This is a genomic window from Bradyrhizobium sp. Unk1 (genome assembly GCF_059512345.1).
In genome coordinates this window covers 56,976-100,250 of the sequence record NZ_JCAMOP010000036.1, presented here as the reverse complement: position 1 = coordinate 100,250, position 43,275 = coordinate 56,976, and the positions used below count along the sequence as shown (strand labels likewise).

The 43,275-nt window shown below is 62.9% G+C and carries 34 protein-coding genes and 2 pseudogenes (1 of these 36 cut by a window edge); 14 read left to right on the top strand and 22 right to left on the bottom strand.

Annotation, left to right across the window (positions count from 1 at the left end; genetic code table 11):
- Positions 1–944 (top strand): annotated as a pseudogene (locus tag AC5ZFO_RS35315) (DUF3422 domain-containing protein); the annotation flags it as partial.
- Positions 945–1,121: 177 nt separating this feature from the next.
- On the opposite strand, the gene AC5ZFO_RS35310 reads toward AC5ZFO_RS35315, so the two are convergent.
- Together AC5ZFO_RS35310 and AC5ZFO_RS35305 are read right to left on the bottom strand one after the other, a co-directional pair.
- Positions 1,122–1,409 (bottom strand): hypothetical protein, encoded by a 288-nt coding sequence (locus AC5ZFO_RS35310; RefSeq protein ID WP_496123238.1) that lies wholly within the window; start codon positions 1,407–1,409, stop codon positions 1,122–1,124.
- 35 nt (positions 1,410–1,444) lie between these two features.
- Positions 1,445–1,696, bottom strand: a complete 252-nt coding sequence (locus AC5ZFO_RS35305; RefSeq protein WP_496123237.1) for a hypothetical protein — start codon at positions 1,694–1,696, stop codon at positions 1,445–1,447.
- Between the two features lie 546 nt (positions 1,697–2,242).
- Between AC5ZFO_RS35305 and AC5ZFO_RS35300 the strand changes: the two genes are divergently transcribed.
- Complete coding sequence (locus AC5ZFO_RS35300) at positions 2,243–2,581, top strand: outer membrane protein (RefSeq protein ID WP_496123236.1); 339 nt, start codon at positions 2,243–2,245, stop codon at positions 2,579–2,581.
- Entirely contained in the window at positions 2,560–4,215 is a 1,656-nt protein-coding gene (locus tag AC5ZFO_RS35295; protein ID WP_496123235.1) for an outer membrane protein, read from the top strand. Before AC5ZFO_RS35300 ends, AC5ZFO_RS35295 begins: the two co-directional genes overlap by 22 nt.
- Before the next feature lie 540 nt (positions 4,216–4,755).
- Here the strand turns inward: AC5ZFO_RS35295 and AC5ZFO_RS35290 are convergent.
- The 3 genes from AC5ZFO_RS35290 to AC5ZFO_RS35280 form a co-directional block, all read right to left on the bottom strand.
- Entirely contained in the window at positions 4,756–5,685 is a 930-nt protein-coding gene (locus AC5ZFO_RS35290) for a DUF2493 domain-containing protein (RefSeq protein WP_496123234.1), read from the bottom strand.
- A gap of 330 nt (positions 5,686–6,015) precedes the next feature.
- Positions 6,016–7,083: a DUF7146 domain-containing protein gene (locus AC5ZFO_RS35285; protein ID WP_496123233.1), complete on the bottom strand. Its 1,068-nt coding sequence runs from the start codon at positions 7,081–7,083 to the stop codon at positions 6,016–6,018.
- A complete protein-coding gene (locus AC5ZFO_RS35280; protein WP_496123232.1) occupies positions 7,083–11,414 on the bottom strand; it encodes a strawberry notch-like NTP hydrolase domain-containing protein in 4,332 nt (1,443 codons plus the stop codon). Before AC5ZFO_RS35280 ends, AC5ZFO_RS35285 begins: the two co-directional genes overlap by 1 nt.
- 329 nt (positions 11,415–11,743) lie before the next feature.
- Here AC5ZFO_RS35280 and AC5ZFO_RS35275 point away from each other — a divergent pair, with 329 nt between their 5' ends.
- Positions 11,744–12,082: a hypothetical protein gene (locus AC5ZFO_RS35275; RefSeq protein WP_496123231.1), complete on the top strand. Its 339-nt coding sequence runs from the start codon at positions 11,744–11,746 to the stop codon at positions 12,080–12,082.
- Between the two features lie 40 nt (positions 12,083–12,122).
- Here the strand turns inward: AC5ZFO_RS35275 and AC5ZFO_RS35270 are convergent, their stop codons facing one another.
- Both AC5ZFO_RS35270 and AC5ZFO_RS35265 read right to left on the bottom strand, forming a co-directional pair.
- The gene (locus AC5ZFO_RS35270) at positions 12,123–14,264 is read right to left on the bottom strand and encodes a ParB/RepB/Spo0J family partition protein (RefSeq protein ID WP_496123230.1); all 2,142 of its coding nucleotides are present in this window, start codon (positions 14,262–14,264) and stop codon (positions 12,123–12,125) included.
- 170 nt (positions 14,265–14,434) lie between these two features.
- The gene (locus tag AC5ZFO_RS35265) at positions 14,435–15,631 is read right to left on the bottom strand and encodes a DUF932 domain-containing protein (RefSeq protein WP_496123229.1); all 1,197 of its coding nucleotides are present in this window, start codon (positions 15,629–15,631) and stop codon (positions 14,435–14,437) included.
- 383 nt (positions 15,632–16,014) lie between these two features.
- On the opposite strand from AC5ZFO_RS35265, the gene AC5ZFO_RS35260 reads away from it, so the two are divergent.
- From AC5ZFO_RS35260 to AC5ZFO_RS35250, 3 genes and pseudogenes are all read left to right on the top strand, one after another.
- Positions 16,015–18,150 (top strand): hypothetical protein, encoded by a 2,136-nt coding sequence (locus tag AC5ZFO_RS35260; RefSeq protein WP_496123228.1) that lies wholly within the window; start codon positions 16,015–16,017, stop codon positions 18,148–18,150.
- Positions 18,151–18,505: 355 nt separating this feature from the next.
- The gene (locus AC5ZFO_RS35255) at positions 18,506–18,721 is read left to right on the top strand and encodes a helix-turn-helix transcriptional regulator (protein WP_496123227.1); all 216 of its coding nucleotides are present in this window, start codon (positions 18,506–18,508) and stop codon (positions 18,719–18,721) included.
- A gap of 460 nt (positions 18,722–19,181) precedes the next feature.
- A pseudogene (locus AC5ZFO_RS35250) lies at positions 19,182–19,346 on the top strand (JAB domain-containing protein); the annotation flags it as partial.
- Between the two features lie 110 nt (positions 19,347–19,456).
- On the opposite strand, the gene AC5ZFO_RS35245 reads toward AC5ZFO_RS35250, so the two are convergent.
- On the bottom strand, positions 19,457–19,729 hold the full coding sequence (locus tag AC5ZFO_RS35245; RefSeq protein ID WP_282520360.1) for a hypothetical protein: 273 nt from the start codon (positions 19,727–19,729) through the stop codon (positions 19,457–19,459).
- A gap of 853 nt (positions 19,730–20,582) precedes the next feature.
- Between AC5ZFO_RS35245 and AC5ZFO_RS35240 the strand changes: the two genes are divergently transcribed.
- On the top strand, positions 20,583–21,371 hold the full coding sequence (locus AC5ZFO_RS35240; protein WP_282520359.1) for a bestrophin-like domain: 789 nt from the start codon (positions 20,583–20,585) through the stop codon (positions 21,369–21,371).
- A 26-nt stretch (positions 21,372–21,397) separates the two neighbouring features.
- Here the strand turns inward: AC5ZFO_RS35240 and AC5ZFO_RS35235 are convergent, their stop codons facing one another.
- The 7 genes from AC5ZFO_RS35235 to AC5ZFO_RS35205 all read right to left on the bottom strand — a co-directional run bounded on the left by AC5ZFO_RS35235 (position 21,398) and on the right by AC5ZFO_RS35205 (position 29,557).
- Entirely contained in the window at positions 21,398–22,261 is an 864-nt protein-coding gene (locus AC5ZFO_RS35235) for a DUF1444 domain-containing protein (RefSeq protein WP_496123226.1), read from the bottom strand.
- Between the two features lie 104 nt (positions 22,262–22,365).
- On the bottom strand, positions 22,366–22,704 hold the full coding sequence (locus AC5ZFO_RS35230) for a YMGG-like glycine zipper-containing protein (protein ID WP_404979737.1): 339 nt from the start codon (positions 22,702–22,704) through the stop codon (positions 22,366–22,368).
- 76 nt (positions 22,705–22,780) lie between these two features.
- A complete protein-coding gene (locus AC5ZFO_RS35225) occupies positions 22,781–23,497 on the bottom strand; it encodes a hypothetical protein (RefSeq protein ID WP_496123225.1) in 717 nt (238 codons plus the stop codon).
- Positions 23,498–23,640: 143 nt separating this feature from the next.
- Positions 23,641–25,869, bottom strand: coding sequence for an HAD hydrolase-like protein (locus AC5ZFO_RS35220; RefSeq protein WP_282520355.1), 2,229 nt, complete (start codon positions 25,867–25,869; stop codon positions 23,641–23,643).
- A gap of 61 nt (positions 25,870–25,930) precedes the next feature.
- Positions 25,931–27,244, bottom strand: coding sequence for a hypothetical protein (locus AC5ZFO_RS35215; protein WP_496123224.1), 1,314 nt, complete (start codon positions 27,242–27,244; stop codon positions 25,931–25,933).
- 11 nt (positions 27,245–27,255) lie between these two features.
- Positions 27,256–28,926, bottom strand: a complete 1,671-nt coding sequence (locus AC5ZFO_RS35210; RefSeq protein ID WP_282520353.1) for a S8 family peptidase — start codon at positions 28,924–28,926, stop codon at positions 27,256–27,258.
- A 256-nt stretch (positions 28,927–29,182) separates the two neighbouring features.
- Positions 29,183–29,557, bottom strand: a complete 375-nt coding sequence (locus AC5ZFO_RS35205; protein WP_282520352.1) for a hypothetical protein — start codon at positions 29,555–29,557, stop codon at positions 29,183–29,185.
- A 267-nt stretch (positions 29,558–29,824) separates the two neighbouring features.
- Between AC5ZFO_RS35205 and AC5ZFO_RS35200 the strand changes: the two genes are divergently transcribed.
- A complete protein-coding gene (locus AC5ZFO_RS35200; protein WP_282520351.1) occupies positions 29,825–31,213 on the top strand; it encodes a peptidoglycan-binding protein in 1,389 nt (462 codons plus the stop codon).
- A gap of 14 nt (positions 31,214–31,227) precedes the next feature.
- Here AC5ZFO_RS35200 and AC5ZFO_RS35195 read toward each other — a convergent pair whose 3' ends face one another.
- The 7 genes from AC5ZFO_RS35195 to AC5ZFO_RS35165 all read right to left on the bottom strand — a co-directional run bounded on the left by AC5ZFO_RS35195 (position 31,228) and on the right by AC5ZFO_RS35165 (position 37,427).
- Positions 31,228–32,496 (bottom strand): RNA polymerase sigma factor, encoded by a 1,269-nt coding sequence (locus AC5ZFO_RS35195; protein ID WP_282520350.1) that lies wholly within the window; start codon positions 32,494–32,496, stop codon positions 31,228–31,230.
- Positions 32,497–32,527: 31 nt separating this feature from the next.
- Positions 32,528–32,947, bottom strand: coding sequence for a YciI family protein (locus AC5ZFO_RS35190; protein ID WP_282520349.1), 420 nt, complete (start codon positions 32,945–32,947; stop codon positions 32,528–32,530).
- Between the two features lie 135 nt (positions 32,948–33,082).
- On the bottom strand, positions 33,083–33,775 hold the full coding sequence (locus tag AC5ZFO_RS35185) for an AprI/Inh family metalloprotease inhibitor (RefSeq protein WP_282520348.1): 693 nt from the start codon (positions 33,773–33,775) through the stop codon (positions 33,083–33,085).
- The gene (locus tag AC5ZFO_RS35180; protein ID WP_282520347.1) at positions 33,775–34,764 is read right to left on the bottom strand and encodes a 2-hydroxyacid dehydrogenase; all 990 of its coding nucleotides are present in this window, start codon (positions 34,762–34,764) and stop codon (positions 33,775–33,777) included. Before AC5ZFO_RS35180 ends, AC5ZFO_RS35185 begins: the two co-directional genes overlap by 1 nt.
- Positions 34,764–35,582, bottom strand: a complete 819-nt coding sequence (locus tag AC5ZFO_RS35175; protein ID WP_038942786.1) for an ABC transporter permease — start codon at positions 35,580–35,582, stop codon at positions 34,764–34,766. Before AC5ZFO_RS35175 ends, AC5ZFO_RS35180 begins: the two co-directional genes overlap by 1 nt.
- Entirely contained in the window at positions 35,579–36,394 is an 816-nt protein-coding gene (locus tag AC5ZFO_RS35170; RefSeq protein ID WP_282520346.1) for an ABC transporter ATP-binding protein, read from the bottom strand. Before AC5ZFO_RS35170 ends, AC5ZFO_RS35175 begins: the two co-directional genes overlap by 4 nt.
- Positions 36,395–36,404: 10 nt before the next feature.
- Positions 36,405–37,427 carry an ABC transporter substrate-binding protein gene (locus AC5ZFO_RS35165; protein ID WP_282520345.1) on the bottom strand — a complete coding sequence of 341 codons (1,023 nt, stop codon included), beginning with the start codon at positions 37,425–37,427 and terminating at the stop codon, positions 36,405–36,407.
- A 138-nt stretch (positions 37,428–37,565) separates the two neighbouring features.
- Between AC5ZFO_RS35165 and AC5ZFO_RS35160 the strand changes: the two genes are divergently transcribed.
- From AC5ZFO_RS35160 to AC5ZFO_RS35140, 5 genes are all read left to right on the top strand, one after another.
- The gene (locus AC5ZFO_RS35160) at positions 37,566–38,372 is read left to right on the top strand and encodes a creatininase family protein (protein WP_282520344.1); all 807 of its coding nucleotides are present in this window, start codon (positions 37,566–37,568) and stop codon (positions 38,370–38,372) included.
- Between the two features lie 139 nt (positions 38,373–38,511).
- The gene (locus tag AC5ZFO_RS35155) at positions 38,512–38,775 is read left to right on the top strand and encodes a hypothetical protein (protein ID WP_063980696.1); all 264 of its coding nucleotides are present in this window, start codon (positions 38,512–38,514) and stop codon (positions 38,773–38,775) included.
- 433 nt (positions 38,776–39,208) lie between these two features.
- Positions 39,209–41,140 carry a carbohydrate porin gene (locus AC5ZFO_RS35150; protein WP_282520343.1) on the top strand — a complete coding sequence of 644 codons (1,932 nt, stop codon included), beginning with the start codon at positions 39,209–39,211 and terminating at the stop codon, positions 41,138–41,140.
- Between the two features lie 28 nt (positions 41,141–41,168).
- A complete protein-coding gene (locus tag AC5ZFO_RS35145; protein WP_282520342.1) occupies positions 41,169–42,902 on the top strand; it encodes an ABC transporter permease in 1,734 nt (577 codons plus the stop codon).
- A 13-nt stretch (positions 42,903–42,915) separates the two neighbouring features.
- On the top strand, positions 42,916–43,275 hold the beginning of the coding sequence (locus AC5ZFO_RS35140; protein WP_282520341.1) for an ABC transporter ATP-binding protein. 954 nt of this gene lie beyond the right edge of the window; the window shows 360 of its 1,314 coding nt (coding positions 1–360); it begins with the start codon at positions 42,916–42,918; its stop codon lies off the right edge, out of view.

Here is a 43,275-nt window from a genome sequence, read left to right as displayed (position 1 = left end):
GGACAGTTGCTGGTCGCGATCAGGCTAGAAGTGGAGCAGGACGCCTCGCCGACCAGGCGGGCCGAACAGATTTTTGACAAGAACAGCCTGGCCATGATTGCCACAAAGAGCGGCGCGGGCGTTGCGGCCTCAGACTTCCGCGTAGACGAAAAAGGCTTCACGAAAATCCTCGTCTGCGACCTCGGGTTGACGTCGCACGATCTCGGCGCGCTGGTGCAACGGCTCCTGGAAATCGAGACCTACCGTCCATTGGCGCTGCTTGGCCTGTCGGCGGCCCTAGAGCTTGCACCATCTGTTGATCGTATCGACCGCCGTCTTGTTGAGGCGCTCGAGAAAATGCAAAGCGGTGAGGGGCTGCAGTTCAACAACCATCTGCTTGCCGAGCTGACGGCGCTGGCCGCATCCTTCGAGAGAGGCGCGACCGGCAGCCTGTTTCGCTTCGGCGCCAGCAGGGCCTATAACGAGCTGGTGCAATCGCGACTGTCCATCATTGAAGGCAACGATGTCTCGGGCTACCCAACCTGGTCGTCGTTTCTGGCACGCCGGATGGCGCCGGCGATGCGAACCTGCGCGACTGTGGAGGATCGTCAGGCGACTCTGTCGGTCAAGCTCGCGCGTGCCGCCGATCTGTTACGAACCCGGGTCGACGTCGAAATCGAACGACAGAATCGTGACCTATTGCAGGCTATCAACGAGCGCGCGAGACAGCAACTTCGGCTGCAGTGCACGGTCGAAGGATTGTCGGTCGCGGCGATAGATATTATGTGGTCAGCCTGTTTAGCTATCTTGCCAAGGGCGCGCATGATGTCGGACTGCGCGTAGAGCCCTGGTTCCTGACCGCAGCCTTCGTGCCGATCGCGGTCGGCGTGATCTGGCTGGTGAGTTACAATGTCCGAAAGCGACACCTCAAGCACGACGACGCGCCCTCGGTGACATGCGACTAAAGCTCCTTGCGGGAATCGGTGCGTCCGTCCTGCGAAGCTCGCCCGGTCGGGATGCGACGCTGCCGCAAGATCGCGGCCGGCTCCTGCGCAAGGTAATGCCCCGCCCGGACCAGCCGGGCGAGGCATTGTGGATCTGGTCCAGTCCCGACGGTCGACGCGACGCCTTCACTGGCGCTATCATTGCCGGGCAGGTCCGGCTACGGCCATTCCAGTGAAGCAAATGAACGCTGTGATGCTGACGGCAATGGCACCCCCGACGGCAAATATCGTCTGCCAGATTGGTGATGTCACCGTCATCAGGGCGATTCCATATGTGGCGATATAGCCCGCGACGGTAGCGGGCGCGACGTAGAGAAGGTTGGTCAGGAGCCGAACCCAAGCCCATGGCGCGAGAGCGAGCGCAAGCCGGGCGACACCAAAGCTCGCACCACCCGCCACGAGGCCCGTCACGATGCCGCCAAGCATGCCGGCGCCGGTGTGGAAGGCCCAGATGCCGATCGTCAGGCCACGAAGAGGGGCAGTGCGAAAGCAGCAAGCAGGAACACCAGCCAACAGAACAAGCCGATGACGAGGATAATGAGTGGTGGTCCGAGGATGATCATGGCGGTGGGCTCCGTGAGATAGACGTCTGACGGCTGCGCCTTCCACCACCACCACGGCGCGCGCGACACTATAGCAGGAAACTCAGCGACCGGATCGTCACAAATCCAGTTGCGCGATTTTTTGTTATTAGCGCGGAGCTTGCGCTCCAAGGGCTCGTGCAATCGGCATTTGACCCTTTGTGATCTTCAAGTGGGCGCCTGCTGTTTGAAATCACCTAGCGCAATCAGTTTCAGGAAAGTCCTGTGTTCTTCTCCATTTCGGCTGCCACTCCATCGTGTGTGTTGCTTTTGAGCATCGGGGTCACGATCGCCACTCACTCCGAAGCCCCGGTTGTTTTCCCTTCGGCGGCGCTTTGGCGCGCAACTATTCCCACGCAATTATAAACGTTAACGTTGCGTATTGGATCTGCCCTCGCGCATGTCGGGCTATGGAGAGACTGTCGGAAGCTCAGATTGTCAAATTTGAGACAACGTCGGCAAGTCGACGCGACAAACTCTTCCGAAGACCGCGCAAAGCTACGAATTCAGTTCGGCACGCGGCTTGCTTCATCCGGGAAATCATCACCAATCTTCGTGCGGTGATCCTCGGGACGGACCTGGCGCGCGTTACCGCGTGTCTGGTCTGCTCCGACGATTTGTCGTGCGGCAATACTTAAGGAGCCAGGTCGTGAGCTGGGAAGTGCAGGACAAACGTTGATGAGAATTATTTTTTGTGGTGCGACAACAATTGCGCTCGTCGCAAGCAGCGCAGCGAAGCCGGCGGACCTTGAGCAACAACTTCAACTGCCACAGGCGGTGTGGAACTGGTCTGGAGGCTATATTGGCGGGCACGCCGGCGGTGGGTACGGCCGCACCTCCTTCAGCAATCCATACGGTCCATCAATCTATGGCGGCATCGTCGATACCCCGGCGTTCCTTGCAGGTGGCCAGATCGGTTACAACTGGCAGAACAATAGCTGGGTGTTTGGCATCGAGCTGGATGCCAGCGGTGCTGCCTCCGAGGGCACAAATACATGCCTCGCCCCTCGGGCTTAGTTGTGAGCGCAAATTGCAAGGCAGGTCCGAGCCTCTTTGCCACCGGGACCGGTCGCGTCGGTTACGCCTTTGGCGCGCTCGGACACACGCTGGCCTATCTCAAGGCAGGCCTAGCTTGGCAAAACAATCGGGGCGATGTGGTCAACAACTATGAAGGCGGCTGGCCACAGGGCAGAACGCATTTCGACTATGGCCGGGTCGGTGGCGCCATCGGGCTGGGCGTCGAGCAAGCCCTAACGCCTGCATGGTCGGTGAAGGTCGAATATGACTATCTGCATTTTGGCGGGCCGAGTGTCGCGACGGCTGCGACAGTGCAGTTTCCGCCGTTTGCGATTCTGCCGGCGAACACAACAAGCCTGACCAGTAACTATCACATCGGAAAGATTGGCCTGAACTACCACTTTGGTGCGGACCAAGAGGCCGCACAATGGTCCGATGCGCCGCTGTATGCGAAATCAGCCGGCAGCGTACCACCCATTTTCTACGCGCCCGGCTGGTCCTTCGAAGGCGGCTCGCGGCTCTGGCTGAGCCGGGGACGTTTCCAGTGGGATCACAGCGCAGTTCGGTACGGCTGGCCTGAAGACCCCAGCATACTGGGATCGAGGCTCACTTATCATGGACTGGACGGACTTTCCGGGGAGTTATTCGGCCGTGTTGACAGTCCCTGGGGAGTTTTCTTGAAGAGCAATCTTGGTATCGGGCGGTTCAACAAAGGAAAAATAAATAATGAAGATTGGATACCCGAGGACGGACTTTCCTACATCAACAATCTTTCCGGCCAGTCAAACGGAAGGTTCACCTATTACACAGCTGACGTCGGTTACGACTTCCTGCGCAGCAGCGACTACAAGGTCGGCGGATTTATAGGCTGGACCTATTACGGCCAGAGTTCGGACTCGACCGGATGCATGCAGGTGGCTAACCCGCTGTATTCGTGTTTGACGTCGGGTGACAACAGGGTCATCGGCGGAGAGGATACTCAATGGAATGCGCCTCGGATCGGCCTGAGCGCCGAAACCATGCTGACCGAGCGTTGGCGCCTGAACGCTGATGTCGCTTACCTGCCCTGGACCGATTTCATCGGTCGAGACTATCACCTCTTGCGTCCCGCCACTACCTTCACGGAACAACGCGGCAGTGGTGGTGGCGGCGTCCAGCTTGAAGGCGTGCTGTCCTACTTCATCACGGATAACATCAGCGTCGGCGTTGGTGGTCGCTATTGGGCCATGTGGACCAAAAAGGACAGCGACTCTTTGTGCACAGCAGCGGCTGCGTCGGTGACCCGCGCATGCTTGCGAAGTACAGCATGGAGCGCTGGGGTACATTCTTTCAGGCCTCTTACAAGTTCGACTCAAAGACTTGATCTCGGCCGGCTCGAGACTACTTCACGAGCCATCCAGGCCAGCTCGTGGGCATCGACGTCGGCGCCAAACAGGACGCCGACGTCGTGGGTAATGATGGTGAAGCACCTCGGAATCGAGCAGAGCTCAGCTTGCTTGCAAAGAATGAGTGCCAGCCGGTGCGAGCCCCACACGCCTCTCGACTCCCTTCCTGCCCGCAAAAGCCTCAGTGCCGACACGCTTGCACCCAACACCCAGCCTTCCTTGTCCAATCTCCTTCGATCGTCTCCATGAGAATAGCAGTAAGTGTCAGCGCTTTCACTTCGCTCTTGAACAATAGTTTATGCAAGCATCCTCAAGTTGAGGAAACGCCGCAACGTTTTGGGTTGGCTCGGAAACGAGAAGCTGCGCGCGATCGCGTGTTCGTGGCACTCAACAAGCCACAATTCCCACCGACGTATGGTAGTTATTCCGAAGCGCCTGCCTCACGTGCAGCCAACAACAGTTGATTGCGGGACGAAAGGCACCATAGAATCTAACCTAATTCGCCAGACGAACGATCGATGGTGGCGACGGATATCAGCGCGACACTCAAGAATGGACGCCGCAGAGGTCACATCTTGTTCAAAACCTCATGCCAACTAGCAGTCGGTCGTCGCGGCCGGATGTACGCCGTGGCATCTTGAACCCTGGCTTTCATGCCAGGGTTTTTCGTGTGATCCGAGCGAACCCGGTGCAAGGCTGCGGCGAACGCATGTGGGCCGCGGCTGGTGGCACGATCAGCGGCATCGAGCGAGCCGGAGAACTCCTGGTCATTAGAATTTGCGGCAGCGCTCACGCGCCGCCGAACTTCCAGACCGGGATGCCGAGCTTCTTGGCCTTATCGGCGAGGTTGTCCTGGATGCCGGTGCCGGGGAAGTGCATCACGCCGATGGGTAGCGTCTCCAGCAGCGCATCGTTGCGCTTGAACGGGGCGGCCTTGGCATGCTTCGCCCAGTCGGGTTTGAAGGCAATCTGCGGAACCTTGCGGTTGTCGGCCCACTTGGCGGCGATCAGTTCGGCGCCTTTGGGCGATCCGCCGTGCAGCAGCACCATGTCCGCATGCTTGGCGTGCACCTGGTCGAGTTTAGCCCAGATCAACCGGTGATCATTGAAGTCGAGCCCACCGGTCAGGGCGACCTTCGGCCCGGGCGGCACGAGCACCTGGTTGTCGGCGCGCTTCTTCGCGGCCAGGAAATCGCGACTGTCGATCATCGCGGAGGTCAGATTGCGGTGGTTGACCTTCGACCCGTTGCGCGGCCGCCAGGCGGAATGGGTGTGGCGTTCGAACTCGGCGGCGGCCTGGTCGCGCATCAGCTCGAAGGCGTTGCGTCGCTCGATCAGCGTCTGCCCTTCTGCCGTCAGTGGCTCCAGCTCGACGGATTTGATTTCGCTGCCATCCTGCTCCCGCTGCGAGCGCTGCTGCGCCAGCTCGTTGTCGTCCAGCTCGCGCTCGATCCTGTCGATGGCGCGATGGAAGACGTTCACCGTCGACCAGAGCAGGTCTTCGAGGTCGGGCTCAAGACGGGTATCGGTCAGCGCCACCACGAGAGCATCGAAGATGTCGGCGACGCTGCCGGCGAGGACTTGCGCTTCGGGAAGGTGTCGGGGATCGGGCTCATCGTGGAAGGGACGGTAGCCATAGAGCTGGAGTTCCTGGAGGAACTGGTCGGTCGGGGATGAGCTTTGGTGCGGCTCGAAATCGTTGTCGTGGTCGGTGGTCATTGCGGCTTTCCCTGGTCGGATCGACCGCGCCCATCGCGGCCTTCATGGCGACGAAGGCGGCAGGCGGAACGGATTTGCACCCGCAGCGCGAGCTGTGGGCCGGAGCCTTGGCGGAGGACCGAAGGGGGCCGACTATTTTGCCTCACGATGTAAAGGCGGCTCTGCCGCCGACGGAAAATAGTCGGCCCACGAGGTTGCCGGTCCGGGCCGCTTGCCGCCCGATCGCCCTCTTAAGAAGGCCCTGGGAGCGGTCCTCTCCGGCACCGAGGGAAGCATGATCACCGGCCACGCGGTAACGAAGCAGCCGCCTCGCCCCTCGTCCCGTTCCGGCTATGCCGCCAACTCCATGAAGCGCGCGACGTCCTGCGCCGCGATCTGCGCGCGGCTCGCGGCCCGAAGGGCGTCAAATCCGAGCAAGCGAAGGTCTTCGTTGAAGTCGCCAAGCCGTGGCGAGATCACGATTGCCTCGATCCCGACCTCCTGCGCCCGATCGATCAAGGTCGCCATGGCGGCGTCACCGGCAGGATCGTTATCGCGGGCGATGTAGAGCCGGCGGAGCGAGTCCGGGAAGAGGATGGCGGAGAGATGCGCTGCCGAGAGGGCTGCGACCATCGGCATGGTTGGCAGGACGCTGCGGAGCGACAGCATGGTCTCGATGCCCTCGCCCGCCGCCATGACCTCGCCAGCTACACCAAATCGAACGGCGTGACCAAGCAGGTCGCCCATCGCCCGTTTCGGCGTGTCGATCCGCGCCTTGCCAAGCGTTGTCTCGCTGAAGCCGTCGGGGTCGAGCCATGTGCGATGTGCGCCGGTCAGGTGGCCAGCGAGATCGGTGACGGATGCGATCATCGCCGGCCAGGTCTCGGTCGGGCTGTGGTCGTCGGGCCGGTAGCAGCAACGTAGGTGAAAGCGCAGACTACCGGTTGCGTGCAAAGCCGTAATGCCGCGATTGCGGAGATACGCTTCTACGAGTGTGCCCGCGATCGGCTGCGACATGCGGAAGAGCCGCCGCGCCGCCTCCGGTGATCCGAGGGGCGCGTGGGATTTTCTCGACCGGAGGCGATTTGGCTCCGGCTCCAGTTCAGGACGCGGCAGGTTCAGAAAGCGTCGCGCCTCATTGGCGACATCGCGAAAGTTCACGAGACCGCAGCTCGCGCGGATCACGTCGAGGAGATCGCCATATTCGGCCGAGGCGGCATCTCGCCAGTGGCCGGCGGCGCCAGGTCCGGAGTCCGGTCCGCTGAGCCGGACGAACATCGACCGGCCGGGCGTATTGCGGACGTCGCCCACCATCCAGTAGCGGCCCTGGCGCCGCCCGTTGGACAGGTAATGGCGGCACACCGCCTCGGCGTCACGCGCGAGACGGCGGGCCAGTTCGGAGGCGTTGTCCCGCGCCATCAGGCGGCCTCCCGCTCGCCGATGCGCTTGAGCGGATAGTGGTCGAGCACCTTTGCCAACGCTCCGGCGCCGGTCGCGTCTGTCGGCACGAACATGCGCAGCTTCCACGAGATGATCTCGCTGAAGAGACCGTAGGTGCGCAGCCGGTCGCGCATCGTATCGGAGAAGCCGGACAGCTCGATGCGATGGGCGCCCATCACGCGGACACGACGGAGCTGGAGATCCTCGGCGAGGTCGATGACGGTGCGTCCCTCCATCAGCGCCGAGAAAGCCTCTTGTGGCGTCAAGCTGCAGGTACCGGTGGCGCAAGCGTTCGCCGCCCAGGCCGGCGAAACCCTACGACCGATGATGCGCTCGCCATCGTCGGTCTGAAGACGATAGACCCGGGTCGAATCGTTCGGAAGCCGCTTCCAGATCGGCAGCAGCAGGCCGGCGACGATGTGGAGCGTGCTCTCGGCGAACTCGGGGACGTCGACGACTTCACCGTTCCAGGCCGCGGCGAATGCCTCACGATCCGCAGGCTGCCAGTGGCTCTCGTCCATCATCTTGATCGAAGCATGATGCTGCTCCATCGGGCGGATTAGCCGCACGCGGCGTTCGATCTCGCCGTCATCGAGCATGAAAGTCGACGCGGGAATTTGCACCGCGGCACGTCCCGAGCGCTCGTTGATTAGCAGCACCGCCTGAGAATCGGCGAGATAATCCAGCGCTTGATCCAGCGTCATGGGGTGATTGCGCCGGCGTACGGTGATGGTGAGCAGCCGGGTTTCTGCGCCAGTCGCGGGGTACGTGTAGATCGGGCGGCGATCGGTGACGACGAAGCTCTCGGCCAGCAGCGTCTCGAGGCCGACATCGTAGACGCCGCTGGCGATAGCGCCCTCGACCTTGGCGTTGAGCAACTGCTCGAAGGCTGTGAACAGCAGACCTTGCAGGTCGATGGTGAGCGCGAGCAGCCGGTTCAGGAACGTGGTGATCGGCGGCAGCTCATCCTTGATGCCGCTCGCGTCCGTGAGCTTCAGGCCCGTGGCGTCTTCGAAGGTCTGGAGCGAGCACCCTTCGACCTTGCCTCGCACGAGCAGGAGATAGAGCTGGCGCAGCGCATCTCGGGCGTAGTGGCTCTCGAGATTGTCCTCGGGCCGGAACAGGCCCTGGCCGCCGGTCTGGCGCTGCCCGCGCGTGATGGCACCCAGCGTGTCGAGCCGGCGGGCAATGGTCGAGAGGAAGCGCTTCTCCGCCTTCACATCGGTCGCAATGGGGCGGAACAGCGGTGGCTGCGCCTGGTTGGTGCGGTTCGTCCGACCGAGACCCTGGATCGCGGCATCGGCTTTCCAGCCCGGCTCGAGCAAATAATGGACGCGAAGCCGGCGATTCCGCGTCGAGACTTCGGCGTGGTAGCTGCGGCCCGTGCCGCCAGCCTCCGAGAAGACAAGCACGCGCTTCAGGTCATCCATGAACGCGGCGGTCTCTGCGAGATTGGCGGAGCCGGCGCGGTTCTCGACGGCGAGGCGATCACCCCTGCGGACCACGCGGCGCGAACGTCCCGTCACTTCCGCCACGAGGTCCGTGCCGAAACGCTGCACGATCTGGTCGAGCGCCCCGGGAACGGGCGGAAGTGAAGCGAGCCGCTCGATCAGCTCGTTGCGGCGAGCGACCGCCTCGCGGCTCTCGACCGGCTGGCCGTCGCGGAAGACGGGTCGCGACGAGAGATTGCCCTCTGCGTCGGTGAAGGGCTCATAGAGCTGCACCGGGAAGGAATGGGCGAGGTAATCCAGCACGTACTCGCGTGGCGTGATGTCCATGCGTACGTCGTTCCATTCTTCGGTCGGGATCTCGGCAAGCCGCCGTTCCATCAGCGCCTCGCCGGTCGACACGATCTGGATGACGGCAGCATGGCCCTCGGCCAGGTCCCGCTCGAGCGAGCGGACCAGGGTCGGCGTCTTCATGCTGGTGAGCAGATGGCCGAAGAAACGCTGCTTGGCCGATTCGAAGGCCGAGCGCGCAGCCGATTTCGCCTGACGATTGAGCGTGCCGGTCTCGCCGGTGATATTGGCGGCCTGCATTGCCGCGTCGAGATGATTGTGGATGACGCTGAAGGCGCCGGCGTAGGCGTAATAGATCCGCCGCTGCTCGTCGGTGAGCTGGTGCTCGACGAGCTCGTACTCGACACCGTCATAGGAGAGCGAGCGAGCGGTGTAGAGGCCGAGCGAACGAAGGTCGCGGGAGAGCACCTCCATTGCCGCCACGCCCCCCTCCTCGATCGCCTCGACGAACTCGGCACGGGTGGCGAACGGAAAATCCTCGCCGCCCCAGAGCCCGAGGCGCTGGGCGTAGGCGAGATTGTGGACAGTGGTGGCGCCGGTCGCCGAGACATAGACGACGCGGGCGTTCGGCAGCGCATGCTGAAGCCGCAAGCCCGCACGGCCCTGCTGCGAGGGGGCGACATCGCCGCGCTCGCCCTTGCCGCCACCGGCATTCTGCATGGCATGGCTCTCGTCGAAAATGATGACGCCGTCGAAGTCGGAGCCCAACCATTGAACAATCTGCCGGACGCGCGAAAGCTTCTCGCCGCGGTCGTCGGACCGCAGCGTAGCGTAGGTTAAAAATAGGATGCCTTCGGCCAATCGGATGTCGCGCCCTTGAGGGAAGCGCGAGAGCGACGTGACCAACAGACGCTCCATGCCGAGCGCCGACCAGTCGCGCTGCGCGTCCTCGCGCAGCTTGTCGGACTTCGAGATCCAGACCGCCTTGCGCCGGCCCTGCAGCCAGTTGTCGAGAATGATGCCGGCGGACTGGCGACCCTTGCCGGCGCCGGTCCCGTCGCCGAGCATGAAGCCTCGACGGAAACGGGCGGCATTCGGTGCGTCGTCGCGGGCGGCCGTGACGAGGTCGAAGGTCTCGTCAACCGTCCAGGCGCCGGCAAGATAGTTACCGTGCGCCTCCCCGGCATAGATCACTGTCTCAAGCTGAGCGTCAGACAGGATGCAGCGGTCGACGAGGTTCGCCGGCAGGCGCGGCCGATAGCTCGGCTTCGGCGGCACGACCGAAGCCATCGCGGCCGACTGCACCAGCTTGGTCGGATGCGCCTGCGCGCCGGGGATCCGGATCGATTGGAGCCTATATTCCTCGTAGATGGCGTCGCTGAGATGCGCGCCCTGGGACGGCGTCCAATCAATCGTCTCATAGGCGAGGTCGACGGCTTCGGGATCGGTGACGGAGGCCTTGGCTACATGTGCGGTGGCTCGTGCGAGATAACCCCGCACGGTGCGAAGCGCTGACGAGGTTGACACCGGAATCGCGCCAGTCGATTCGACGGTCAGGCGCGCCGGAACGTGTTCCCCGATCCAGCGGAGCAGCGTCGCGACGTCGGGCGCCAATCCCGGTGACTCCGGGAACGCGCGCGGGTCATCGGCCGGCACCTTGTCGATGACGGTGAGGCGCGTCTCGATCGTGGTGCCGTGCTTGGCGTAGACCGCGCCGGCTATCGCGGCGGTGAACACCAGGCGACCGCGTTCCTGCAATCGGGCGAAGGCGTCGCGCCAGACCGAGGCTTCGGGCGAGAAGTTTGCGCCTGATATCGTGACCAGCCGGCCGCCATCGGCAAGACGCGCCAGCGCCGAGGCGATGTGACGGTACGCCGTGTCGGCCAGCCGGCCGGAAACGTTCGCCATTGCCGAGAACGGCGGGTTCATCAGCACGACACTCGGGACGGCGGCGGGGTCGAGGTGGTCGTCGATTTGGGCAGCATCGAAGCGCGTGACGGAAATGGCCGGAAAGAGGGAAGCGAGCAACATGGCCCGACTCTCGGCCAGTTCGTTCAGCACGAGGCCGCCGCCGGCAATCTCGGCAAGAATGGCGAGCAGCCCGGTGCCTGCGGACGGCTCCAGCACGCGATCGGCCGCCGTTATGGCGGCCGCGGTCAGCGCAGCCAGGCCGAGCGGGATCGGCGTCGAGAATTGCTGGAAAGTCTCGCTCTCGGCAGAGCGGCGCGTGTGGGTCGGCAGAAGCTCCGCGATCTTGTCCAAGGCAGAAAGTCGTGAAGCCGCAGAGTCGGCTTTGCGGAAAAGCGTCTTTCCGTATTTGCGCAGGAAGAGGACGGTGGCGACCTCACAGGCGTCGTAGGCCATCTTCCAATCCCAGGCGCCTGTCGCATCTGACGCGCCGCAGGCCTCTTCCATTGCGGAGCGCAAGATTGCGGGATCGATGCGTCGACCATTCTCAAGATGCGGTAGAAGCTGCTCAGCCGCAGCGATGATGGCGCGGGCACCCTCGGGAGCGCACGCAGACGAGATCGGAGCGGCCTCGTCGGCCGCAATCGAGAAAAGGTCGTTCATGAAGGGAGCCTTGAGGAGAGCGGGAACGGGTGAGCCGGCCGGCGCTCTCTCTGGACCGCACCGCTCAAACCCGTCCCGGCCCCCCTCTCACTCTCTGCCCGATGCGCTTGAAACGTTGCGGGCAGAAGATCATTTACGCAGTGTCAGGGTCGCTGCGCGCTCGCGCAGCAAGAACCGCTTGTGGCGCAAGCCTCAAGAGCTGAATGGCCTGGTCAACAGGCTGCCGCTGACCTGCCTCCGCGCCCTTGCGCGGGGCGCGGGTCTCGGCAATGCGGTTCACGAGCTCCGACAAGTCCATCGAACCGCTTCGCACAATGAAGGAGGATTTGATGGCTCAAATTCTGAAGTTTCCTACCAAGAAGATCGAACCGGTCACCGTTCGGAGCGGGAGTAAGCACCGTATCAGCGTCGAGGTGCTCGATGATGTTCGGCCGCGACGCACGCGGTGGAGGGTTCAGTTCGAGATCCAGGAAGCAGCAGGATTTGCTGCTTTGAAAGGCTTTACCGATCGCGCCGTGGCCAATGGCTATCGACATCGCTTCGAGGTCGGCAGCACGCGGCCGGTACGGCAGTTCGTAGCGGAAACCTCCGGTCTCGTCGCCGCCGGCAGGATCGCGATCTGGATCGACGGCCTGAAGGTGCAGCCACAGGTGGCTCGCAGCGCATAAAAATAGGCTGGGGCGAAGATCGTCGCCCCAGCCTATGCTTCTACTCGGCAGCGATCATGTGCGGCTCGTCGGCCTGATCGGTTGGAGTGTCCTCGTCGTCCTCGGCGAGGAATTCCGGCAGCGCCTCGGCACCGCCCTCGGGCTCCGCTGTGTCGGCGGTCGCAGCCTGGTCGACGTCAACCATTCGAAGGGACTCGGGCAACCAGCCGGTCTCGGCCAGAAGGCGTTCGGCCTCCTTGGCCATGTCGCCCTTCTTCAGATGCTCAATGAGTTGAGCGGCCCGCTCGCCCGAGCCCTCCCGCACCGCCTCCAGGATGCGGCGCTTCGGTACCCGACCGAGATAGTTCTCGACGGTCGGCCGCCAGCCGGAGACGACCATGTCGAGGTCGACGGCCCGGGCGATGCGATCGGCCTCCTTGATCCGCTGCTCGACGATGTTCGGGGTGACGCCGCCGTAGCGGTCGCCTTTCTCGTAGAGCGCGTTGACGCCGAACGAGGCGCAGTGCGCAAACAGCGCCGCTTGCTCGTCGCCCGGGAGACGCGTGAGCCAGTCCCAGAGTTCGGCTTTGTCCTTCGGCAGGCGCTCCTCCCAGGTCTTATGGCGCGCGTCGATTGCCTTTGCAGCCGGGCAGTCCTTCAGGCCCTGCGCCTGCACCGGGAAGCTGGCGTCGCGCAAGGAGATCTCCATCGCCGTCCCGTAGGAGGAATACCGAGAGAAGATGTCGAGGCAGAACTTGTGCAGCACCGCTTGGAAAGCGACCGACGGCGCGATTGCCAGCTTGTCGCGCAACGCCAAAGTCCGCTCTGCCGTGAGCTCGGTCAGCAGGCGGTCCGGCAACGGCTTGACCCCATCATCATCCTCGTCCTCGGGTTCCGCAACCTGCCCGCCGATGGTGATGACGGCGCGCTGGATAACCGGCGCTGATGATTCGGCGCCGTCCAGGGCCGCGGCAACGGGTTCGGCGTCGCTGTTCGGCTTGGGCTCAGCTACGGGCGGCTCGTCCTCGGGCCGGACATAGCCGCGATCGACCGACAGCCTGCCTTCGGCGTCGATGCTGACGAACACGCCCGCGCGGGCCATGTCGGCCGGTTGATAGATGACGGGCCGATCGTCGAAGGCGGCAAGAGCGGTCTCGATCTCGCCGAGGCGCTGATCAACCTCATCGGGGAGCTCATCCACGCTGTCATGCTCGGCTTCGAGCCTGGCGTATTCGGCCTTGAGGGCCTCGATGGTCCCCTGCTCTTCGGCCGAAAGATCGGCAGACACGCCGTCCAGTTCGCGCGAGCCGCGGGTATGGCCGTAGGGAAACTCAATGGCGAGCTCGATCCACTTCCAGCCTTCGGCGGCGATCGTCTCGGCCTCAGCCCTCAGCTTCTCAGCGACCAGACGGTCGAGCAGAGCAATGTCCTCAAGCCAGCCGCCGTCGTCGGACTGGAACAGATCGCGCAAGACCACGCCACCGGCCGCCTCGTAGGCATCGAGGCCGACAAACACGGCGCGCCGGTCGGAGGCGCGCACTGTCTTCTCCGTCAGCATGCGGCGGATCTGATAAGGCTCCTTCTGGCAAGAGCCGGAGATCGCCTTCCAGGCCTGCTCCTGACGGCTGTGATCGGCGGTGACGGTGAACGCCATCAACTGCTCGAGAGACATGCCGTCATCGGCATAGACGTCGAGCAGCGCGGGCGAGACCGAGGCGAGCCGCAGGCGCTGCTTCACCATGTTGACCGAGGTGAAGAAGGAAGCCGCGATGTCCTCTTCGGTCCGGCCCTTCTCGCGCAAAGCCTGGAAGGCGCGGAATTGGTCGAGCGGGTGCAGTGGCGCGCGCTGGATGTTTTCGGCCAGCGAGTCGTCTTCGGCGAGAATGGTGGTCGCCGGATCGCGAACGACGCAGGGCACCGGCGCGGACTTGGCCAGGCGCTTCTGCTTCACCAGCAGCTCCAGCGCCCGATAGCGGCGGCCGCCCGCCGGAATCTCGAACATGCCGGTCTCTGCGCCTTCGGCGTCGAGGACTGGCCGGACGTTGAGGCTTTGAAGCAAGGTACGCCGGGCGATGTCCTCGGCTAGCTCCTCGATGGAGACGCCGGCCTTCACACGCCGGACGTTTGACTGGCTGAGCACCAGCTTATTGAAGGGGATGTCGCGCGAGGACGACAGGGTGATCTTCTGAACGGCAGGTGCCATGGGTGATACTCCGCGACGGGCGGCCCAAAGACTCTCTCTGGGACCTCCAACCCGTCACGAAGCGCAGCGCCGCCCTCTTCCTCTGAGGGCAGCGCCGCAAACCGACGATCAGGAAACGGAAAAGCACGAAGCCGGAGACACGCCGTTCCGCATCTCCGGCATTCCGGATATCAGGCTGCCTGGTCGAGCAGCTTCTTCGCGCGCGCCTCCAGATCGAGGCGTGCGTCCTGATGGGCCTTGCCCCGCGCAACCGCTGTGATGCCTTGCACGAAGTCGAACACGCTCTCGGGCTTGCGCCCTTCCTCGGATAGCACCCTCTCGATGATCTTCGCTGTCTCGGTCTTCGAGAAGCCGCGCTTGCGCAGGAACTCGCTGCGGTCGTCGTCGGTGCGGGCGACGATCGTTTCTCGCGCCGCCCTGATGCCGTTGACGAAGGGCATCGGTGATGAATTGGCAAAGCTGGCGAGTGCCGGCGCCGCCTCGTGCGCAAAGCGTGAGGCGGCGTATTTGGAGTGACGAATGGTGATCTCTTCAAAATCCTCGACGCCCCAGAGATTCCGGTTCTGGCAGACGGCGCGGAGATAGAAGCTCGCCATGCCGAGCGTCTTCGCTCCCACCTCTGAATTCCAGCAGTAGAAGCCGCGGAAGTAGAGGTCGGGCGACCCGTCGGACAGTCGACCGGCTTCGATCGGATTGAGGTCGTCGACCAGGAACAGGAAGATGTCACGATCGGACGCATAGAGCGTCGTCGTGTCCTGGGTGCTGTCGACGCGCGGGTTGTAAAAGCCAGTCGTCCAATCGAGCACGCCTGGCACCTTCCACCGCGTGTCCCCGGTGCCGTTGCCGGCGATGCGCTGCACGGCCTCAACCAGCTCGTGGTCGAAAATCCGGCCATATTCAGGCCCTGTGACGGCGCGCAGCTCGACGCGACCGTCTTCGATCTCGAGCGTCTTCACCTGCTCGGCGGAATGGGAGGTCAAGCCGTATTGCAGGTTGATGCCGGCCAGCGGCGCCGGAAGCTGCCGGAGGTAAGCCGCCGGCGCTCCGACCAGGCCGGCGAGTTGGCCGAAACTCCAGTGGGTCGGTGCGATCGGCGCGTCAGAACCGGGCAGTACCAGAGCCAGGCGCTCGGCATCGTCGCGGCTGGCCTCAACTCGAATCGCAGCGCTCTCGACCGTTCGGGTCCGGCTTCGCTCGGTCCGTCCACGCACCGCGACACAGAGGTCCGACAGGGACAGATAGCGCTCGTCCGCTGGCCGCGAGAACCATTCCGACGATACTCGGCCGACGCGCGTCCCGCGTGTCACGTCCACCTTGTAGCCTCCGGCATGGTCGCGGCCGGCGCTCAAAACTTCGACTTGGGTCATGGGTCATCTCCACGACAGGCGCCGGAGGCCTTTCCTCCGTTCTTCAACCCGTCACAGCAAAGCCCGTCCGCCCTCTCACTCTAATGGGGGCGTTGCGGGGTCTCCCCGCAGAAGGGGTCGGCCGAGACCAAAGGCTCGGGCGCAGGGGAAAACTTTCCCCTCAAGGGTCTTCCCCCCGGCGTTCAGAATGTCATCGGAGCACCAGGTCGCGTAACCCGATGGATCTGCCCGGAAAGTTTAGTGCACCGCAAACGAGGCGAACGGAAAATTGGGTCCCAGTTTGCTGGGCACTTCCACCAATTCCATACGGCAGCTTGACTTGATGTCCCGCAGACCGTCAGAACGATCACTCAGGGATCACCACGTCAGCGATTGAAACGAAAATGACGCTCGATATCAGGGGCAGCATCAAGAATACGAAGATTAGCTCGAACCCATACGTTGTTTTCGAGGAACTGATCTCAAATGCGATCGACTCGTTCCTGATCCGCAAGCACGAGGATGCCTCTGCAACGGACATGCTGGTTGACATCGACGTCGAATTCATTCGAGCTGACATGCTTGATGATCGCGAGTCCATGATCGTTTCCTGCAAAGACAACGGATGCGGGTTGGGAGACGATCAGCTCAAGGCATTTCTGACCAAGGATACCTCCTACAAGGACGACCTTCCGATCTTCGGGATCGGTCAGTGCAAGGGTGCGGGACGAATCCAGTTCTTTCACCATTTCTCGGCTCTCGCGATCGACAGCACCTATCGCAGCGGGCACGATATCCTGAGGCGCCAATTGCGCTATTCAGAGCCGCAGAAGCAGATCGACCCTGAAGACTTCGAAACCGGCACAGGAAGTGAAGGCGCGATCGGGACAATCGTACGGCTTGAGCAATTCAAGGAAACCTCTCTCGCGCGGATTCAGCACTCAGAGCCACCTAGCACCCTGTTTTCCGCGCCCGCTTTGAAGAAGCAAATGCTGGTTGCCTTCCTTCAGAGGTTGGTGGGCCTAGCGAGTCGGCTCGGGAGCTTCGAGATCAGGTTCACCACTCGCCATTGGAAAACGGGCGACGAGATCGAGGTATTGAGACATTCCGACTTGCCGGAAGTCACGGCTGAGCGGGAGGTGGACGTTGAGGAACGAGACCCCAGGAGCGGCGATGGCTTAGCGACGCATCAAAGGTTTAAGCTTTCTCACTACCAACTCAACGAGAGCCTCTTCGACCTACCTCGAAATGCCATCGCCTTTTGTGCGAAATCCTCGCCCGTCAAGGATATCACCCCATATTACCTGCGGACCCGAACGGAGCAGAACAATCCAGTCGGCGGATTTCACCACATCGTTCTGATCGAGAGCGACTACCTGGATCAGCGCGTGAACGAGCAGCGCGACGACTTCGACAACATTCCTGACGAGATACCTAGTGGAGATATGTTTTCAGTCGAAAAGCTGTCTTACGCAGCAATTCACGAGGCGATTGATCCGATAATCGAGCAGATGGTCGTCCCTGCGGATTGGGACAAGGACGACATTTTGAAGCAAGTCACTGATCAGTTTGGTGTCAGCGAGGCGATGCTCCAGGACACCTCGACGCGCATTGTTTATGGCGAAGCAGCCCAGTCTGTCGCTGAGCGCGTTCTAAAAAAATACCAAGAAAGAATCATTGATGAGACTGCGGAGATCTTCAACCTCAAAGAGGAAATTATAAAGGCCGAGCCAGATTCGGAGCAGTTTCGCGCTAAGATCAACGAGCTTTCGTGGAAATATACATCATCCCTCAAAGCATTTGACATGGCGAACCTATCGCAATTGATAGTCCGCCGCGCCGCGATCGTACAGATTCTTGATCTTGCGTGTCGTAAGCAACTCGCGGCACAGGCAGTCGCTGAGGGACGTCGCCGGAAGGACGAGAAGATCATCCACAGCATCTTCTTCCCGATGCGGAAGGATAGCACTGAGGTCGCTGACCACGACATTTGGCTTCTGAGTGAGGAATACCATTACTACGACTACATCGCCTCAGATGTGCCGCTATCGAGCATCCGCTGGAATGACAGCGAATGTGTTTTCGAAAGTGACATCGACCAGGAGTTTCAAAAGCTGCTTGCCAAGCGGGCAGACGACAATGGCGGCAAACGGCCAGACATTGCTCTCTTCAGCAAGGAAGGCTCAGCCATTATCGTCGAATTCAAGGCCCCGGGAGTATCGATGGACGAGCATATCGGCGACCTTTCAGAGTACGCTCATTTGCTCGCGGCCAAATCAGGAGGCCGGCTAAGGAAATTTTATGGATATCTTATCGGCGACACTGTCAATCCACTGCGTCTGAGCGGAACTTGGACTCCGTTTTCAGTCGGCCAGGGATGGTTTCAATCCAGCGCCCTATTGGATCCTCGCACTCGGCAACCGTTGGGTGAGACCTATTTTGAGCTGCTCCACTTCGGTGACGTCATTGAGCGAGCAAAGAAGCGGATTGGCGTATACCAGGACAAGCTCAAGTTGAATCTACATCGGGACAATCATTGAAGGCGCGTTGAGCGTGGGTAACGAGCTCTTGGCTCGACCGGGGCAGGTGAGCGCGCCATGTGGTCTTCCGAGGCGTAGCGCGCGGCCAGGCGGCCGAAGCCGCTTTTCACTCTCAGGACAGTACCCGCAGCCTTCGCTACGTCATGTACCTGCGACCGAGAGGCGCAAGTATTTTTGCTACGCCCTGTCACGCCATCTTGCGACTGTCAACGAAGGTCGACGCGCCAACTCGTCCCGGTTTGACGAGAGCTATGCGCGGTCGTCGAGAATACCGTTTTCTTCCGTCATTCTGGGTGTCAACATCTCAACTGTCTCGACCGTGACGTCTCGTGCGGCGGAGTGATGGAGAAGACGAATGACAGACGCCAAATTCCTTACCCCGGAGGAAGTGTCCGCACGATATCGTAACGAGGTCACTGTTGGTACGCTGCGGAATTGGCGCGCGATGCGAACAGGGCCTGCATATATCAAGATCGGGAAAGCCGTCTTATACCCGGTGAGCGAGCTTGACGCTTGGGATCGCAGAAATCTTGTGATTTGTAGTGCGTCGAAAGGACTGGACGTGAGCTAGCGTGGGATAAACAATAGAATTCCTCAGGCCCGTACAATGTGCGCTCGCATCCTTCATGCCGCTATACTCGCCAACCGCGCACAATTTTCCACGCTCGGCGGTGTACGTCGTGAATCATCGCCTACGTCGAAAGTCAGCTCTCGACACTGAGCCCATTTTCCCGACGGGCCTTCCAGCTATGATCAAATACTAAACACAGAGAAAGCGACGTTGAGCTGAGCACTCGCTTCGACGTGAGTCCCAGCATCTTCAGTTCACGCCTGTCTTTGAGAGTTCGCAGAAAGTGGTGTAGTCTCGTTCGTGATCCAGCGTGCTCTAGGCAAACGGTCCATGCGCAGACCTGTCGCGAGGGTGATGTTCACGTTGGATCATCGGGTACCGATCCCAGATCCACACCCCAACGGCCCTTCGCTTCGACGAAAATCGCCGTTACATCAAAGCGATATGCCCCGACGGAAGGTTGGTGCACAACCACCCCTCAGGCGATCCCTCGCCCTCGCAGGCCGACATCCAGATGACGAAAGCGATCATCGACATCGCCAAGCCGCTGGGAATTGCCGTGCACGATCACATCATCGTGGGCAGAAGCGGGCATGCCAGCCTGAGGGGACTGAAGCTGATCTAAACGACGTCGCCTCTTGGGGGCTAAAGCGGACCTTACCAATCGCCTCGGCTAGGCAAGATGACAGGCCAGTCTCTCAGCGAGCTCGGCAGGGCGGGCCGATGATCACTTCCTTACGGCAGCGACCCTCTAAGGTCCGCGACACCAAAATCTACCGTGGCTCCGCCACCGTTCTCAGAAGTCGTCTGGGTGCGGGCCTCGCTGTGTGCTGGCACAGCGATGACCCGGTTGCCTTTCTTCTCCGCCAGTCCGACATTTCGAGCGAGGATCGCGCCAAGCAAAAGCATCGTGACCATCAGTCCGCTCACGGACGCAGTCACATAAACATTGGACCAATTGCGCATCACTACACCACCCATGCGCATCGCCCCGGCCCGATGCAACATGCGTCGTTGAGTCGTTAGGCGATTTGGTGGCGCGGCAGTGGCGTTCTGGAGTTCACCTCACTTGTTACGCGGTGGCGGCCACTCGTTGCAGGTTCGTGGCGAGCGGATTGCTTTGAGCAGCCTTTCCTGTGGACCGCCGCACTTCCATCACAGGAGGCAGCATCGACTCAGGCATACTCCGAAATTGCGCGGCTTGCTCTCCCGGCCGCGCGGATCTGGCCTGGAGCCCCGGCTGGTACGGTCGGGGCTCTCTTTGGAGCGGCTCTCTGAGACCGTTCAGCTTGGCCTCGGGCGGCGGTCTTCGTGCTGCCAGTCGCCTAAGCCACTGACCCGATCACTAGCTCCGTCAGAACTGCTGACGTTGCTATCCGCTTCCGGGATTTCAGCGCTGTTCGTCTGGATCAGAAATAGCTGTTTCTGCATCTCGACGAGGCGCGCGCGGCTATATTGCCAAGACCAAGGCCCACACCATTATTCCGCAGAATCCGCCAGCACCCAAAGAAGCAAGGAACTAGCATCGTTGTAATGGAAGACGGCGCCCGTTTACGAAATGAGCAAGCGGGCGCTATTTCCACTTACGGCGTCGCGAACGCCTCCAACAACGCCTTTGCTCCACTCAGGTCACGAGTGTCGAAGCCCTCGGTAAACCAGCCGTAGACCGGAGCGAGAAATTCTCAAAGGTCCTCATTCCGTCTCCCTTGATCGCGCCGCAGCCGCGCCGTGCCAATTGTTGCGCGCAGCTCAAATGACGACAATTCCGGGCTGTATCGTGGTTCGTCGTCGGCAAGAGCGGCCACGCCGGCCTGCGCGGATGCGGTTGATCTAAGGCTTCGAATCAAGTGACAACAGCGGCATGAGCGACTGGCTGCACAATCTGCCCGTGCCCGTGATGGCGCTGGTGATCTTCGGATTCACCTATCTCCTGGCCGCGGCCATCTTCGCGGGTATCGCGCTTGTCGCGACGGAGGAGCGCGCGAAGTCGCTGAAGGCGATCTCGCCGGGCATGCTGCCGGTGCTCGGCATCATCTTCGGCCTGTTCGTGGCCTTCATCGCGGCGCAGGTCTGGGGCGACAGCGACCGCGCCAGCGCCGCGGTGAGCCGCGAGGCCAGCGCGCTGCGCAGCGCCGTGCTGCTGGCGGCCGGCCTGCCGGCGGAGCAGGATGCGAGGCTGCGCGGTCTCGTCCGCGACTATGTCGGGCAGGCCGTCGCGGTGGAATGGCCGATGATGGCGCATCAGGAGGCCTCGCTGAAGGTGACGCCGCCGCCGCTCGCCGAAGCCCTGCAGATCGTCGTCGCGATGACGCCGCAAGGCCCGGGGCAGGCGAATGTCCAGCGCGAGCTCATCGCCGCGCTGGAGCAGGCGCTGGATGCGCGGCGGCAGCGGATCATCGTCAGCCTCGCCGCGGTGAACCCGGTCAAATGGTGGTGCCTGTATCTTCAGGCGGCCTGCGCGCTGCTGGTGATCGGCCTCGTTCATTGCGACAACCGGCTGGGATCGGCGATCGCGATGGGCCTGTTCGCCACCGGCGTCGCCACCTCCGTCCTGCTCATCGCCGCGCACGACCGGCCGTTCGCCGGCCAGATCTCGATCCAACCGGAGCCGCTGCTCCAGATCATGCCGGGGGAAGCCGGCAAGAGTTGAGCAGAGCGGCCGCCCGAGAGAGCACCTCACCGGACGAGCTGCCACCCCTTCGGCGTCCAGCGCAGCAGCGTGCCGGACAGCGGCTTCGGCGCGCGCGCCATGAGGTTCTTCGTCAGCGTCCGCAGCGCGTCGAGCGCGGCGCTACTGTCTTCGCTTGCATAGAGCACGAGATCGGCCGACGGCGCCGCGACGATCAGGACACCGCCCTGGGCTTGCGCGAGCGGCGCCCAGCTGTCGACCAGCGCGAGCCGGCTGGTCTGATAATAATCCCCCGTCAGCGTGCCGAATTGTCCTGACGGGACCGCTTTTGCGACCGTCGTGAGCGGCTTCACGCTGCTGCGCAGATTGGCGATGGCGACGTCGAAGACCTGGTCCTGCGTCAAGGCGAGCGCGGCACGATCCCTGTCGTTGAACACCCTGACCGCGCGCGGCGAATCCAGCACCGGGACGATCACCAGCCCCTCCGCCAGGGGCCGCGTCAGCGCCGGGCCGCGCGCGTCGACCTCCCGAAGCGCCTGCCGCATGTAATCCGCCGAGCGCACGACCACGCGAAGGGCTGCTCGGGTCGGCGGATCGTTCCGGCTGCTCGCCGTTGCCTTGACGCCGCTGACATAGGCGCCGATCTCCCTGGCGCAGCCGCCGGTATTGGCCTTGCAGAAGGCGTAGATGCGGTCGAGGTTGGTTTGCAGAGGGCCGACCGACAGCGTCAGCGGTCCCTTGATCACGACCGGGGTGTCACGAATCTTGGCGCGGATGCGCTCGGCCACGAAAGCGGTAAACGCGGGTTCGTCGGCTGGAATCTGCTGCGCCCGGGCAGCCCCGGCTCCGACGAGATCGCCGGCCACGATCGCGGCGATCAGCCACCGGCATATGCGAGATCGGATGCTCATGCGAACCACCGGCTCGGGAGAGCGGCTCGCCGGCCGATACTCACCCCTCCGCGTCCAATCGAATGCCGGCCGCCATCGATCCTGCGACGCCAGCGGCTGATCGATCAATAGCAATAGCGTTGGCTGACCCGGACGTAATAGCCGTCGGGACGCTGCATGTAGCAGCCGCGCTGATAGGCGTAGTAGCCGGAGCGGCGGCGCTCGCCCTCGGAGGCGATCGCAGCGCCCGTGCCGGCACCGACGACCGCGCCGATTGCGGCGCCGCGTCCGCCGCCGATCGCGCCGCCGAGAATCGCCCCGCCGACACCGCCGATGATCGCGCCGCCGATGGCATCCTGAGCCGCGACCTCATGCGCCGGCATCGCCATCGCGACCGTCAGACATGCAGCGATTCCAGCGGCTCGAAGCATCTGTGATTCTCCTATCCGAGGACCGGTCATCATAGCCGCCGCGGGCCATTCAAACCAGAACAATCGCCAATGGACGGGTGAGCCGCCTTTGCCCGCGGAAGAATGCCGCCTAACCACATGGGGTCAGATGCTGCTCCAACGTCCTCATGTAGCGAAGGGCGAGGCTACGCGTATGCGCGATCTCCACGACGAAGCCTCGATCTCTGCAGGCGGCCTTGTCGTTCATCAGATCGACAAGCTCGGGAGAACGAAAGACCGTTTCGTCGTACCAGGAGAAGAACTCGGTATTTGCAAGCTGGTCGGCTTCACCCAAGCCCAGCGTCCGGGCGTGATTTCGCGCCGTATTGGCTGCATAGGCGAAGCAACATTCGACGAAGTTGGCTTCATCCTGGGTGATGAGGAAGGATCTGGTTTGCAAGTCGGGCAGCAGCCATTCCGTCATCTCCACGGAACCGGCCTCAATCGCCGCGCATCGCTTGCGCAGCCCCTTGGGGCCAGTGACGAACTCCGCAAGCGTCGGCCGTGGGGGTGCCATTCGGGCCAAACGTCCCGGCTCGCGCTCGCAGATGTATTTTCGCCACGCCCAGCGCTTGAGCGGCGGCGCGGCGAGATATAGAGCCTCGGTGAAAACACCGAGATGAACCACGAAGACCGGCCGATGCAGAACCGCAACCGGCGGCTTGTAGGGTCCTTCGACAATGCGCAGCTCGAAATCGACCGCTCGCGCGTTGCAGATGTCGGTCCATCTTTCGCGCAGCTCGGCAAGGGGCTGACCGGCAGCGCGATTCATCTCCGCGACGAAAACAAAGGCGTCGAAATCCACCATCAATCCGGGCGTCGATGGATATTGACCGCTGGTGTTTCCGATGAAGGCGACATCGATGCACGCCGGATGCATCGAATAGGCACGAAACGAGTCCTTGAGATCGGCGATGATGCCAACGAGATCATTCCGTGCCGACCCGGACATCACCATCTCCGCTGGTTGGCAACGCCATCGTCATCCCCGGCGCGACGTCCCTCGCTGCCGATCGAGACCGCAATCAGATCCTCGATCTGATTGACGAGGATATTGTCGACATGGGCCGGCAATGCCGCGGGGCCGACCGCATCGAGCTCCTCGTTGACTTTCCGGACCAGGCTGGCCACCTTGGGATCGGAATACGTCACTCCCAGGTTGGCCATCATCTTCGCTTTGCATTGCGCGGCGATTCCACCCGCTTGCTTGAGAATGACGACCGGGATCGACCGCTCCAGCGCCATGTTGATCTCGATCTCCGTCCCGGATGGTCCTCCGTCGCGTGACGACCCGCCCATGGCGACGAGTATGTCGAGCTCGCTGATAAATCGCTCCCGCATACGACCGAAATCAGCGTCAGCACGGCCGGCACCTTCGTCAGACACCACCACCGCCGGGGCGGTGCGACTGAATTGGGTGCTGCCGCGTCTGCGCAGATAGAATCGCGCGGCGTTCGCATTTCCCTCGAAGGCCGCCTCGACCACGGGAACCCCCACGCCGGGGCCATGTCCGGACGTCACCCGGAAGTCGCGCTGCACCAGAGCCCGTCCCATCCGTAAACATAGCGCCTCGATGTCTGACGTCTTGATTGTTCCGCCATCGAGCACACCATCCGGCACCAGCACACCCTTCTCCTGCTTGGCGGTGCCGCTGAACCCCACAATCGGCCTGATTGCGATCACGGCAATCTGCCGCACCCAGCGCTCGATGTCGGAATACTCCTTGAACAGGTGCGTCTCGATGCGCATGCGCTTCATGTTCTCGACATACATGGCCTCGACGATCCGATCAGCAGGATGCTCGGCGGCCTTCACCAGAAGGTGGTGCCAGAAACGGGTGCGTGGGACCGCCTTGGCGGCGCTGGACAGTAGGCGGCGCAAGGCCGGATCGGTGAACGAGGTGCCGACGAACACGATGGCGCTGCTGCGATAGTCGTCCTCGAACAGGCGCCATATCTCGCGCCGGTGGCGTTCAGCCAGATCGAACTGCTCCTCCAGAAAAACGAGATCCCATTCGAGATCAATCGCGTATTTGGCGTGCTCGAAGTCTCCGTTCATCTTGACGATCAGATGGCTGTTGGCAAAGTTCTCCATCAGGGTGCCGTCGTCCCTCACGACGGAGTGCGGGAAGTTGCCGCTTGCCAGCGCGGCTTCGAACAATTGATCGTAGTTGGTGGTCCAGATCCGGGACGCACCCGACCGCATCATCGCATAATGATAGGCGTTCGGCCGTTTTTGCTTGCGCTGCATAAAGCTCTGCTTGAAGCGGTCATAGACATCTTGCGCCCGCGCCGATTCGGCGGCGACCAGTTGAAGCAGCTGCGGCAGGCTGTATGTCGTTTGACCTGCCCACAGGCTCATTTTCAACTGTTGCAGGATTGGAAAGTAATGATCATCCCAGCCACCGATGCCGGATTGCACGGACACCCCGGCGCCCGCGTAGAATACCAGGCGATCGACACGGATAGCGCCCTTCAGAGTGGATGGCATATTCCGATGCGACGCGAGTTGCGAGGCAGGCGTGTCGCGCAGAACAGCCTCAAGGTCGGCAACGTTGCGTAGCAAGGCACGACAGCCGGTGTAGGCCCGACTGCTCGGCTCGCCTGTCCAGGCGGCGTGGTAGTATGTGACGCCCGTGCCTGCGGTGACGTCAAAGTCGCGGTCCGAATCGCCAACGTAGACCAGTTCATTCGGCGCCACGCTCAACTTTCCGGCCAGGGCCCGAACCGCCGCAGGATCCGGCTTTTGGCCCAACGGCGCATCTTTTCCCCAGATCTCGTCCATGAAGCCGTGCAGACCGAGATGGGTTACCAGTTCGACGAGTTCGGCCGTCGCGCGCGACGAGAGTATTGCACATTTGATGTCGCGCGCCTTGAGATCCTGAAGCAGCAGTTGAATCCCGCTGACGACCTTTCCCTGACGCTCACCGGCCTTGAGCGTCTCGCGATAGAAATCGCAGATGTCCGCAAGGTTCGCGGTCGCGGCGGGAATGTCGGCGTACGCAAGCGCGATCAACGCATTGGGACCGTAAAGCGGCAAAGTATTGGCCGAAATGTCGGGCCGCCCGGTCGAAGCCTCAAACCGATCGAAAGTCCTTGCAAGCGCTTTTTGGCTTGCATCGCGGCCGTCGAAGATCGGCCCGTCGAAATCAAAGATGACACCCCGCAACGATATCGGCATGTGACACGCGACCTTCGCGAATGACTATGTACAAAATGCTATGGCCTCTCTCTCGGCAAGATCATGCCTGGATTACACTGGCCAGGAGTTTCCCGACGATCGGATTGGTGACGTTGTTGTGGGCGTCCGATTGAGCGGTCTTGATGATGTATTGGTCGGCCAGGAACGTGTTGATCTTGCCTCGCTTGGGCGCGAACTGCTGGGTGGCGTTATCGGGCTCGCTCACGCCCGGCTCGAGTTTCTGCGGCCCGTTTGCCCCCATCGCGCCGAACTCGTCGCTGGCATCGCCGACGCCTTGCGTGGTGTCACGGGAAAAGCGCGAAGCGATCGCATAGGCAAGCGTACACGCAAGGTCGTTGTGGGTGTGCGTGAACACGATGGGACCTGTGGGCTTGCCGACCACTTTCGGAAATGCTCCGGCGACCTGATGGGACAGGGCATTGTGGGAATAGGCCCCCTGCAGGATCGTGAGCGAAAATAGCTCCAGATTCGGAACCGCATCCCAGCGATTGGCCGCCGCCGTGACCAAACGTCCGCCAAAGCTGTGGCCGACCAGATGCAGCCGAACCGCATGCGAAGGCGTGAGCTTTCGAAGAACATTATCGGTGAGGCTGACGCCGACGACGCCAGCACGCTTTTTCATCTCATAATAGGTGAGCTGGTTGAGGAAGCGGCCGACAGCGGCGCGCGCGCCGGTGAACAAGCCATGCACGGCACTGCTGAGACCCATGGCACCGCCGACCTTCGGAGCGAGCTTCAGCACGGGTGGCGTGGTAAGGCTGCCGAGCAAAAACTGTGCTTCGGTGCGATCTGCGGCGGCGCGCGCAACCCGGGTTGCGTCAACCCGGAGTTCCTTGTCGGGCGAGTGTGCATCCACCTGCACCGCTGCTGCGGCATGCTTGGCGAGATCGTGCGAGGCGTCGGGATTCAAGTGCTGGGCAGCGGTGCGCGCCGCGGCGATGGTCTGCGCCGCGGACGGGCCCAGGAAACTGGCGAAGTCCGCCAATACCGCGTCGAACTCCTGCTGAGGCAGGTCTGAGACCGAAGCACCTCCGGAAGCGGAAAGCGTGCCTTGCGTGCCCACATCCGTGATCGCGGCGGCATCGAAGTCGGTTTGAAACGCCTTGGCAGGCCACAGCACGCCGGCGACGACGATCTTGTCCGCGCGGCCAGCCGGCATATTGCCGACGGCGTTGGCCCAGAGCGTCCCGTACAGCTTCGCCGCATCGTTCCTGTCGTTCTTCCAGCCATGGGACATCACCACCAGGTCCTCGATTCCTGGCTTGCTGAGCAATGCCGTGAGCTGCGCTACGACGCCCGCGTCAATTGCACCATTCTCGTCAAACTCCAGCCAAATCGACGGAACATCGCTCATAGGCGTCCTCCCTAAACGGATTGCAAAGCGCGCAGCAGATCGAGCAAGCCGGCCCCCTGGAATTCTGGTCGACGCTTTATATTGGTCGCAGCCGCGACGAAGATTTCCTTCACCTGTTCGGGCTGCCCCAGGAATTCGCTGCGGACCGACAGGAAGGCCGCGATCGCGCCAGAGACGTGGGGAGCGGCCATGCTGGTTCCGGAATCCTCTCGGAACAAGGCTTCGGTCGCAGCAACATTGTTCATCAAAGCGCAGGAGACGATGCGCTCGCCCGGCGCGACCAGATCGGGCTTCATCCGGCCATCCGAGGTCGGGCCCTTGGCCGAGAAGAACGAAACACCGAACGTGTGGGGCATGTCGCGATGGGTCGACCCCACCGTAATGGCAAGACTCGCATTGCCGGGATCTGCGATCGTCCCCATGTGTGCCGCGCGCTCGGCCGCCCCGTAATAGCCGCTGACGACACCGTACCCACCATTGCCAGCCGCGACGACCACGCAGACCCCCGAGTGCACAAGGCGGTCGACCTCGACGCAAAGAGGGCTCTGCCCGGCTGCAAACCATTCGGGATCGAACGGATAGCCGAGGCTGAGATTCACGCCGTGAATCTTCAGGCTTCGTCCGTTGTCGTTGCAGCGCTGAATATATCCGAGCGCGGCCAGCAGGCTGCTGAGATCGCCCGATTGACCATCGGTGAGCACTTTCAGACTGACGAGCTTGCAGTCGCGCGCCAATCCCGCGATCGGCTGCTTATGCTCGGTAGGGACCGGGCTGACGTTCCCTTTGCTGTCCCGCACCTCTGCCTTGATGCTTATCTTGATAATTGCTGTCTCGATCCCGGGCAGGTTGTCCTGCGTGCGGCATGTCAGACCGGCAATGATGCCGGCGACATGTGTACCATGCCCGTCCTGATCGGTCAGGGCTGCGGCCTGCGACGCATCGGAATCCGGATATTGCTTCGTGAAATCCTTGTGCAGGAGTCCATCCGGGAGCTTGGTGGTTTCGAGCGATCGAAAGTGTGGATGAGTTGCGTCGATGCCCGTATCGGCGACCGCCCAGACGATCCCCTTCCCGCTCGCTTGAAAGGTGTTGAACGCCGCGTCGCATTTGATCGTTCGTACCGAATCGTAGACGCAACGCTTAATCTCGTGATCTCGCCAGATCTTGTAGATCAGGGCAATCGGCTTCGCAGCCACTGGCGACGATTCGGGACTGCTCACATCCGCCGGCTTGCAATCCGATAGCTTGCCGATCGTCTTGCTGGTCAGCATTGCGAAAACGTAGTTATCCGTCCACATCGACTTCTCGATGTCAATATTGTCGGCCGGATCGAACATGGCGATCAGCGACGCATCGAAGCGGGCCGCCGCAGGCGCGAGCGCGGGAACAAGCTTCATCTGGACCGAGGGGTCCGCCAGGCCGCGCGCCTTGCTGTAGGCCCACAGCAAGACAAGCCGGGCGCCGCCGATCCCGCCCGAGAAGCTCCGGTTGAATTCGATGATCACCTTGAACGTGGGCTCCGCAGCAGCGGCCTTTGCTGCGGTCCTCCTCTTCGCACCGCCGTCCATGACCGCCAGCAGATCGGGCGCGATCGAAGTCTTGGTCAAGACCCGTCCTACATCGCCCGCACTGGCCTTTGTCTCGCTAGCTTGTGTCTCGCTCGCCGGCTTCTTGCGCACCATACGGAAACTGCTCCCGCATCCAGACACGTGCTCGGATCACATCGAAACGCACGGGTTAAAATACATTGGGCTTCCGGCTTCGGCGACCGAAAGCAACCACCGCTAATATCAATTCAAATATCGGCATGTCGCTGGGCTCAACATCCCGTCACGACACACGTTACAATTGCACGGACGTCAGATCCATTCAATCCCGTTTTCGAGAACGAACGCCCTGGCGACAGGCAATTTGAATTCAGGACGGAGCCGTCCAGCGTCAAGCTTCGATCCAGCGCTGCACGGCCTCGGCGGTGTCCGCCGGCGTGGAGTTGAAGCAGATCGCGGCGTCGGGCGCCAGGCAATGGACGAGGTTGAGCACCTTCTCGAACAGCAGCAGGCGCTCTTTCGGCTCGCGCAGCCCCGCGCCGATCACGATGCAGTCGAAGCGCTCGTCACGCAATGCGGCCGTGACGCCGGCTTCGGCGGTCGCGTCCAGATCGATCAGGCAGCTCGTGACCTCGTAGCCGAGATCACGCAGGCGCAGCAATTGCGCTTCGATATAATGGCGCACGAGCTCCGGCGTGAGTTGCGGAAATGCGCTGTAATCCGCATTGCCGGGTTCGATGCCGATCGCGAGGACGCGCTTGGCCATGCAGGGCTCCCTACCGCATCGTCTAAAATGCTAACGGACGAACGACCATGCCGGTTCCCTCACTGGCAGTTGGCGCCGCCGGCGATGGCGCGGGTCTGGTCCTGCGGCGCATTTTCCCGCCCAAGCTGTAAGCCATTTCACATGCGCCGGGCCGGCAACCTGCCACATTTGCCGAAGATCACGTTGGAGTCACCCCCGATCACGGCATCTGGTCCATATCTGACTTGCACGAAATTTCGATAATTCATCAATTTTCGGGAGCGGAAGATGGTCTCATTCGAGAGTTTGAAAAGCGAGTACGAGCGGAATTGGGCCAGTCTCGAGATCCGGCCTTCGCGCCTCGCCGACGCGAATGGAGTCGCGCGCAAGGCGATCAACGGCAAGGCGACCTATCAGCAGATCGAGCGGTTGACCGGAGTGCCCTGGTACTTTGTTGCGCTCTGCCATTACCGCGAATCCAACTTCGATTTCGACACCTATCTCGGCAACGGCGAAACGCTTCATCGCGTGACGACCATCGTTCCGAAAGGGCGCGGCCCCTTTGCCACGTTCGTGGACGGCGCCGTGGACGCGTTCAGAATCGAGAACTTCATCGGCGCCCACGACTGGAGTATCGCGCGGATCCTGTTCCGGCTCGAGGCGTTCAACGGCTTCGGTTATCACGCCAAGGGCTGCAATTCGCCCTACCTCTATGGCGGTTCGACACTGTACGGCCCGCCCGAGGCGAGGGCGGGCAAATTCGTCCGCGACCACGTGTTCGACCCGAACCACGTCGATTCCCAGCTCGGCACGGCGGTGATCCTGCATGCGATGATGTCGCTCGATTCCTCGATCACCCTCGACGGTAGCCCGCAATTCGCCGACCGCACCGAGCCCGAGGACGATGCGGCGTCGACGATTGCTCTGATGCAACAGGCGTTGAACAAGCTCGGCGCCAATCCGCCGCTCGCCGAGGACGGCATCAGCGGACCGAAGACCGGGGCCGCGGTCTCGCAGTTTCAGCAGCAGAACGGCCTGAGGGATACCGGGCTTCTCGACGCGGCCACGGTCGCGGCGCTCACGCGTGCAACGCAGGCGGGAGGCTCCGTGCCGAGCGGCGATATTTCCAAGATCCTGAAGCGGCTGGAAGACCTCGCACAGCTGCTGCGACCGGCAGCCGGCGGCGTAACACCGGGACCGACGACACCGGGCAACACGCTGCCCGCCACCAACGATCCGATCAGCCTGTTCGAACGGCTCTTCTCCCTCATCAACAAGACGGCGCCCGTGCCAGGACAGGTCACCCCGACCAACCCGGCCCCCGTCGATCAGTTGAAGCAGGTCGTCGACCTGCTCAGCACCCTGCTCAACAAGGACGGCAAGCCGGTGCTCGGCCAGGTCAACGGCGCGCTCGGCGAGACCATCGGCAAGCTGCTCGACGGCAAGAAGACGGCACTCGGCATCGGCGGCTCGGTGCTCACTGCGCTGCTCTCTTCGGTGACCGCGAGCCCGAATGCAGGCGGTATTGCCGGACTGCTCGGAACGATCGTATCGGCGGTGCCGGGCCTCGGCCAGTTCGCGATGCCGATCTCGCTCGCGCTCACGGCCTGGGGCGTGCTCGGCAAGTTCGAGAAGTGGGCGCAAGGCACCGCGCCGCCGCCCAAGGCTACGACGTAGCGCCGTTTGCGTCTTCAGCCGTCGGCATCGGCAATAGCTGCCGCACGCCGCTCCATCAACACGCGCTCGCGCGCATTGTTCGCGAGACGTGCAGCGGTCTCGAACGATAGTCGCGCCTCGGCGAAGCGGCCGAGCTTCTCCAGGAGGTCGCCGCGGACAGAATGGAGATGGTGGTAAGCCGCGAGCGCCGGTTCGTCCGCGATCATGTCCACGAGATCGAGACCGGCCTGCGGCCCATCGGCCATGCCAAGCGCGACCGCCCGGTTGAGCTCGATCACCGGCGAGCGCACCAGCGCCGCAAGCTGGCCATAGAGCTCGGCGATGCGGCGCCAGTCGGTGGCAGCGGCCGTCTCCGCCGTCGCGTGACATGCGACGATCGCGGCCTGCAGCGTGTAGAACCGGCCGGCACCACCGAGCTCGCGCGCGCGATCGAGCGCGCGAAGGCCGCCGCCAATCTGGCGCCGGTCCCAGAGCCTGCGGTCCTGGTCCATGAGCAGGATGGGCTCGCCATCGATGCCCGTGCGCGCCTGCTTCCGCGCGGCGTTCAGCTCCATCAGCGCCATCAGGCCGTGGACCTCGGGCTCGAGAGGCGCGAGCCCGACCAGCACCCGCCCCATGCGCAGGGCCTCGTCGCAGAGCTGCGGCCGCAGCCACTCCTCGCCGCCTGAGGCCAAATACCCCTCGTTAAAGATGAGATAGACGACCTCGAGCACCGAGGCGAGACGCTCCGAAAGCGCCTCGCCGCTCGGGATCTCGTAGCTCAGGCCCGACCGCGACAGCGTGCGCTTGGCGCGGACGATGCGCTGGGCGATGGTTGTCTCCGTGACCAGGAAGGCGCGCGCGATCTCGTCGGTGGTCAGGCCGCAGATCATACGCAATGCCAGCGCCGCGCGGGCGTGCCGCGGCAGCAGCGGGTGACAGGCCGTGAAGATCAGCCGCAACCATTCGTCACCGATATCGTCGTCGAGGGCGGCGTCGAAATCCGGCATCGCGTCCTGCTCCTGCATCAGCTCGTGCATCAGCAGGTCCTGCTTGCGGGTGAGCATTTTTGCCCGGCGCAGATGATCGAGCCCGCGGCGCTTGGCCGTCGCAACCAGCCAGGCGCCGGGATTGTCCGGCACCCCGCTGAGCGGCCACGCTTCCAGCGCTGCGACCAGTGCGTCCTGGGTCAATTCCTCGGCCAGCGGCACGTCCCGCAGCATGCGCGACAGCGTGGCGATCAGCCGCGGCTGCGCGACGCGCCAGGTTGCGCGGATGACGCGATCGATGTCGGCGGTCGTCATTGCCGCCGACGGAGACGAGCGGCCTCAGCCATCAGGCGTGAGCTGCCGCCCCTGAACGCGCGTCGACCTCGCAGGCCACGTCTACGCCCGGCGTAGCGAATGCCCGCAATTCGCACGTCCCTTCCCAGCCCGGCATGTGGTCGAGGTGCAACTGCATGAATTCCCTGGCCATCGCCAGGGCCTCGTCCTTGTCGCGCAATTCGAAAATGGCATAACCGCCGATCACCTCCTTGGCCTCCACGAACGGGCCGTCGATGACGCTGAGCTCGCCGTCCGCGACATACACCCGCGCACCGGTCGCAAGCGGCATCAGGCCCCCAGTGTCGAGCATCCGACCGGCCTTGATCTCCCGTTCGGAAATCCTCTGCATCGCCTCCGCCAGCGCCGGGGACGGGGCCGGGGACGCGGCCGAAACGTGCTTCGGGGAGGTGACGATGTACATGAAGCGCATGCAAAACTCCTGTTGAGGCGAGACGCGGCCAGTTTGGCCCCGAAATCAGCTCGCTATTGGGATGACGATCCAGCCCACGCCGGATCGACATGAAAAATTATGGGCGACGGAAAAATTGCGAGGCCGGACGGACGCCTACTGCCGCAGCATGATCAGGGGATCGGCGGTATCGGGGACGCGCCGCCATTGCGCGTTGTCGTCGGCCTCGAACTGCCAGGCCTCGCCTGATTTCGACATCAGGACGATCTGGCCGCGATCGAGCCGCCATTGCGCCGGATTGAACTGAGCAATCGCCGGATCGCATTTCGGCTTGACGAAGACCTGGAAATTGTCCGGGCCGGCTTCCGTGTTGGTCAGCGTCAGCCCGCACACCGGCTGGCCGTTGCCGCGCACCATCGACCAGTCGCCGATCATCTGGTCCATCGACTTGGCCATCGAGCGGGCTGCGGCGAGGTCCTGGAGGATGTAGACGCCCTCGCCCTGCCGCAGGCCTTCGAAGATGCCGGCCTCGACCTCGGTGAAGTCGATCACGGCTTCACCGGTCGCGTCCTGCAAACGAACGATGTCGAGGCCCCTGACGCTCCAGGCGACGATGTCCTTCGTAAAGGGCAGCGTGGTCTTGCAGGCCGGCTCCAGCTCCAGCTTGAACCCCTGCGCCGCGGCATCGCCTTTCATCGTGACGACGCAGGTCTTGCTGCGCTCGGTGGTCGAGAGCTCCCACTGCCCGGGCATCGTCTTCTTCAGGGTCGTCGCATCCTGCGCATGCGCGATGCCGATCGCGGCCACGCAGGCCGCGACGGCGAATGCAACGACCCGAAGACCTCTCATCAGCGCCCCTTGAACGGCGTTTCCGCAACCGGCGTCAACGGCGCCTTGCCGGCGAACCAGGACTTGAGGTTGTCGACCACGAGCTGATCCATCGCGTTGCGCGTCACCACCGACGCCGAGCCGATATGCGGCAGCAGCACGACGTTCTGCATGGACTTGAGCTCGTCCGGCACGCTCGGCTCGGCCGCGAACACGTCGAGACCGGCGGCGAGGATGGTGCCGGACTTGAGCGCCTGGACCAGCGCCGCCTCGTCGACCACCGAACCGCGGGCCACGTTGACCAGCACGCCGCGCGGACCGAGCGCCTTCAGCACCTCGGCATTGATCATCTTGTTGGTCGAGGCGCCGCCGGGCACGATCACCATCAGCGTGTCCACCGCCTTCGCCATCTCGATCAGATCGGGATAGTGCTTGTAGGAGACGTCCTTCGACGGATTGCGGGAGTGGTAGACCACCGGCACCAGCGAGGCATCGAGCCGGCGCGCGATGGCCTGGCCGATTCGGCCCATGCCGACGATGCCGACCTTGCGGTCGCGCAGCGAGCCGACGCTGAGCGGATAGTTCTGCGTCTGCCAGAGGCCGGAGCGGACGTAGCGGTCGGCCTTGATGAACTCACGCACGGTGGAGATCAGAAGGCCCATCGCGACGTCGGCGACCTCCTCGGTCAGCACGTCGGGCGTGTTGGTGACGATGATGTTGTGCTCGGCCGCGTATTTGGCGTCGACGTGGTCGTAGCCGACGCCGAAGCTCGCCACCATCTCCAGCTTGGGCAGCTGCGACAGCGAATCCTTGTCGGCGCGCACCGTGTGATAGGTCACCGCCACGCCGCGGATTTTTTCGCGGATCGCCGGCGTCAGCCGCTCGAGATCGCCCCGTGTCTCCGCCTTGTGCACGACGAAATGATCGGAAAAACCGTTGTCGAGAATTGGCCGCACCGGCCCATAGATCAGAAGGTCGATCTTTTCGGACGAAATCGAACCGGCAGTCATCAGTTTTCCTTTCCAAGCGCGCTCTCGTGCCAGCGCCGTAAAACGAGATGGGAAACTAGCGCCAGCACCCCATAGATGACAATCCCGGCCAGCGACAACAGCAGCAGCGCTGCGAACATGCGGGGTATGTTCAATCGATAGCCGGATTCGGCGATCCTGTAGGCGAGCCCGGAGCCGGCGCCGGCCGTTCCGGCCGCAATCTCAGCCACGACCGCGCCGATCAGCGACAGGCCGCCGGCAATGCGCAGGCCGCCGAGGATATAGGGCAGCGCCGCTGGCAGCTTCAGGAAGCGCAGGGTTTGCGGCGGCGAGGCGCCATAGAGCTGGAACAGGCCGGCGAGGTTGCGATCGACCGAATTCAGCCCGAGCGTGGTGTTGGACAGCACCGGGAAAAAGGCAACGATGAAGGCGCAGACGACGACCGCGGTCTGCTGCTCCAGATAGATCAGAAGCAGCGGTGCAATCGCGATGACAGGAGTCACCTGGAGGACGATTGCATAGGGGAATAGCGAATATTCTACCCATTTCGACTGGTTGAACAGCAGTGCCAGCGCGATGCCGCCGATGCTGGCGGCGACAAAACCTTCGAGCGTGGTCAGCAGCGTGGTCGCGAGCGATTGTGACAGCACCGCCCAGTCCTTGATCAGCGTCAGGAAGATGACGGAGGGCGCCGGCAGAACGTAAGGCGGGATGTCCTTGATGCGGACGACCAGTTCCCAGGCCGCGAGTCCGGCTGCGAACACGATGACGGGAAGCACGAAGCGCATCGCGCGTTGCGCGCCGGATGGTTTTGCGGTGACGGCAGCTTGCGCGTTCATAGCGTCGACCGCCCAGAATAGGACGGCGCCAGCGCGGCCGACACGTTCCGGCAATAATTGGAATAGGCGGCCGAGGTCCGAAACGCCTCACCGCGCGGCTCGACCGTCTCGATGCGGATATCGGCCTGGATGCGGCCGGGCCGCGCGGTCATGACCACGACCCGCTGCGACAGATAGACGGATTCGAACACCGAATGGGTGACGAAGATGACGGTCTTGCCCAGGGCTCGCCACAGCGCAAGCAGGTCGTTGTTGAGGCGAAAGCGCGTGATCTCGTCGAGCGCGGCGAACGGCTCATCCATCAGGAGGATATCAGGGTCGGTGACCAGCGCACGCGCCAGCGACACCCGCATCTTCATGCCGCCGGAGAGCTCGCGCGGGAAAGCATCGGCGAAATCGGCAAGACCCACGCTGGCCAACGCCTCATCGGCCCGCGCGCGCGCCTCCGGCTTCGGAACGCCTGCGAGCCTCAAGGGCAGCCGCACATTCTCGCGCACGCTGGTCCACGGCATCAGCGTCGGCTCCTGGAACACGAAGCCGATGCCATGACCCGGCAGCACATCGCCCTCGTGGCGCGCCACCCGCACGATGCCGGACGATGGCGCGCTGAGCTCTGCGATCAGGCGCAGCGCAGTGGACTTGCCGCAACCGGACGGGCCCAGCAGCGAGATGAACTCGCCCTTGCGAACGGCAAGGTCGAGCGGGCCGAGCGCCATGACGCCATTGTCATACGCCTTCGTCACGCCGCGCAGGCTGACGGCGAGAGCCGTCAGGCCGGCCTCGACCCCGGACGAGCTTTTGGCGGATGACATGAATCTTGCGCTACGGCTTGCTCGGGCGCAGCTCGACGCCGACGCCCTTGTTGACGAAGCGCAGCGTATAGGACTTGCGGAAGTCGAGATCCGCCTTCACGACGCCGGCCTTCACCATCTTGTTGAAGAACGACGTGTAGCGCTCGTCGCTCATCGCGCCGATGCCGTTCTTCAAGGACTCGCCGGAATCGACGATGCCGTATTCCTTCATCTTGGCGACGGAATAGGCGAGCAGCTCGTCGGTCATCTCCGGGTTGAGCTGCTTGATCATGGCATTGCCCGCGGAATTGTCGCGGTAGATGTAATTGTACCAGCCGACCATGGAGGCATCGACGAAGCGCTGCACCAGGTCCGGCTTCTTCTCGATCATGTCGCGGCGCGTCTCGATCAGGGTCGAATAGGTGTTGAAGCCGTAATCGGCAAGCAGCAGCACATTCGGCTTGAAGCCGGCGGCCTTCTCCACCGCGAAGGGCTCGGAGGTGACGTAGCCCTGCATCGCGCTCTTGGGGTTGGCGATGAAAGGCTGCGGATTGAAATTGTAGGGACGAACGTTCTTCTCGTTGAAGCCGTATTCGGACTTCAGCCACTGGAAGTAGCTGGTCATGCCCTCCTTGGAGACGAACAAGGTCAGCGGCTTGAGATCCTCGACCTTGGCGACCTTGGCGTCCGGCTGCGTCAGCATCACCTGCGGATCCTTCTGGAAGACCGCTGCGATGGTGACGACGGGGACGCCATTCGCCACCGCATCGAACGACATCAGCGTGTTCGCGGCCATGAAGAAATCGATCTTGCCGGCGATCAGCAGCATTCGGTTGTTTTCGTTCGGACCGCCGGGAACGATGGTGACGTCGAGCCCGTATTTCTTGTAGGTGCCGTCGGCGACCGCCTGGAAGAAACCGCCATGCTCGGCCTCGGCGACCCAGTTGGTGCCGAAGGTGACCTTGTCCAGCGTCTCGGCACGCGCCGGCGCAAGAGAGACGCAAGCGGCCATCAAGCCCGCCGTTAACGCTCGCCGCAAATGAGAGGGGGTCATGATGGCACTCCGTCGATCGTGGCTGGCCGATGTGAAGGCAACGCGATAAAACCGCATGACATTCGGGGACGCGAGCCGGCCAGGCCCGCGTCCCCTGATACCCCAAATTACGTGACAAATTCGGGCAAAGAAACCTTGATGACGCCGTCCCGCGACTGGATCGACATCAACTGGGCCAATACAGGTCCTGCAGGCGTGTCGCGCTGGATCGCGGTGCTGCCGCTGGCGGCGACCGAGCAGCACGGCCCGCATTTGCCGCTCGAGACCGACGTGCTGATCGCGGACGCGTATCTCGCGCGCGTGCGCGAGCTGTTGCCCGCAAATGTTCCGGCGACGTTCCTGCCCGTTGAACCGGTCGGGATTTCCACCGAGCATATCGACTTTCCGGGCACACAGACGCTGCCGAACGAGGTGGCGCTGAAGAGATGGACCGCAATCGGCGAGGACGTCGCGCGGCGCGGCGTGAAGAAGCTCGTCATCATCACCAGCCATGGCGGCAACAGCGCGGCAATGATGCTGGTCGCACAGGATCTGCGCGCGCATCACAAGCTCTTTGTGGTGACGACGTCATGGTCGCGGCTGTCGGGCGCGGACAAACTGTTCCCGGCCGACGAGGTGCGCCACGGCATCCATGGCGGCGCCGTCGAGACGTCGATCATGCTGGCACGCTATCCAGGTCAGGTGCGCAAGGATGCGATCGCGGATTTTCCCGCGAGCAGCATCGCGATGGAGAAGCAATATCGCTGGCTGTCGACGCAGCGGCCCGCGCCGTTCGCCTGGCAGGCGCAGGATCTCCACACGAGCGGCGCGATCGGCAATGCGACGCTGGCTGTCCCCGAGAAGGGTGAGCAGCTGATTGATCAGGGCGCGCGCGCCTTTTGCGAGCTGCTGGCCGAGGTCGATAACTTCGACGTGAACAGGCTCGCCAAAGGGCCTCTCGGTTAGCTCGCATCCGACTGAAATCATTCAGGAAACAGCCGGCCTGCACGCCCGCTCTTGCGGGATTCGAACCGGACGCGACAAGCCTCCGTCCAACTGGGCACGCGGGCCACAACGGACCGCCTCAACCCGGATGGAGTTTCACATGTCGATCAAGACCAGGATTGCCGCCGTCGCGCTCGCTGCCCTCGCCGTCACCGGCAGCATCGTGTCCACCACCTCTTCGGCCGAAGCCAAGCAGCCCGGCTGGGTCTGGGGTGTGGGTGCCGGCATCGCCACCGCCGCCGTCGTCGGCTCCGCGATCGCCGCCAGCAACGACCCCTATTACTACGGCTATCACCGCTGCGGCTGGGTCGCCCAGTACAACGCCTTCGGCCAGTACGTCGGCCGCGTTCGTACTTGCTACTGATTTGAGGACCTGAGGCCGATCTCACGTGGATCCTGCGTCCGACACGGGCGCCTCATCCACCCCGTGTCGTGCCCCCGACCCGCCCGGCTGTCCCCCCGGGCGGGTCACCCATTTCTGCCATCGGGAATTTGTTGCAGCTCCGTCACACAAGAGTGCGAACCATCGCCTGCGGCATTCCGTGCCAGTTGCTATTGCGAATTAATCGCAATAAGGTTCGCAACAAGCACAGGGGCTTGGGAAGAAATCGCGTCGAATCGGGATCGCCTGGTCCGATCGCGCGAACAACCAAGACTTGGTGACAGGGTCGCCGCGAATCTGCAGGGATATCGCGGCGAATGGGACACATTCGCGTTTGGGGGCGTGCGTTTTGACGTTGAGAGGTCACCGTTACAGGTATTTGCGAACGGCCGCGGCGATTGCCTCGGGCGTGCTGATGCTTCCCGATGCAGGCTTTGCCGCCGATCTGCCGCTGAAGGCACCGGCGCTGAAAGCGGTCTATGACTGGACTGGTCTCTATATCGGCGCGCATGCCGGCTACAGCCGTGGCTCGTCCAGCTTCACGCTGAACGACGGCACCGCGATCAACGGCAACGGCGTCTTCAGCGGCATGATCGGCGGCGTGCAGGCCGGCTACAACTACCGGCTCAACTCCGGCTGGCTCGTCGGCGTCGAAGGCGATTTTTCGTTTCCCAATTACATCACCTCCAACTCGATCGTTTCCTTCCTCGCGACACCTGCCAACACGGTCATCCAGCAGTGGGACTATACCGCGAGCCTGCGCGGCCGCGTCGGCTACACCAGCGGGCCGTGGCTCGTCTATGCCACCGGCGGCTTTGCGTGGATGGGCGAGCGCTATTTCGACAAGCCGGTCGCGGGCGACGTACCGAAAATCCTGAACACGCGGCCCGGCTGGATCGCCGGCGCTGGCATCGAATACGGCTTCGCGCCGCACTGGAGCGCGCGGCTCGAATATCTCTACAGCCGCTTCGACGGCGCCCACGTCGCCTTCTCCACGGGCGCCCAATACACGTCTTCATCGCTCGACTTCCAGTCGGTCAGGCTCGGCCTCAACCGCAAGGTCGATTGGCCGGGCATGCCGAGCTACGACCCGAAGAGCTCTTTGATCGACACGGAATCGGATCGCTGGGAGATTCACGGCCAGAGCACCTATCTGCCGCAGGGCTATCCGTCGTTCCCCGCTCTCTACAGCGGAACGAACTCGCTCTCGCCTTCAACCCAGGCCAAGGCGACGTGGAGCAACAGCCTGTTCCTGAACGCACGGCTATGGGACGGCGGCGAGGTCTACTACAATCCCGAACTGCTCCAGGGATTTGGGCTGAACGACACGGTGGGCGCGGCAGGCTTCCCCAACGGCGAAGCGCAGAAATCGAACTTCCCCTATCCGCATTACAACACCTCGCGGCTGTTCGTGCGCCAGACGTTCGGCTTTGGCGGCGAGCAGGAAGAGCTCGCGAGCGGCCAGTTGCAGCTTGCGCAGAAGGTCGACGTGTCCAGGCTCACGGTGCAGGCCGGCAAGTTCGCGGTGATCGACGTGTTCGATGGAAACGCCTATGCCAAGGATACCCGCAAGGACTTCATGAACTGGTCGCTGTGGGCGCCGGGCGCCTTCGACTATTCCGCCGACAAGGTCGGTCTCACCTATGGCGTCACCGCCGAGCTCAACCAGAAGCAATGGGCGCTGCGCGGCGGCTATTTCCTGATGGTCGCGGAGTCCAATTCGAATCATTTCGACACCAGGGTCGGGGAACGCGGTCAGTACGCGATCGAGCTGGAGACGCGGTTTTCGCTGCTCGGCCAACCCGGCAAGCTCAGGACCATGGGCTGGGTCGACAGCGCCAACATGGGCAGCTTCCGCGAGACGCTGGACAATCCTGCGCTCAATCTCGACATCGCGCAGACGCGCCGCGGTCGCCTCAAGGTCGGCTACGTCGTCAACCTTGAGCAGGCGATCACAGAGGATATCGGGCTGTTCGGCCGCTGGAGCTGGAACGACGGCAAGACCGAAACGCTCGCCTTCACCGACATCAACAGCAGCCTGGCCGGCGGACTGTCGATCAAGGGCACGAAATGGGGCCGGCCTGACGACGTCGTCGGCATCGGCGGCGCGGTCAATGCCATCTCGCAGGATTATCGCGACTTCCTGGCCGCCGGCGGCCTCGGTGTTCTCATCGGCGACGGCGCTCTCAACTACCGCAAGGAGCGCATCCTTGAGGCCTATTATGCCTATTCGGTGAACAAGAACGTCACGCTGACCGCGGACTATCAATTGATCACAAACCCGGCCTATAACGCCGACCGCGGGCCGGTCTCGATCTTCTCGGGCCGCCTGCACGCAGAGTTCTAGCCCAAAATTCCAGCCCAAGGGCGGGCCGATGAAGCCGAGAGATATCCGCACGGGCGCGATCGGCCGGGCGCTACTTCCCAATGTCTGGGACGTCGCGGCGCTGATCCTCGTCATCGGCGCCATGGTGCTGATCGTCTATGGCGGCAAGCAGACCGTCGGGCCGCTGTCCGAGCTGGAGCGCACGCCGGTCTCGCTCGATCCGGCAAACCTGCCGCTCTACGCCTTGCGCACCACGTTGCGGATGCTGCTTGCGATGGTGTGCTCGACGGTCTTCACCTTCGTCTACGCTGCAATTGCCGCCAAGAGCCGGCGTGCGGAGCTGGTCATGATCCCGCTGCTGGATATCCTCCAGTCGGTGCCGATCCTCGGCTTCCTCACCTTCACTGTCGTCTTCTTCATGAATCTGTTTCCGGGCCAGGTGCTGGGCGCCGAGCTCGCCTCCGTGTTTGCGATCTTCACCAGCCAGGCCTGGAACATGACGTTCAGCATGTACCAGTCGATGCGCAACGTGCCGAAGGACCTCGAGGAGGCCACGCAAAGCTTCCATTTGTCCGGCTGGCAGCGCTTCTGGCGCCTCGACGTGCCGTTCGCGATGCCGGGACTGATCTGGAACGCGATGATGTCGATGTCGGGTGGCTGGTTCTTCGTGGTCGCCTCGGAAGCGATCACCGTCGGCACGACCACGGTGACGCTGCCGGGGATCGGCTCCTATGTCGCGCTGGCGATCCAGCAGCAGGATTTGCCGGCGATCCTTTACGCCCTCCTGGCGATGCTGCTCGTGATCATCGCCTATGATCAGCTGCTGTTCCGCCCCATCGTCGCCTGGGCCGACAAATTCCGCTTCGAGCAGACCGCCTCAGGCGAGACGCCGGCCTCCTGGATGCTCGACCTGTTCCGCCGAACCCGGGCGCTGCGTGCGCTGACCCTTCCTTTCGCGGCGCTGAGCCGCGCCATCTCGAACCTGCGCATTCCGCTGCCGAAGCTGCCGCCCGCGGCAGCAAGCAACGGCCAGACCTCACGTCTCGTCGATACGGTCTGGATCGCATTGATCCTCGCCGGCACGGCCTATGCCGCTTGGCTGACCTATCGCTACCTCTCGGCCAGTCTCGGAATGTCCGACGTTCTCGTCGTCATCAGGGACGGGCTCATCACGTTGTTGCGCGTCGCCGTCCTGATCAGCCTCGCCACGCTGGTCTGGGTGCCGGTCGGAGTCTGGATCGGCCTTCGCCCGAAACTGGCCGAACGGATTCAGCCGCTGGCGCAGTTTCTGGCGGCCTTCCCGGCCAATCTCGCCTTCCCCGTCTTTGTCGTCGCCATTGTCAGCTTCAAGCTCAATCCAGACATCTGGCTGAGCCCGCTGATGATCCTGGGCACACAATGGTACATCCTGTTCAACGTGATCGCGGGCGCCAGCGCCTTTCCGACCGATCTGCGCGAAGCAGCCGGCAGCTTCCATCTCCGGGGATGGCGGTGGTGGTTCAAGGCGATCCTGCCCGGCATCTTTCCTTATTACATCACCGGCGCGATCACCGCGTCCGGCGGCTCCTGGAATGCGTCGATCGTCGCGGAGGTCGCAAGCTGGGGTGATACGCATCTGAAGGCCACCGGGCTCGGCGCCTATATTGCTTCCGCAACGGAAGCCGGCGATTTCCCGCGCGTAGTGCTCGGAATTGCCACGATGTGCATCCTGGTGACGTTGTTCAATCGTCTGGTCTGGCGGCCGCTCTATGCCTTCGGCGAGCGTCGCCTGCGGCTCGGCTGACGAGGAGACCATCATGCTCGATCAACCCTCTGCGCTCATCGACATCCGCGGCGTCTGCCGATCCTTCCCGAAAGGCAGTGGCGAACAGCTCCTGGTGCTGGACAAGGTCGACCTGACGATCCGCTCGGGCGAGATCGTCGGCCTGCTCGGCCGATCCGGCTCCGGCAAGTCCACCTTGCTGCGGATCATCGCCGGCCTGGTCAGCCCGTCTGCGGGACAGGCGACCTGTCGCGGCGAGACCATCGTCGGGCCACCGAACGGCGTCGCCATGGTGTTCCAGTCATTCGCGTTGTTTCCCTGGCTGACCGTGCTCCAGAACGTCGAGCTCGGACTCGAAGCGCTGGGCGTCGATGCCACCGAGCGCCACAAGCGC

What these genes read in the sequence shown, in the direction of transcription:
- AC5ZFO_RS35215 (WP_496123224.1), bottom strand. Translation starts at nt 27,244, where the DNA reads ATGAGCGATGTTCCGTCGATTTGGCTGGAGTTTGACGAGAATGGTGCA.
- AC5ZFO_RS35260 (WP_496123228.1), top strand. Translation starts at nt 16,015, where the DNA reads ATGACGCTCGATATCAGGGGCAGCATCAAGAATACGAAGATTAGCTCG.
- AC5ZFO_RS35225 (WP_496123225.1), bottom strand. Translation starts at nt 23,497, where the DNA reads ATGGTGGATTTCGACGCCTTTGTTTTCGTCGCGGAGATGAATCGCGCT.
- AC5ZFO_RS35170 (WP_282520346.1), bottom strand. Translation starts at nt 36,394, where the DNA reads ATGTCATCCGCCAAAAGCTCGTCCGGGGTCGAGGCCGGCCTGACGGCT.
- AC5ZFO_RS35150 (WP_282520343.1), top strand. Translation starts at nt 39,209, where the DNA reads ATGCTTCCCGATGCAGGCTTTGCCGCCGATCTGCCGCTGAAGGCACCG.
- AC5ZFO_RS35220 (WP_282520355.1), bottom strand. Translation starts at nt 25,869, where the DNA reads ATGCCGATATCGTTGCGGGGTGTCATCTTTGATTTCGACGGGCCGATC.
- AC5ZFO_RS35160 (WP_282520344.1), top strand. Translation starts at nt 37,566, where the DNA reads ATGACGCCGTCCCGCGACTGGATCGACATCAACTGGGCCAATACAGGT.
- AC5ZFO_RS35210 (WP_282520353.1), bottom strand. Translation starts at nt 28,926, where the DNA reads ATGGTGCGCAAGAAGCCGGCGAGCGAGACACAAGCTAGCGAGACAAAG.
- AC5ZFO_RS35300 (WP_496123236.1), top strand. Translation starts at nt 2,243, where the DNA reads ATGAGAATTATTTTTTGTGGTGCGACAACAATTGCGCTCGTCGCAAGC.
- AC5ZFO_RS35310 (WP_496123238.1), bottom strand. Translation starts at nt 1,409, where the DNA reads ATGCTTGGCGGCATCGTGACGGGCCTCGTGGCGGGTGGTGCGAGCTTT.
- AC5ZFO_RS35155 (WP_063980696.1), top strand. Translation starts at nt 38,512, where the DNA reads ATGTCGATCAAGACCAGGATTGCCGCCGTCGCGCTCGCTGCCCTCGCC.
- AC5ZFO_RS35185 (WP_282520348.1), bottom strand. Translation starts at nt 33,775, where the DNA reads ATGAGAGGTCTTCGGGTCGTTGCATTCGCCGTCGCGGCCTGCGTGGCC.
- AC5ZFO_RS35245 (WP_282520360.1), bottom strand. Translation starts at nt 19,729, where the DNA reads ATGTTGCATCGGGCCGGGGCGATGCGCATGGGTGGTGTAGTGATGCGC.
- AC5ZFO_RS35145 (WP_282520342.1), top strand. Translation starts at nt 41,169, where the DNA reads ATGAAGCCGAGAGATATCCGCACGGGCGCGATCGGCCGGGCGCTACTT.
- AC5ZFO_RS35175 (WP_038942786.1), bottom strand. Translation starts at nt 35,582, where the DNA reads ATGAACGCGCAAGCTGCCGTCACCGCAAAACCATCCGGCGCGCAACGC.
- AC5ZFO_RS35205 (WP_282520352.1), bottom strand. Translation starts at nt 29,557, where the DNA reads ATGGCCAAGCGCGTCCTCGCGATCGGCATCGAACCCGGCAATGCGGAT.
- AC5ZFO_RS35265 (WP_496123229.1), bottom strand. Translation starts at nt 15,631, where the DNA reads ATGACCCAAGTCGAAGTTTTGAGCGCCGGCCGCGACCATGCCGGAGGC.
- AC5ZFO_RS35280 (WP_496123232.1), bottom strand. Translation starts at nt 11,414, where the DNA reads ATGAACGACCTTTTCTCGATTGCGGCCGACGAGGCCGCTCCGATCTCG.
- AC5ZFO_RS35270 (WP_496123230.1), bottom strand. Translation starts at nt 14,264, where the DNA reads ATGGCACCTGCCGTTCAGAAGATCACCCTGTCGTCCTCGCGCGACATC.
- AC5ZFO_RS35230 (WP_404979737.1), bottom strand. Translation starts at nt 22,704, where the DNA reads ATGATGACCGGTCCTCGGATAGGAGAATCACAGATGCTTCGAGCCGCT.
- AC5ZFO_RS35290 (WP_496123234.1), bottom strand. Translation starts at nt 5,685, where the DNA reads ATGACCACCGACCACGACAACGATTTCGAGCCGCACCAAAGCTCATCC.
- AC5ZFO_RS35240 (WP_282520359.1), top strand. Translation starts at nt 20,583, where the DNA reads ATGAGCGACTGGCTGCACAATCTGCCCGTGCCCGTGATGGCGCTGGTG.
- AC5ZFO_RS35235 (WP_496123226.1), bottom strand. Translation starts at nt 22,261, where the DNA reads ATGAGCATCCGATCTCGCATATGCCGGTGGCTGATCGCCGCGATCGTG.
- AC5ZFO_RS35180 (WP_282520347.1), bottom strand. Translation starts at nt 34,764, where the DNA reads ATGACTGCCGGTTCGATTTCGTCCGAAAAGATCGACCTTCTGATCTAT.
- AC5ZFO_RS35165 (WP_282520345.1), bottom strand. Translation starts at nt 37,427, where the DNA reads ATGACCCCCTCTCATTTGCGGCGAGCGTTAACGGCGGGCTTGATGGCC.
- AC5ZFO_RS35275 (WP_496123231.1), top strand. Translation starts at nt 11,744, where the DNA reads ATGGCTCAAATTCTGAAGTTTCCTACCAAGAAGATCGAACCGGTCACC.
- AC5ZFO_RS35255 (WP_496123227.1), top strand. Translation starts at nt 18,506, where the DNA reads ATGACAGACGCCAAATTCCTTACCCCGGAGGAAGTGTCCGCACGATAT.
- AC5ZFO_RS35190 (WP_282520349.1), bottom strand. Translation starts at nt 32,947, where the DNA reads ATGCGCTTCATGTACATCGTCACCTCCCCGAAGCACGTTTCGGCCGCG.
- AC5ZFO_RS35200 (WP_282520351.1), top strand. Translation starts at nt 29,825, where the DNA reads ATGGTCTCATTCGAGAGTTTGAAAAGCGAGTACGAGCGGAATTGGGCC.
- AC5ZFO_RS35285 (WP_496123233.1), bottom strand. Translation starts at nt 7,083, where the DNA reads ATGGCGCGGGACAACGCCTCCGAACTGGCCCGCCGTCTCGCGCGTGAC.
- AC5ZFO_RS35195 (WP_282520350.1), bottom strand. Translation starts at nt 32,496, where the DNA reads ATGACGACCGCCGACATCGATCGCGTCATCCGCGCAACCTGGCGCGTC.
- AC5ZFO_RS35295 (WP_496123235.1), top strand. Translation starts at nt 2,560, where the DNA reads ATGCCTCGCCCCTCGGGCTTAGTTGTGAGCGCAAATTGCAAGGCAGGT.